This is a genomic window from Psychroserpens sp., from assembly GCF_034670085.1.
Lineage (GTDB): Bacteria > Bacteroidota > Bacteroidia > Flavobacteriales > Flavobacteriaceae > Psychroserpens.
In genome coordinates, this window is the sequence record NZ_JAXMOD010000009.1 from 57,672 (window position 1) to 115,342 (window position 57,671).

The following is a 57,671-nucleotide window of genomic DNA, read 5'->3' on the forward strand; positions in this document are numbered from 1 at the left end:
GATTGTTTTCTTTTCAGCCATTGCTACATTTTTAATCTTCATAATTTGCTTGCTTATTGGTTTATATTATTCAAGCATTATCGAAGCAAGTTTAATCTTTAGAGAAACAGAGTTTCTTCTAGCCTACTTTGTGAAATTAGTTGGTTTCTTCAGTTTGTGTTTGTTTTTAGGCATGTTAGTAAAACGATCAGCATTTGCTCTTGCATTTCTTTTTGTACTCTATATTTTAGAATGGATTATTTTCGGCTTAATTACATGGCAAGCTAATGCAGATATTGCTGAGAAAATTCAGAATTTCTTCCCATTAAAATCGATGTATAAACTTATTGATCAGCCATTCCAGAGAATTGCGATCTCTAAAGCACCTAACGGACAAGAATTTTTGTACGACTTTGCAGTGCATTGGTACGAAATTGCTATCGTTATGGGTTGGACTGCCCTTTTCATCTTTTTATCGTACAGATTATTAAAAAAGAGAGATTTGTAATATCTTTATACGTTCAGCTATATCATTACCATAGTTTTATGTTAAAGTTCTGCCTATTATCAAATTTTAGGTAGTAATTTTAGCCTAAAAGATGTTGTATTAATGTCAGCTGATGAAGTAAATTGCTATTGCTAAAATGAAAAAGAAACCCTATCTATTTTTAATGATACTGCTATGCAGTATATTCACCTATTCACAACAAGAAGCTTCTAATTGGTATTTTGGCCAAAATGCTGGTCTACGTTTTAATGCTGGTACAGGAGCTGTTACTGCTATAACTGACGGTCAAATTAATACGCTTGAAGGTTGTACATCTATTTCAGATTCAAGTGGAAATTTATTGTTTTATTCTGATGGTATAACCGTATGGAATGCAAATCATTTGCCCATGGCAAATGGAAATGTCGCCTTAGGAACTGGTCTTAAGGGTGACGATTCTAGTACCTCTTCTGGATTGATAGTACCAAAACCACAAGATGCTGATTACTATTATATTTTTACTGTTGATGAACCTCATCACGATAATACATCTGCTTTTCCTGGAAACTCTGCAAATGATGGTGTAAATGACGGACTCATGTATTCTTTGGTTGATATCACACTAAATGGAGGTTTAGGTGATGTAGATCCAGTGGAAAAAAACATTCCATTAATTACATATGACCCGACTGACCCATTGCAAGCTGAATATAAATGTTCAGAAAAAATTACTGCTGTAAAAGCTGATGACTGCTCGTCCTTTTGGGTGATTAGTCATTTTATTGATAAATTTTATGCCTTTAAAGTCACCGAAACAGGAGTCGATACAAACCCAGTAGTATCAACTGTTGGGCCTTCAGTGAATATTTCAGGTTATCGTAGAAATTCATTAGGCTATTTAAAAGCATCTCCTGATGGATCTAAATTAGCTGTAGCACACTTTGGGTTTTCTACAACACCAGGTGCAGATGCTGCAGGAGGCGTTTATCTGTTCGACTTTGATAATGACACAGGAATGGTTTCAAACTCGTTAGAGTTATTCAGTCCACAAAATAATGATAGTCCATATGGCATAGAATTCTCAGCAGAAAACAGAAAGGTCTATGCAACTGTCAATACAGGAGCTTCTGGAAATGGAGCAAGTAGTGTTTTGCAATGGGATTTGGAAGCTGCCGATATTCCAAATTCACAGCAAACTGTTCATACATCTAACGCTTTTAATGGAGGTGCCTTACAGTTAGGTATTGATAAACGAATTTATAGAGTACAATTTGATTTCACTAATGCAAGTTCAGGACAATATATTGGTGTCATTCAAAACCCAGAAGCCGATGGTCTCGCTGCAGGCTATAATGAAACTGGTGTCTTATTAGATATTAATGGTAATTCACAAAACACAGGTCGCATTGGCTTACCACCTTTTATTCAATCCTTATTCAATTCACAAATTGATATTATTCAGAATGGGATTAGCACCACCGAATTAAAACTCTGTTCTGGCGATAATTATACTTTACAAGCAGAAAACATTCCTGGTGCCGATTATGAATGGACAAAAGATGGATTACCTCTACCCGATTCTACATTTCAATTATTTGTTGATACACCTGGTTTCTACGAAGTTTTTATTGAACAGAATAATGGAGAATGTCCTATTGAAGGTGAAGCTGTTGTTGGCATTTTTGATATACCAACTGCTACTCAACCAGACAATATTGTTGTTTGTGATGAAACAGGGATTTCAAACTTTGATTTCACAACACAAGATGCGCAAATATTAGATATACAAAATCCACTTGAATATTCAGTTCGATATTTCACAAGTCAAGCAGACGCAGATTCGAACGTAAATGAAATTATTGGAACCTTCAGTAATACTGAGAGTCCTCAAACTATTTATGCAAGAGTAGAAAATGATAATAACCCTAATTGTCATGACATTACAACATTTACAATTGAAGTATTTATCACTCCTGAAATTGTAATGTTAAATGATGTTACGTTATGTGATACAGATTTTATGGGAAATAGTATGGACGGTTTTACAACCATAGATCTTTCAGAATTCAATCCTAGTATTTTAGGTTCTCAAGATGGTAGCCTTTATTCTATTTCTTATCATCCGACACAAATAGATGCAGATGACAATACCAATGCTCATCCAATTTCTTTTACAAATACTGTTGCTAATACAGAAGTCATCTTTGTAAGGATAGAAAACGATGCAAATACAACTTGCTTCTCTACAGGTTCATTTACCTTAACCGTTAATAATGCTCCTGAAGCCATAGACACAACCATAATTCAGTGTGATGAAGATGGTATTCCTGAAGGATTTACAACTTTTGACCTTAACCAAGTTTTTGATGACATAACAAATAGTGCTCCTAACAGAACCATAAATTTTTATGTGTCTTTGGCTGATTTAATAAATGATGAAGATGAACTTAATGCAGATGCATTTGACAATTATTTCAATCCTCATATAATTTATGCTCTAGTAACTGATACAAATACTGGTTGTGCTAATATAGCTAAAATCACGCTTCAAGCAAGTTCTACGTCTTCAGTAGATACCTTTTTACAGGCCTGTGACGATGATGGTACAGAAGATGGATTTGTCAATTTTAATCTTACTCAAACGGAAGCTGTAATTTTAAATGGATTACCAGCTGGTCTTGACCTTTCCTATTATGAAACTTATGAAGATGCGCTCTTAGAAGACAATCCCTTAGGTACAAGTTTTACTAATACCATTCCGTACAATCAAACTATATACGCTCGTGTTGAAAATGCTAATGAGTGTTTCGGAATTAGTGCAATAGAATTAACGGTTTTTGAATTGCCAAATATTGTCACACAAGAAGAGTTGTTGTATTGTTTGAATGACTTTCCGGAGACCATTACTTTAACAAGTGGTTTAATTGATGACATTCCTAATAATTATTATTATGATTGGTCTACAGGTGAAGATATGTTTGAAATTGAAGTTAATGAACCTGGTACTTATACAGTTCGAGTAACCAATACTGATGGTTGTTTTAAAGATAGAACTATTACCGTTTTACCTTCCGATATTGCTACAATAGAACACATTGAAATTACTGATGCGACGTCAAATAACATCATATCAGTATTTGTTTCTGGTGAAGGCATTTATGAATATGCATTAGATAATATTCTTGGGCCTTACCAAGAAAGTAATGTGTTTACTAATGTAGATTTTGGTTTTCATACGGTTTATGTAAGAGATATAGAAAACGATTGTGGTATTTCTGAAGAATTGGTTTCAGTCATAGGTTTTCCGAAATTTTTCACGCCAGATGGTGATGATTACAATCCATTTTGGCAAGTAAAAGGACTTTCTACACAATTTCAACCCAACACTCAAATCCTAATTTTTGATCGTTATGGAAAACTTTTAGCTGAAATAGATCCGCTTGGTCCAGGTTGGGATGGTACTTATAATGGAGCAGAAATGCCTTCTAGTGATTATTGGTTTTTTGTAACGCTTCAAGACGGAAGAGTCTTTAAAAGCCATTTTGCTTTAAAGCGCTAATAAATATTTATGTAAATTCACAAATGAAAACAATACAATATGAGGTATAGCAAATTTGTGATTTTTCTTATCATTTTAGCTTTACCATTGACCACCATTGGTCAAGATATTGAATTGTTTCAGCAATATAACGGCAGATATGACTACACGGCTATCGGAAACACCTTAAATATTGCGGAGAATGGTACAATTGCTCCATGTGAAATATTAACTGCGTCTTCAGCTACTCTAGCGTTAACTCCAAATCAAAACATTGTAGCCGCATATTTATATTGGGCAGGATCTGGAACTGGAGACTTTGATATTGAAGTTAATGGAATCCCATTAACAGCTGATAGAACCTTTAGTGACGCCTTAGACACGACAAGAGTCTTTTTCGCTGCTTTTGCAGATATTACATCCATTGTTCAGGATCAAGGTAGTACAACCTATACAATTTCTGAACTCGATCTTTCTGGAATAATTGATCCGTATTGTCCAACTGGAACTAATTTTGGTGGTTGGGCAATAACAGTAATTTATGAGGATGATATACTTCCCTTAAATCAATTAAATGTTTACGATGGCTTACAAAGTGTACCAACAAATTTATCTGTAACTCTCGATAACTTAAATGTTTTAGACAATGAAGGTGCAAAAATTGGTTTTGTTGCTTGGGAAGGTGATGCAGGAATAGCAGTAAATGAGCAACTTACTATAAATGGAAATCTAATTGGAAATCCTCCGTTAAATCCTTTCAATAACGCTTTTAATGGCACCAATAGTTTTACAGGAGCATCCAATTTATACAATATGGATATTGATGTCTATGATATTCAAAATAATATTGATATAGGAGATACCTCAGCAACCATTCAACTTACATCTGGTCAAGACTATGTCATGATTAATAATATAATTACAGTGCTTAATAGTCAACTTCCTGATGCAAGTATTATGCTAAATGATTTCATTATTAACTGTGGAGATAGACATATTGAAATTGAATACACGGTCTTTAATACCAATAGTACAGATCCATTACCATCAAATACTTTAATAGCGTTTTATGCAGATTCCGTTTTAATTGGTCAGGCAAGCACTCAAAATGACATACAAATAAATGACTTTGAAATTGGTATGGCTTCACTAACTATACCAGATACTGTTGGAGATTCATTTACATTATCACTTGTTGTTGATGATGATGGAACGGGAAATGGATTTGTAACAGAAATTATTGAAACTAATAATGACTATGAAACACCAATTGATTTATTAGTTATTCCTCCTTTAGAAATATTGCCAAGCACGCTATCATGTAATGAAGGTTTTAATTCTGCACAATTCAATCTTATTGAGGTTTTAAATGCAAATGGCATAACTACAACCAATAATGTTAGTTTTTATATCAGTCTTTCAGATTTAGAATTAAATACTAATGAAATTATAATTCCTGAGGACTATAATAATATTAGTAATCCGCAAACCATTTACGCTAGAGTAGACAATCCTCCTTGTTATGATGTATATGCGTTTGATGTTTTAGTTGAAAATTGTCCGCCTCATATACCAGATGGGTTTTCACCTAATGGTGATAATGCCAACGATTGGTTTAATATTCAAGGACTCTATAATATTTTTGAAAGACATGAGTTAAAAATATTCAATAGATATGGAACGCTCATTTTTGAAGGTAATAACGATAAACCATGGTTTGGATTGATTAATAGAGGTCTTAATAACCATGGAAAAATAGTTCCCGTTGGAACCTATTATTATGTCATAAATTTTAACGACCCAAACTATGAATCCTTAGTTGGTTGGGTATATGTGAACTACTAAAATGTTAAATTATGATGTTGTTTGTCGTATTTATTTGTCTTTTAACTTGATATCCTCTAATTTCATATTCAAATTACGCATCAAGTAAGCTTTTCCCTCACTTTTTTATAAATAACGAGTAACTACTAACTAATTAAGTATGGAAAGACATTTTACACGATTCAAATGCTACTCTAATTGTATTGTATTTAGTAAATTCATACTAGTTATATATGAGTGACATACGCCTCAATGTAAGTCCAATGCTATAAAACATCCCAGCGCCTAAAATCCTACTATATGATTTATGTAATGATCTACCTGTATATTTTCAAGCCTAAAGAACGTAAAATAATTATCAAAAAAGCGTCAGAAATTGTATTTCGAAAAAGCGCTAAATGTTAATGTTTTGTGTATTTCATCGTAAAAATTTGCATTTCGTCTAATTCGGTTCTATATTTCGCCAATATAAAATTAGAAAATTAGCCCAAAGTCCCAAACCTCATGGCTAACCACCATGAACTTAACCGCTTAATGATGAAAATTTTAAAACAATCCCTCGCAGTAGTATTCTGCATGCTTTATGGCCTATTTACTTATGGTCAACAAATAAGTATAGACAATACTTTTACTGAACAGCAACTTATTGAAAACAATTTAATACAAGGCTGTGTTGAAACCTCTAATATAAGTTCTGAAGTCAATGGCTCCGTAAATGGATTCAATAGCTTTGCTTACTTTGATCGCGCAGGCTCAAACTTCCCTTTTCAAAATGGTATAATGCTTTCTACTGGAAATCCACTTTCTGGAGGTAATACGCAAAACAATGCTATTTTAAATGAAGGAGGAACTGATTGGACGACAGATACAGATTTAGAATCTGCTTTAGGCATTTCAGGAACATTAAATGCGACGTCAATAGAATTCGATTTTATATCGGTTTCAAATCAAATTCAATTTAATTACATTTTAGCTTCCGAAGAATATTTTGGAAACTTCCCTTGTGAATACTCAGATGGTTTTGCTTTTCTTATTAAAGAAACAGGAACTAGTGATCCTTATACCAATATTGCACTAATTCCCGGAACGACTACTCCAGTGAATACTAACACCATACATGATGAAATTGTTGGGTTTTGTGCGCCTTCTAATGAACAGTTTTTTGAAGGTTATAATTTAGGTGACACCAACTATAATGGTCGTACAACTGTAATGACTGCAACTGCTATAATTTTACCAAATGTACAATACCATATCAAAATTGTTATTGCCGATCAAACGGATAAAAATTATGATTCTGCAGTATTTATTGAAGGCAATAGTTTTAGTGCTAATGTAGATCTTGGAGATGATATTCAAACTTGTGCTACTGATGTAACTTTAGATGGAAACATTGAAAATCCGCTAGCAGTTTATTCATGGTTGTTTAACAACGTGATAATTCCTGGTGAAAACCAACCAACTTTAAACGTTACTCAATCTGGAGATTATACGGTTTCAATAGAAATTCCTTTAACAAACTCTACATGTATTATAGAAGATACAGTAAACGTTTTGTTAAGCTCAACACAATCTGCAGATGCCATTTCAGATTATGAAATTTGTGATGATATAAGTGCCAACGGGATAGAAACATTTGACTTGACAACTAAAGACTCTGAAGCATTAGCCTCAGTGCCTTCATCTAGTTATAATGTGAGTTACCATTACACCGCAAATGAAGCATTAAATGGAACAAACCCTATAACGGGTCCAATTCAAAATACATCAAATCCGCAAACTATATTTGTCAAAATTGAAGACACTATAAATGGATGTTTGGCTTATCAAAATTTTGAATTAATTGTTAATCCGCTACCAAATATTACACCACCTACAATCTTAATTGTTTGTGATGACAATACTCCAGATGGAGTTACAACAATTGATTTATCTCAAAAAGATGATGAAATTACTGGAGGAAACTTTGATTTGATAGTCACCTATCATTTAACTCAAAATGATGCAGATAATGACACTAACGCTGTTCCATTACCTTATGTGAATACAAATATTACAGAAACCTTATTTGTTAATGTTACTGACGCCAATACAGGCTGTTCTGTCACCACAACCTTAGATATAGAAGTATTAGATAATCCTTCAATAAATACAGAACCACAATTGCTTGATGCATGTGATAGTGATCATGACGGATTTGCTTCTTTTGATTTAACATCTGTTATTGCTGATGTATTACAAGGTTTAACAGGTGTAAATGTAACATTTCATGAAACTCAAGAAGATGCAGATTTGGGCATCAATCCGATCGCAAATGCGTCAAATTATCAAAATATTGTTAGTGATGAACAAATAGTATTTATCAGAGTTGAAAATCAAGCATCAGGATGTGCAAGCATTACTCCTATTGAACTTCATACGAATCTGTTACTAACTGCTACCAACCTAAGAGATATTAACTTATGTGATATTGGAAATGATGGACAAGAAGAATTTGATTTAGCTGCAATTGCTGCAGCAATAATAGGCGATCTTGAGCTTATATTAGGATACGAAATAACCGTTGACTTTTATCTCACTGAAGATGATAGAGACAATCAAGTAAATGCAATAGATCCAACGCAACTTTTTCAATCATCATCAACACCTCTAACACTATATTTAGTTATTACTAGTCCAACGTGTCAAGAAGTTGACGAAATTGAAATTACAATAAACCCAATTATAGAGTTTGACTCCATTGGCTTAGTTACATTATGTGATACTGATCAAGATGGATTTACAGCAATTGATATGAGTCAGTTTGATGCTTTGGTTTCAGATAACCAACCTGACTATAGTGTGAGATATTTTGCAACAGAAGAAGATGCAGAGTCTAATTCTAATGCCTTACCAACTATTTATACAAACACATCTAATCCTCAAACAATTTTCACTAGAATTAGTTATGCTTTAACAGGCTGTGCTGATGTAAATTCTTTTGATATTGAAATATTACCAGCTCCAGAAAGTAATACGCCTTCAGATATTGTTATTTGTGATGCAGATCAAGATGGCATATCTCTAATTAATTTAAACAATAAGATTTCAGAAATTGTAACATCAATGACAAACAGGGTTGTTACATTTCATAACTCTCAAAATGATGCTGACGACGACTTAAATAATATTATAGGAACGTCAGCGTATTTGGCTAGTACAGAAACGCTATTTGTTAGAATAGAAAATGCAATGACAGGCTGTTACTCAACACAGAGTTTTGAAGTTATAGTTAATACATTACCTGTAGTTAATAATATTAATCTTTACAAATTCTGTGAACTTGGTGATGATGGTCTAGGTGAATTCATATTTTCATCTCAAGATTTAGAAATATTGAATGGTCAAACTGGAAAAGAAGTGTTTTACTATGAAACAGCTTTAGATGCAGAAAACAATACAAATCCAATAGATAAGGATAATATTTATGTGAATATATCAAATCCGCAAACCATTTTTGTTAGGGTTGAAAACTTTACAGACCCAAACTGTTATGCCACATCATCTTTTCCTATAGAAGTAGGAACGAACCCTGAATTTAATGAACCTACAGACATTTTTATTTGTGATGATATTACAAACGATGGCAGTGTTGAATTTGATTTTAATGTGCAACTAGCTGAAATAACTCAAGGTTTAACAAATATTGAAGACGTTAGTTTTCACACCTCACAAATCCATGCCGAAAATAATACCAATGCATTACCATTAAATTACAGCAATACTGTTAATCCGCAACAAATCTATGTAAGAATTAATAACGGAACTATTTGTGAATCTTACACATCGTTTGTTCTTAATGTAATAGCAGCACCAGACGTCAATGAACCACAAACCTTAGTGCAATGTGATGATGATTATGATGGTATTGTAACATTTGATTTAACACTTTCAGAATTTGACATCTTAGATGTCAGACAAGATAATATTGTTATTACATATCATGAAACTCTAGAGGATTCGTTTTTACAAACGAATAACATTGTCAATCCAGATAATTACACCAATCTAACAAATCCGCAAACGGTTTATGTTCGTGTAACCAATTCAATTTCAGATTGCTTTGTGTCACTTCCCTTAGAACTTGATGTGAACTTACCGCCTGCTATTAATGAAATTTCTAGTTATGAAATTTGTGATAATGATTCAGGCACTACCGATTTAACTGAAATTAATTCAGTAATCCTAGAACAAAGTGCCAATGTGTTACTGAACTATTATCCTACATTACAAGATGCACAGGACCAAACTAATGCATTAAATACAGATTATAGTTACCAAAGTACTAGTGATACTATTTTTGTTCGTGTAGAATTTTCAACAACTCATTGCTTTTATATCCATGAATTTAGCCTTCTGGTAAATCCAGCACCTATGGCCAATCAACCTAACGATTTAGTAAGTTGTGATGATGATTATGATGGCTTTTTCGAATTTGACCTCAGCCAACAAAATACAGATGTACTTGGTGGCCAAAATGCAGCAAACTTCAGTGTAAGTTACTATGATGATAATTTGCTAGCTGAAGAAGCAGAAGATGAATTACCCGCTCTATATGATGCGATGGATGGACAAACTATTTATGTTCGTGTTGAAAATAATAGTACTGGATGTTATTCAATTACACAGTTTACAACGATTGTAAATCCAAAACCTATTATTGATATTGATGATCAGGTTATCTGTTTGAATAATTTACCACTAATTGTTAGTGCTAATACCAATCAAACTGGAGACCTTTACCTTTGGTCAACAAATGAAACGACTCCAGAAATTGAAATTACTGAAATTGGCACCTACTCTGTAACCGTCACCACTAGTTTTGGTTGTGAAACTACTAGAGTATTCAATGTATCCGAATCTGAAACAGCAACTATAGAATTAACTGAAACTGTAGACTTTTCAGATCCAAATAATATTACGGTAACCATTAGTGGTATTGGTAATTACTCTTATCAATTAGATGATGATGAACCTCAACTTTCAAACGTATTTCAGAATGTGAGTATTGGATATCATACGCTTACTATTATAGATTTAAATGGTTGTGCAGAAGTCACTAAAGAAATAGTGGTTATTGACGCACCAAAATTTATGACACCTAATAATGATGGTTATTTTGATACCTGGCATATTACTGGTGTTGAAACCTTACCTGGAACAATTATCTATATTTTTGATCGCTACGGGAAGTTATTAACACAACTATCCTCATCTTCAGAGGGTTGGGATGGTAGATATAATGGCAATTTAATGCCAGCTAACGACTATTGGTTTTTAGCTAAAGTGAGAAAAGGAAATATTGCATTTGATGTCAAAGGCCATTTTGCTTTAAGGTTATAAAATGGTTGACTAACAAAATTGCATTTTATCTGATAAAAAGTACTGTTAGACACCATAAATGCTGAATAACTGCATAATTTAATTACATTCACAAGTTCTAGATTAGACTGCCCGTAAAATCTACTTACTAAACTTTATCCCTATGTTATAACTAACCGTTATTAAATGAGGATATTAAAGCGTTTGTGTGTTGGACTATTTTTATGTTCAATTAACACACTAGTTGCGCAACAGATTTCAACACAAAACTCATCATCTCTAGGAGCTTTGATTCAAGCTAACTTGGGACAAGGTTGTGTGGATATATCAAACGTTTCTTCTTCAGTAAACGGTTTATCAAGCGGACTTAACAGTTACGGTACTTTTAGTTCTGAAAATTCTAGTTTTCCATTTCAAAATGGAATTCTGCTAACCACTGGAAGTATTGAATCTGCAGGTAACGGATTAAATACAAACACTTTAAATGAAGGCACTAATAATTGGGGAACAGATTCTGATTTAGAATATGTATTAGGCATTTCAGGTACTTTAAATGCCACATCTATTGAATTTGATTTTCTTTCTGCTACAAATAAAATAGCATTCAATTATATATTAGCTTCAGAAGAATATAATACAAATTTCCCTTGTCAGTATTCGGATGGTTTTGCTTTTCTTATTAAACGAGCAGGAACTTCTGAACCCTATGTAAATATTGCGTTAATTCCAGGAACGTCTATTCCAGTAAATACAAATACGATTCACGATGAAATTGTTGGGTTTTGTCCTGCAGAAAATGAAGAATTTTTTGAAGGCTACAATCTAGGAGACACAAATTATAATGGGAGAACGAAAGTTTTAACTGCTACTGCTAGTATTCAACCAAATGATCTTTATCATATCAAACTTATAATCGCAGATCAAAGTGACCAAAATTATGATTCAGCAGTTTTTATCGAAAGTGTTAGCACACTTTCTTCTGTAGATTTGGGGCCAGACATAAATACCTGTTCACAATCTATTATTCTAAATGGAGATGTTCAAAATGCCCTTGCAACCTACCAATGGTCTTTGGATGGACAAGTTATTCCTGGTGCAACAAACCCTTTATATCAAACTTCAATTTCTGGAACTTATAGTGTTGAAGTGAATCTACAAATAAATAATAGCTCATGTATAATTGAAGATGAAATTATAGTCAATTTAGGTTCAGAACAAGATATTAGTACACCAGTAGATTTTATCCTTTGTGATGATTCAACAAATGATGGCCAAGCCATTTTTGACTTAACCACAAAAGACAGTGACATATTGGTGACCATACCAAATGGCAACTATGATATTAGTTACCATTTGACCAATGTTGGAGCTATTACCGAAACTGCAACAATTACTGTTCCTTGGCAAAACACGACAAATCCACAAACGATTTACGTAAGAGTTGAAGAAGTCAACACAGGTTGCTTAGGATTTACAACTTTTGACTTAGTCGTTAATAATTCTCCTATTTATAATCAGCCTTCAGACATAAGTGTATGTGATGATAGTGTTGCTGATGGTATCACATTAATAGACTTAGTAGAAACTGGTGCTGAAATTTTATCGGTTAATCCAAACCTTGCAGTCTCTTATTACACCTCGCAAATCGATGCTGAACTTGGTCAAACTCCAGTTGGGATTCCGTATGTTAATACTAATCCATCTGAAACCTTATTCATTAGAGTTCAAAATAACGATACAGGATGTTATGACGTCACTTCAATACAAATTTCTGTACTAGAAAACCCAATAATTAATCCAGAAACGCAATGGGTTTCTGCTTGTGAAAATGACGACGACGGATTTGAGACCTTTGATATTACTTCAGTTGAAAATGAAATACTTCAAGGTCTTTCTGGAGTATCAACAAGTTATCATGAAACTTTAGCGAATGCTCAAGATGGTACTAATCTCATTCCAGATCCAACAGCCTTTCTAAACACAATACCTTATTTTCAACTCGTTTATATTAGAGTCACAAATAACACAACTGGCTGTTATACAACTATGCCAATTGAACTGCATACCAATATAGTAGAATCTGGCTTTAACACAAGTGATTTTGGCGTTTGTGATGATGCGTCTAATGATGGCATAGCAGGTTTTGATTTAAACCTAGTAGAATTAGCCTTATTAAATAATTATGAAGGTTTCGAAATTTCTTTTTTTGAATCTGAAAATGATCAACTAAATGATATAAATGAATTAGACAAAACTCAACTGTACACAGCTTCTTCTATTATTACAACAATTTATATCTCAGCTACTATAGATTCCTGTATTCAATTTAATAGTTTAGACCTTGTTATTTATCCTGCAATAGAAATTCAAAAACTTGCTAACGTTGAATATTGCGATAATGATTTTGATGGCTTAACTCCTATTTTTCTTCCAAGTTTTGATGATTATGTAAGTTCAGGAATTCAATATCCAAATGTTAGATATTATTTGACAGAGCAAGATGCCATTGATGATGTAAATGCTTTACCTCAAAATTACACGAATACTATAAATCCTATAACCGTGTTTACAAGAGTTACAAATATTCAAACTACATGTTATGATATTTCACCGATAGAAATTTTAGTCATTGATCCTCCTGTTGTAACTCAACCATCAGATATTATTATTTGTGATGACGATCAAGACGGTTTTTATATTGTTGATCTGGAAAGTCGTATACCCGAAATTGTAACAGACCTAACCGATTTGTCGTTTACATTTCATTCAACGTATGCAAATGCTGATAATGGTACTGATGAAATCTCTACACCTAATAGTTTTTATACACCAACTAAAACTGTATATGTAAGAGTAGAAAGTGATATCACTACATGCCATAGTATCGTTAGTTTTGATGTCATTGTTAATACTTTACCGCAATTTATTCCAATATCTACTTTTATTACTTGTGAAAGTGATGGTGATGAACTCAATGATTTTTACTTCAATTTAAAAGATGATGAAATTCTAAACGGTCAAGGAGGAAAAGAAGTACTCTACTTTGAGACTTTACAAGATGCTATAGATAGAGTTAATATTTTAGATAAAAATAGTCCATATCAAAACCTTACAAATCCGCAAACCATTTATGTTAGAGTAGAAAATGTTACAGACATTAATTGTTTCGGAACATCATCTTTAGAAATTAATGTTACTCAGTTTGTAACCTTTAATACACCTTCAGATATTATGATTTGTGATGATGCTTCTAATGATGGGTTTGAATCGTTAAATTTGGCTCAAAAAATTGAAGAAATTAGCACTGGTATTAGTGAAGTACTTGATATAACTTTCCATTTGAGTTTTGAAGATGCCGATTTAAACTTGAATCCATTACCATTAGATTACACCAATACGTTTAATCCTCAGCAACTTTATGCACGAATTGGTAATGAAGTACTGTGTCCAGCAATATCAGAATTTACAGTAAATGTTATCCAAGTTCCAGAAATAAATCCTGCTCCAGATTTAATCGCATGTGATGATGATTTTGATGGAAGTATTTCATTCGATTTAACACAAGTAGAAACAAACGTCTTAGATGTTCGCGTAGACAATATAGAAATTACGTATCATGAGACCATAGAAAATGCTGAGAATAACTCTGGTAGTATCTCTACTCCAGAAAACTATATCAACACGTCTAACCCACAAACGGTATTTATCAAAGTTACAAACACACTCTCAAACTGTTATAGCGTTCAAACAATCAACCTGTCGGTTAACCTTCCTCCTTTGATTAATGATTTTCAAAACTATGAGATTTGCGTTAATCCGACTAGTAGTTTTGATTTGAATGAAATTAACAATGTTATCGTAAATGATGATACTGATGTGTTTTTTAATTATTATGAGTCTTTTACTGATGCTCAAAATAGCTCTAATCCTTTAGACACCAATTACACGTATTCAACCGCAAGTGATACTATTTTTGTACGGGTAGAATATGCTACTACAGGTTGTTTCTATATTTATTCGTTTCAACTTATTGTAAATCCGCTTCCAATCGCTAATCAACCTGCAGATTTACATGCTTGTGATGATGATTCTAATAATGGTGTTGAAAATTTTAATTTATCATTTGTAAACATTGCTGTGTTAGGTAATCAAGATCCCAACGAATTTACTGTTACCTATTTTAATTCTCAAACAGAAGCTGAATTAGGAGACAATCCGTTAACCTATATCTATACTGGACAAAATGGCGAAATAATTCATGCACGTATTGAAAATAATACGACTGGATGCCATAGTGTTACTCAGTTTAATTTAGTTGTTGACCCTCATCCTAATGTGCCTTCTTTAATTACTAATTGTGATACTGATTACGATGGAATTACCACCTTCGATCTAACACAAGCCGAATCAGAGCTCTTTGATTCTTTGATTCCCAATTATGGTATTTCCTATTTTGAATCGATTGTTGATCTTCAAAATGATGTTAATGCTATTGCTAATCCTTCTAACTATGCCAATGTAATCAGTCCACAAACTATATACATTAAGGTCGTTAATACCTTAGCTAACTGTTATTCATTTGTGCCACTAGAATTAGATGTCAACTTGCCACCAGCTATAAATGCTTTAGACGCATTTGAGTTATGTGAAGACGGAAATGGATCTGGATTGGCAACCTTATCAGATATCAATTCTAGTTTATTAATTCAAACACCTAATGTTAGTGTTATCTATTATCTTTCTGAATTTGATGCTATAAATCAAACCAATCCTTTAAATGATAACTACGAGTATATATCGACTAGTGATACTTTGTTTGCTAGGATAGAATTTACAACAACACATTGCTACCATATCCATGAATTTAATTTAATTATAAATCCACTTCCAATTGCAAATCCACCCGACAATCTCACAACTTGTGATGACGACTCTGATGGCGTGTACACTTTTGATTTATCATCACAGTATACTATGGTATTAAACGGTCAAAATCCTGATGATTTTACGATTTCTTATCATTCCGATTTACTAAGTAGCGAAGATAATGTTAACCCTTTAAATACCAACTACGAGGCAATAAATGGCGAAACTATTTATGTTCGTGTTGAGAATAATTCAACAGAATGTTATGATATTACTTCATTTGAAATTGCTGTACACCCTAAACCTATAGTTGATATTGGGTCGCAAGTAATTTGCTTAGAAGATTTACCTTTAATGGTTAGTGCCAGCACAAATCAAGTTGGTGATTCATATGTATGGTCTACAAATGAAACAACTCCAGAAATTGAAATCACAGAAATTGGAACCTATTCGGTTACAGTAACGTCGATCCTTGGATGCGAAACTACAGATACATTTGTCGTTTCAGAATCTGAAGCGGCAAGTATTGTCATTACCGAAAGTATTGATTTCTCAGACCCAAATAACATTGTAGTCACAGTTAGTGGAATTGGCAACTATTCTTATCATTTAGAAGATGATGATTATAGTAATAGTTTTGGAGATCAAGGGCCACAATTATCTAACGTATTTCAAAATGTAGGAATTGGATATCATACGCTTACGGTTAGAGACTTAAATGGTTGTGCGTCTGTAACAAAAGAAATCGTCATTATCGATGCTCCAAAGTTCATGACACCAAACGACGATGGCCATTTTGATACTTGGCATATAACAGGAGTTGAAACTTTACCTGGAACCATCATTTATATTTTTGATCGTTATGGAAAACTCCTAAAAACGTTAACCTCAAATTCTCCAGGATGGAATGGTTATTACAATGGAAATCTAATGCCTGTTGCTGATTATTGGTTTTTAGCAAAAGTTAAAAAACAAGGAAAAGCATTTGAAGTAAAAGGTCACTTCTCGTTAAGATACTAAAAATCAGATGCTTCTTGCATTGTATTTCATCTGAAAAAAAATCCGTTAAACTCTCAAAACCACTAGTATTGGGTATTTTTTCCTACTTTGAAATATTTTAGATTTCAATCCTCAAATAACACTATGATTATTAATTAACATTACTACTAGTTTAGTATACATGAAAAAAATAATAGCTTTATACATAATATGTTTATTGCATTCAATAAATATAATTAATGCACAGCAAATCTCTACAGATAGCTCACAAGCGCTTGAAGCCTTAATTCAAGCAAATTTGGGACAAGGTTGTGTAGATATTTCTAATATTTTTTCCACAATAAATGGTCAAGTAAATGGGATTCCAAGTTATGGTTCTTTCGAACGTTCTAATTCCAACTTCCCTTTTCAAAACGGTATTATGTTATCTACAGGTAATATTAATTCGGCAGGAAACTCAGTCATTGCTAGTCCATTAAATGAAGGTGAAGATGATTGGTTAACAGATTCCGATTTAGAAAATGCTTTAGGAATTACGCAAACTATAAATGCAACATCAATAGAATTTGATTTTATTTCGGTAGCTAATCAAATTCAGTTTAATTATCTATTGGCTTCAGAAGAATACAATGCTAATTTCCCTTGTCAGTATTCTGACGGATTTGCATTCCTTATTAAAGAAGCAGGAACATCTAATCCCTATTCTAATATTGCTATAATACCAGGCACTTCAATCCCTGTAAACACCAATACGATTCATGATGAAATTGTTGGATTCTGTCCAGCAGAAAATGAAACGTTCTTTGAAGGTTATAATATTGGAGACACTAATTACAACGGAAGAACAACCGTTTTAACAGCTACAGCTTCTATTGTGCCAAATGTTCAATACCATATTAAATTAGTCATTGCTGATCAATCTGATGAAAATTATGATTCTGCAGTATTTATTGAAGGTAATAGTTTTAATGCCTCTGTAGATTTGGGACCAGACATTGTAACCTGTGGTGATTCTGTGCTGTTAAATGGAGATATTGAAAATAGTTTAGCGTCTTATGAATGGTTTCTAAATGGTGTTTCAATTTCAGGAGCTACCAACGAAACTTATGAAGTTACCACTTCAGGAACTTACAAAGTAGAGATAACCATTCAGCTCAATAATACAGAATGTGTCATTGAAGACGAGGTTGAAATCACCTTAGATACCGAACAAAATTCTGGTGTAATTTCAGATTATTTACTGTGTGATGATGCTTCAAATAATGGTATAGAAACCTTTGATTTATCAACCAAAGATTATGAAGTATTGATATCTGTTCCACCTTCAAACTATAATATATCATACCATGCATCTGAACTTGATGCTCAAAATGGTGTGAATGCATTACCAAATTCATATCAAAACACGTCTAATCCTCAAACTATTTATATTAGAATAGAAGATGTTGACAATGGTTGCTTGGCTTTTTCAACATTCAACCTTATTGTAAATCAAATTCCTGATGTTATTACTCCTGAAGATGTTATTGTGTGCGATGATGCCATTTCTGATGGTTATACACTCATAGATTTAAATGCTACAAGTTTAGAGGTCACAGACGGTAATCCGAATTTATATGTAAGCTACCACTACTCGCAACAAGATGCTGATTCTGGAGCAAATCCTGTATATTCTCCTTATAGCAATATCAACTCCAGTGAAACTTTATTCATTCGTGTGTATGATGCAACCACTGGATGTGTCAACACAACTAGTGTAAACCTTACAGTATTAAACAATCCTGTTGTTAGTCAGGAAAATCAATGGATTAATGCTTGCGAGCAAGATCAAGACGGATTTGCAGATTTCGACTTAACCTCTGTTGTAGATTCTGCTTTACAAGGATTAACAGGAGTTACAGTAACATTCCATGAAACTGAAGCCGATGCGCAAACTGGTGATAATCCTATTGCTGATCCGAGTAACTACCAAAATGTAGTACCTGGTTTACAAATTGTTTATATTAGAGTTGTTGATGATATTACAGGTTGCGTTGCTACAGTTGCAATAGAATTACATGCTAATATTATTCAAACAGGTTTTGATATTAGTTCATTTTCTGTATGTGATGATGCTTCCGAAGATGGCATTGAAGATTTTGACCTAAACGAAATTGAATCGACACTGGTAAACGGTTACGATGATTTTGTCATTACTTTTTATGAAACTCTTGACGATCAAAATAACGACACAAATCCATTAGACACAAATGCACCTTATACTGTAAGCTCAAGTCCTGCAGTTATTTACGCAACAATTGTTAGCACAGATTGTACAGAGTTTATTGAAATTAATTTAATTATTCATCCTCCAATAGATATTCAAGGCTTAGGAACTGTTGACTATTGTGATGAAGATACTGACGGATTTACATCAGTGTTCTTAGAATCGTATAATACTTATGTGAGTTCTGGCATTAATGGAGCAAACGTAAGATATTTTTTAACAGAACAAGACGCTATGGACAACGACAATGTTTTAGCACCTTATTATTTTAATACGGTTAATCCATTTACAGTTTTTGTAAGAGTGACTAATTCTCAAACAGGTTGCTATGATATTGCACCATTAGAGATACAAATAACGAGTGCACCAACTGTAATGCAACCTACAGAAATTATTGTTTGCGATGATGATGAAGATGGTATTTCAACAGTTGATTTAGAATCTCGAATTCCAGAAATTGTTGTCAATACAGCTGGTCTTAATATTACATTCTATACAGATTATTGGAATGCTTACAATGCAACAGATGCGATCTCAAATCCAGATAATTATGATACGGCAACCCAATACATCTATTCCAGAGTTGAAAATGATGTCACAGGGTGCTTTAGCCTTGTCGCATTTTATGTGTATATAAATACTTTGCCTGAGTTTATTCCCATTCCTAATTTTGAAAATTGTGAAGCTGATGGTAATCAAATTGCAGATTTCTTTTTCTACTTAAAAGATTCTGAAATTCTAAATGGTCAACCAGATAAACAAGTCCTATACTTTGAAACTGCTCAAGATGCTATTGATCGTACCAATATCATTGATAAATATACAGCGTATCAAAATCTGTCTAGTCCACAAACAATTCATGTTAGAGTAGAAAATTATACAGACCCAGATTGCTTTGGCACTGCTTCATTTGAATTAGAAGTAGGTTCTCTTCCACTCTATAATGAACCTATAGATGTTTTTATTTGTGATGATATTAGTAATGATGGTATTGAAAATTTTGACTTAAATGATAAATTATTTGAAATCCAATTAAGCATTCCTGAAACACTTAGCATTTCATTTCACAATAGTTATTATGATGCAGATTATGATTTAAATGAGTTGCCGTTGAATTACACAAATGTCGCCAATCCTCAACAAATATTCGTAAGAATCGAAAATGGCACATATTGTCATGCTATTGTTGATTTTAACATCAATATTATTCAAGTTCCTGAAGTCAGTCCTGCACCTGATCTCGTAGATTGTGATGTCGATTATGATGGTTCAGTCGTATTTGATTTAACAGAAGTTGAAGTAGAAATCCTAGATGTTCGTCAAGACAATATAGACATTACCTATCATGAGTCTTTGATTGGTGCTGAATCTGATACTGAACTTATTTTAAATCAAGAAAACTATTCAAACACATCAAATCCTCAAACAGTTTATGTAAAAATTAACAACAATATATCAGATTGTTATGCTATTCTACCAATTAATTTAATTGTAAACTTACCACCTCCTGTAAACGATTTTCAATCTTTTGACATTTGTGAAAACACAAGCAATAGTTTCGACTTAAATACTTTAAATAATATCGTGACTGATGATGTTTCTGGTATTGTCTTTAGTTACCACATTTCGCAAGCAGATGCTAATAATAATGTAAATCCGTTACCTACAAACTACACGTATCTTACAGATAGTGATACAATTTATATTCGTTTGCAATATGCTGTTACTGGTTGTTGGACGACTTATAATTTCGATTTAATTGTGAATCCGCTACCAATTGCATATGCTCCAACTACATTTTTAGCTTGTGATGATCTATCTAATGATGGGATAGAAAGTATTGATTTAACACTTCAAAACGCTCAAGTTTTAGGAACTCAAAGTAGCACTCTATTTTCAGTGTCTTATCATTTGGATGAAGCATCTGCAAATGCAGACACAAATATTTTTCCAGATTCTTATGAGGCTACAAATGGGCAAGTCATATATGTTAGAATTGAAAATAATAGCACAGGATGTTACAATATAACATTCTTTGATGTTCTAATTTATGAGCATCCACATCCAGCACAACCCATTATTTTATGCGATGATGATTATGATGGTATTACAACTTTTGATTTAACTCAAGCTGAAACTGATTTATATCAAATTACTCCAACTTATATTACAATTTCATATTTTGAAACTGAAACTGATTTAGATGCAGATGCAAATGCAATTGTTAATCCGTCATCTTACTTAAATATTAGTAATCCTCAAACAATTTTCATCAAAGCTTATAACGTACTTGCAGATTGTTATGCTTCAGTTCCCTTAGAATTGATTATCAATTTACCTCCTCAGATTAATGAGTTTACAACGTATGAAATTTGTGATAATTCAACTAGTAGCTTTGATTTAAACGAGGTTGAAAACGTTATCGTTAATAATAACACTGACGTGCTTTTTAGCTATTATCAATCACTTTCTGATGCTCAAAATAGCTCTAATGCTTTAAACACCAATTACACGTATACGACTACAAGTGATACTATTTTTGTTAGAGTTGAATTTGGTTTAACTGGTTGTTTTTACATCTATCCATTTCAGCTTATTATTAACCCATTACCTATTGCAAATCAACCTCCAAATTTAGAAACTTGTGATGATGATTCTAATGATGATATTGGCGATTTTGATTTGTTTTCAGTAAACAATTCTGTTTTAGGTACTCAAAACGCTAATGAGTTTACTGTAACTTATTTCACATCTGAAATAGAGGCAAATTTAGGAACCAATCCAATAGACTTCAATTATACAGGACAAAATAATGAGACCATTTTTGTGCGTATTGAAAACAACACAACAGGATGCTATAGCTTAACTCAGTTTGATTTAATTGTCAATGAGCATCCTAATATACCTTCTCTAATTATTAATTGTGACACAGATTATGATGGCTTTACACCTTTCGATTTAACACAAGCCGAACCTGAACTCTTCGATACTGTAAATCCTGATAATATTATTTCCTATTTTGAATCTATTGAAGACCTTCAAAATGACACCAATGTTATTGCAGATCCTTCAAATTACACCAATCTATCTGGTCCGCAAACCATATACATTAAGGTTTTTAATCCCATTGCCAACTGTTTTACTTTTGTGCCTTTAGAATTAGATGTCAACTTACCTCCTGCAATAGATCCTTTAGACGTATTTGAAATCTGTGCAAATGAAAATGGAACAGCAACTTTATCAGATATCAATTCGCCATTATTAATACAAACAGCTAATGTTATCGTTGTTTATTATGCTTCGGAAGCAGACGCTTTAAATCAAACGAATCCTTTAGATGATGACTATGAGTATCTTTCAACTAATGATACTATATTCGCTCGTATAGAATTCACAACAACACATTGTTACCATATTCACGAGTTTAATTTAATTGTAAATCCGCTTCCTATAGCAAATCCTCCTAGTGATCTTGTAGAATGTGATGATGATTATGATGGCTTGTATATATTCGATGTATCATCGCAGAATGCAACAGTATTAAACGGACAAAACCCAAATCAGTTTACGGTTTCCTATTATAACGATTTACTTTCTGCTGAAAATGGTATAAACGATCTAGGAGAAATTTATGAGTCACAAAATGGCGAAACCATATATGTTCGTATTGAAAACAACATAACTGGTTGCTATGATATCACATCATTTGAAATCAATGTACATCCGAAACCTATAGTAGATATAGGTTCTCAAGTGATTTGCCTAGAAGACTTGCCCTTAACTGTTAGCGCTAATACAAATCAAGCTGGTGATATGTATCTCTGGTCTACAAATCAAACCACTCCAGAAATTGAAATCATCGAAATTGGTACATATTCTGTTACTATAACCTCTCCTTTTGGTTGTGAAACAACTGAGTTTTTTACCGTTGCAGAATCTGAAGCAGCCACGATAGATATAACAGAAAGTATTGATTTCTCTGATCCAAATAATGTTGTCGTTACCATTAGTGGCATTGGAAATTATTTATACCAATTAGATGAAGATGAGCCACAATTATCAAATGTATTTGAAAACGTAAGTTTAGGATATCACACACTTACTATTATTGATTTGAATGGTTGTGCTTCTGTAACCAAAGAAATTGTTGTTATTGATGCACCTAAGTTTATGACACCAAACGACGATGGTCATTTTGACACATGGCATATTACTGGTGTTGAAACATTACCTGGAACCGTCATTTATATTTTTGATCGCTATGGAAAACTCCTTAAAACACTAACAGCAAATTCTTCTGGATGGACTGGTTTTTATAATGGAAACCTAATGCCAGCTTCAGATTATTGGTATTTAGCTAAAGTGAGAAAAGGAGATATCGCTTTTGAAGTGAAAGGCCATTTTTCATTACGACTCTAGTAAATTCTAATCTTCATATTAACAGTTTTTTGGTAATTTAAACTTAGAGTATCCGTATCTTTGCAATCGGAAAAATTGCTAATGAAACGTATCATTTTACTTACTTGTTTTCTTGTGAGTTTGATATCTCTTGGACAAAATATTCAAGTTGATAGTCAGACCTATACTGCCCAACAACTTATTGAGGATATTCTAATTGATAGTGATTGTATTGAAAACGTAGTGGTAACAAATGTCGTTGGAGGTGATTTTAATAACACTGACCAAAGCTATGGTTTTTTTGATGCTACTGGAACTACATTCCCTTTTCAAAGCGGTATTGTTTTGAGTACTGGACGTTTATTAAATGTGCCTGGCCCTAATACGTCCTTAAGTGATGATGATGCTCCAGGATGGAGTGGTGATTCAGATCTAGAAATTGCGCTAAATGAATCAAATACTATTAATGCAACAATTCTTGAGTTTGATTTTACGTCTGTCGCGTCGCAAGTCAGTTTTAAATATTTATTTGCTTCAGAAGAATACCAGGAAAACAACGCAAATACATGTCAGTTTTCAGATTTATTCGGATTTCTTATTCGTCCAATCACAGACCAACAATACATCAACGTAGCTTTAGTTCCTAACACCCAAACACCAGTTAAAGTAACAACCGTTCATCCTGAAATCCCTAATGGTTGTGATGCTCAAAATGAATTTTATTTTGAAAGTTTTAATGGTAGTGCAGCGCCTATAAACTTTAACGGACAAACGAAAGTACTAACAGCAACTGTTGCAGTAATTCCTAATGAAACCTATCATGTAAAACTTGTTATTGCAGACGAACAAAATTTTAGATATGATTCAGCCGTTTTTATAGAAGCTGGAAGTTTTCAACTTTCTACAGATATTGGACCTAATCGTTTAATATCAACACAAAACAGCTTGTGTGAAGACGAAACTTTAGTTCTTGATGCTTCCCAAATCAATAGCAATAGCTTCAAATGGTTTAAAGATGGTGTCGAATTAATTACTGAAACCAATCCAACATATACGGTAATTGATGCAGGAACCTATAATGTTGAAGTTACATTAGATAACAATTGTATTTCTTATGGTGAAATTGTAATTGAATACTCAGATAATCCTATCGTGTTTGATTCAATTATAGTTGAATGTGACCAAAATCAAGACGGATTAACATTCTACAACCTTTTTGATGCGGAATCATCTATTACAAATAACGATAGCTCTGTGTTTATTGAAGGGTTTTTCTTGACAGAAAATGATGCGCAACAAAATTTAAACGCTATTGTGAATACTACTAATTTCGAAAACACCATTCCGTTTCAAACCGTTTATGCTCGTGTTGAAAATCAAGCTGCATGTTTTGCTATTGCTGAAGTAGAATTGCAAATCTCAAATAACATTTTAAATATTCCAACACTTGAAGCTTGTGATGGTGATGTCGTTGATGGCTTTGCTAACTTCGATTTAAATCAAATTGTTGATGCTATTGAAGGTCAAATCCCAGTTGGAGCTAATGTGACATTCTTTGAGACCGAAACTGATGCCTTTCAAGACATTAATGCCTTAACTGCTACTTACGAAAACACAATTCCAAATAACCAGACCATTTTTGTAAAAGTTGAAAACAACAATCAATGCTATGCTATTTCATCTGCTGAGCTTGAAGTCTTGTACACTCCTGTCCTTTTAGAGGATGAACAGTTTATTTATTGTTTAAATTCATTTCCTGAAACGATTACATTATTTGCTGGTGTACTCAATGATTTACCCAGTAACTATTATTATGAATGGCTATTTAATGGTGTTTCAACTGCTGTAGATGAATCTTTTAATGACATCAACGAACCTGGAATTTATATCGTTATAGTTACGGATCCAAACGGTTGTTCTTCAAGCAGGACAATTACTGTAAACCCTTCAAATATTGCAACTATAGAAGATATTATCATTCAAGAAGGTTATGCTAATAATACAATTACTGTTCAAGTTTCTGGAGAAGGTGTTTATGAGTATGCTTTAGATGAATTTGCAGTGTTTTTCCAAGAGAGTAATGTGTTTACGAATGTGACTCCTGGATTTCAAACCGTTTTTATAAGAGATGTAAATGGCTGTGGAACCATTGAACAAACAATTTCAATTCTTGGTTTTCCAAAATTCTTAACGCCTAATGGAGATGGTTTTCACGACACTTGGAAAGTTTATGGTGTTAATGTTGATTTAAATAGAGGACTTGAAGTAAAAATATTTAATCGCTACGGCAAATTAATTAAACAACTTGACCATTTAAGTCCTGGTTGGGATGGAACATTTATTGGTCAGCCATTACCAAGCTCAGACTATTGGTTTATTGTAACTCTTATCGATGGAAGAACCTTTACTGGTCATTTCACGTTAAAACGTTAATTTTCTCAAAAGCTAAAGCTACAAATCCCTTATCATTTTCTATATTTGAGCATTGAATCATTAAACAAAAAATTACAACCTAGGAATGCAGTTTAAACACCCAGAAATTCTCTTCGCTTTACTCCTGCTAATCATTCCTATAATTATTCATTTATTTCAACTTAGAAAATTTAAAAAGGTTGCGTTTACAAACGTTCAATTTTTAAAAGAATTGACTATTCAAACACGTAAAAGTTCACAATTAAAGAAATGGCTAACCTTATTAACACGAATGCTTTTACTTGGTTGTGTGATTTGGGCTTTTGCACAACCCTATATCTCTAACTCAGAAAGTTTCAACACCAAAAACGAAACCGTTATTTACTTAGATAATTCATTTAGCATGCAAGCGCAAGGTCAAAATGGTACATTGCTCAACAAAGCTATTCAAGATATAATTGAAAATATCGATGAAAATGAATCTATTTCAGTATTTACAAACGACGCCAATTTTAATAATACTAGTATTAAAGCTATTAAGAATGATTTGATTCAATTAACGCATTCTCCAAGTCAATTGGGTTATGAAGCGGTCCTTTTGAAAGGCAAAAACGTATTTTCTAAAGATGAAAGTTCTATTAAAAACTTAGTGCTCATTTCAGATTTTCAACAAAAAGAAGATATTATTTCAATCGAAAAAGATAGTACAACTCAAATAAAACTAGTTCAATTAAAGCCTACAAGTGCAGTTAATATTGCTATTGATAGTCTTTACATTTCGAAATCAACAGTTGAAAATTTAGAACTGACTGTGCTTCTAAAAAATCAAGGAGACCCAATTGAAACACTACCTGTATCACTTTTTAATGGAGAAAAACTTATAGCAAAAAGTGCTGTAGATATTGTAAAGGAATCAAGTACTGTGTTTACAATTCCAGCGAATACTATTTTTAATGGAAAAATAACGATTGAAGACACCAATCTTCAATATGATAATGAACTTTATTTTAATATTGATCAAGGTGAATCTATAAAGGTTTTAGGCATTAATGAAACAGACGATACCTTCTTAAAAAAGATTTTTACAACGGATGAATTTGAGTACAGTTCGACACCCTTTAATGCTTTAAATTACAATCGCATTGATGAGCAGAATTTAATAGTTTTAAATGAACTTAAAGAGATTCCATTATCATTATCAACAGCATTAAAAGCATTTACAGATAATGGTGGAAGCATTTTAATTATTCCTTCAAATAATATAAGATTAAGTTCTTATAATCAATTGTTTAATAATTTCAATATATCTAGATTCGGCTCTATAAACCCTCAAGAAAAAAGGGTTACAACTATTAATTTTTCACACCCCTTACTCATCAACGTTTTTGACAAACAAATTAGGAATTTCCAGTATCCAAAAGTGAATTCATTTTATAATTCTAGTTCAAATTCTGGAGCTTCCATATTGAGTTTTGAAGATGGCTTTTCATTTTTATCGCAATCTGAAAATGTCTATCGTTTTTCAGCAGCTTTAAACACAGATAATTCAAATTTCAAAAATTCACCCTTAATTGTTCCTGTACTGTATAATATTGGTAAACAAAGTTTAAAAGTGCCAAAACTGTACTACACATTAGGAGAAGAAAACAGTATCGACATACCAACTAAACTCCAACAAGATGATATTTTAACTTTAGTTAATGGCGAAAATTCGGTAATACCATTGCAACAAACATACACGAACAAAGTTGCCTTAAAAACTAGTGATTATCCAAATTCTTCAGGAATTATTGCGGTTCAAAATAAAGAAGTCGTCTTAAAAAACTTGAGCTTTAATTTCAATCGAAACGAAAGTAATCTCACCTACTTTGATTTGACTAACATTGAAAATGCAACAGTAAGTGAATCAATCACAACAACTATAAATGATATAAAAAGTGCAGCGAATGTTAACGAGCTATGGAAATGGTTTGTTATTTTTGCATTAGCTTTTTTAATTTTTGAAATTCTCATCTTAAAATTCCTGAAATGAATGCACTTGTAAAATCTGCCACTATAGTTGACCCTAAAAGCGATTTTCACAATAAAACGGTCGACATCTTAATTGAAAAAGGTGTCATTACTAATATATCGAAGCGCATTTCTAATCCGAAAAACTATAAAGAAATTAAACTTGACAATCTTCATGTATCACAAGGTTGGTTTGATAGTAGCGTTAGTTTTGGCGAACCAGGTTATGAAGAACGTGAGACGATTGAAAACGGACTTAAAACTGCTGCGCTTTCTGGATTTACATCAGTAGCTGTTAACGCAAATACAAATCCTGTCATTGACTCTAATGCAGATATTTCTTTTCTAAAACTTAAGGCAAACAAACATGCTACTAACCTTTATCCTGTTGGAGCTTTAACGAGACATGGTGACGGAAAAGATTTGGCTGAGTTATTTGATATGAAGAATGCAGGAGCCGTTGCTTTTTATGATTACCAGCATCCTATTGATAATCCAAATTTGATGAAACTAGCCTTACAATATGCTAGCAACTTTGATGGACTAGTTTGCTCTTTTCCACAAGAATCTCGAATTAGCGGTTTAGGAGTTATGAATGAAAACGTAACGAGCACTTCACTTGGTTTAAAAGGAAATCCTGCTCTAGCAGAAGAATTGCAAGTCGCAAGAGATCTATTCATTTTAGAATATACCGAAGGCAAACTTCATATACCAACAATATCTACTGCAAAATCGGTTGCATTAATAAGGGCAGCAAAACTCAAGAAATTAAACGTATCTTGTAGTGTAGCGATTCATAATTTAATTTTCACTGATGAACATCTTACAGGTTTTAATACCAATTTTAAGGTATTACCTCCATTAAGAACACAAAACGACATTGACGCTTTAATTGAAGGGCTAAAAGATGGTACCATCGATATGGTAACGAGTGACCACAATCCAATTGACATCGAAGACAAAAAGATTGAATTTGATTATGCTAAATACGGAACAATCGGATTAGAAAGTGCGTTTGGAGCTTTAAATTCTGTCTTTACGATTAAAAAAACCATTGAATTATTAACCAAAGGCAAGCAACGTTTTGGAATTGAGCCCTCTCCTATTTCTATTGGAAACAAGGCAGATTTATCAATCTTTGACCCAAATGAAAGCTATATATTTTCTAAGGAGGAAATGTTATCCAGATCAAAAAATTCCATGTTTGAAAACAAAGAATTAAAAGGAAAGGTTTATGGTATTATCTCGAATAATCAGATAATTATATCAAAATAACAACAACAAATTATGCAAAACACATCCGATAACAACGATATCTTGGCTATTATAGCATACATCACACTTATAGGAACTTTAATAGCCTTTTTTATGAATCGAGACGTACGCAATCCATTGGTATCATTTCACATTCGACAAGCTTTAGGTTTGTGGTTACTACAAATGGTTTTAGGTTATTTTATTGGCGCTTTCGATAGCTGGATGATTTCTACATCTTTTTGGGTATTCTTTATAGTATTGTTTATTTATGGCATTTTTGGAGCCGTAGGAAAAAAAATGAATGAAGTACCAATTTTGGGTCCATTCTTTCAAAAATTATTTGCTTCAATCGGACAATAAATTATGAGCTTATCCTTACACCACATTACGAGACCTTCGTCGTTAAAAGAGAATGCGCCATTATTAATTATGTGTCATGGTTATGGCAGTGATGAAAATGATTTGTTTTCGTTTGCACAAGAATTACCTGAAGAATTATTTATCATTTCTGTAAAAGCGCCTTATCCTATGCAACCATACGGAAACGCTTGGTATGCAATTAATTTTGATGCCAATCAAAACAAATGGAACGATGTTGAGCAAGCCATTGGTTCTCGAGATGAGATCGCAAACTTTATTGATGAAGCGTGTACTGAATATCCAGTAAATAAAAACAATGTAACACTCTTAGGATTTAGTCAAGGTACAATTTTGAGCTATGCCGTTGCACTTACTTATCCTGAGAAAGTTAAAAATGTTGTAGCTTTAAGTGGATATATCAGCGAAGATATGCTAGGTGATAATATAGCCACAAAAGACGTTAATCATTTAGATTTTTATTGTTCTCATGGCAGTGTTGATCAAGTTATTCCCGTAGATTGGGCACGAAAAGCACCACAATTTTTAAATGCGTTGAATATCAAGAATACGTATTCTGAATTTCCAGTAGGTCATGGTGTTGCTCCTCAAAACTTTTACGAGTTTAGAAGCTGGTTAGAAAAAAGAATTTAAAGATTAAAAAGTACGTTTTCAGCGTCACTTAGATTGAAGTTGTTCCAATCCTTAATATGATAATTAATCCTTTCTTTTTTAAAATCTTGATAGTTTTTCATGCCTATTCCTATAAAATGAACTCCAAGATTTCTAGCGGTTTTTAAATCCCAAAGGCCGTCACCAACAGATATAATGTTATCAAATACATCAACGCCATAAAAGGTCTTTGCTTTTTGTATAGCTTCCAAAACAATACCTTCTCGTTCAAATATTAGATTAGAACCCACAACAAGGTCTTTATTATAATTTATTCCCGCTTGATCTAACTTTACGATTGCTGGTTCAAGCAAGGAACCTGTTGCGAAAGCTATTGCATAATCTGGATTAATATTAAGATTTGAAATAAAATCTTGAGCGCCATTAATCGCAGAAACAGGTTCTAAATCCAAAATTAACTCAGTCATACGTTTTTCAAAATCATCAATAAATGAAAATTCAAAATTTGAGTTCAAGTTCCTATTGTAATTCTCTTTTAGAATATAGCTATCAGTATGATGCAGGTACGCCCTCCAGTTTTCATTAATTACAGTGATTCCGAACGCTTTCATGGTATTTACATAGGCCAATTGATGTTGGTATTCACTTTTAGTTAGTGTGTCATCTATGTCAAATACGATAAGATTCATTTGTATTTAGTTTTAGATTATCTAGGTCGATATAGCGACGATTCTATAATCTTAAACTTAAGTTCTTTTTGACCTTCAATAGTTTCAATATCATAAGATAAGAGCATTTCTCCCCAATATTTTCCATCAGTAAAACTGGCAATAATCCATTTATGATTAAGCATTCGTATTTGATCAATTAACATCTTCTGACCAGACATAGATGCATAGGGCACCAACGGATGATCTTCGGTATCATAAATATTAAGACTCATCAATTCGTCTTTAATAAAAGGTACAAATTCAGAAATTCTAACGCCTTGCTCTTCCCAATAGATCATAGCGTCCTCATTGGTATCAAACTTAAAGGTATACAAATCAGAAACTATATGGTCTTCAATAATTCTTATAGAATCTTTGAGCTTTGTATTTGCTTCCATATAATTTGTAAGCTTTTTGTCATAGCCTTCAATTATACTCTTTGAATTTACAAATTGAAAAATCACTAGTAATAAAGTGAAAATGAATAAATACATGAAAAGTTTCTGTTTCATAGTCGGTGTTTAAAGTTCTAATTGTAAGTTATCGTAAGCTAAAAAAACGTTTTTTGGAAGCATTTGTTGTACCTCGTCATGAAAACCTAAATAATGACTTATATGTGTCAAATAAGCGGTTTCGGGTTGTACTTTATCAATAAATGCTATGGCTTCAGTAATATTAAAATGTGAAAGGTGTTCTTTTTCTCGTAGTGCATTTACAACCAAAATCTTTACACCTTTTAATTTCTCAATTTCTTCATCTTCAACTGTTTTCATATCAGTTAAATAAGCGAAATCACCAAAACGAAATCCAAAAACTTGTAATTTATGATGCATGCCATTAATTGGGATTACTTGTAAATTACCTAATTGAAAGGGTTCGTTTTTTATTTCGTGTTGGATAACACTCGGCACTCCAGGATATTTTACTTTAGTTGTGAAAATATAATCGAAACGCTTCTGCAATTCACCTAACACTCGTTTATGCGCATAAAACGGAATATCTCCTTGCCTAAAATAAAAAGGTCTTATATCATCTAAACCAGCCGTATGATCAGCATGCTCATGTGTAAAAACTACACCGTCAATTCTATTACAATTAACCCTGAGCATTTGTTGTCTAAAATCCGGACCGCAATCTACAACATAAGCAAAATCGTCCCACTCAACTAAAACAGAGACTCTTAAACGCTTATCTTTAGGATTTGAGCTTAAACACACTGGGTGATCACTTCCTATTACTGGAATTCCTTGAGATGTGCCTGTACCTAAAAACGTAATTTTCAATGCCTGTTAATTTAAAACAAAAATAAAACTATTTTTTTTAGTTATACCTCCTATTTTAATACCTTTGTGATGTTGACAAAACCCAGACTGAAACATGGAGATAACCTTAAAAGGAGATAGAGAGTTTGATGAGATTCCTTCGTTAAAAACAAAATGTTTACGAATTAATTTAAACGAAAACATTTACGGAACATTCGCCGAAATTGGAGCAGGACAAGAAACTGTTCGTCAGTTCTTTAGAGCTGGTGGTGCTTCTGGAACTATAGCAAAAGCAATGTCTGCTTATGACAAAGCCTTTAGTGATGCTATTTATGGCATAGAAGATGACAAACGGTACGTTACTGAAGCAAGACTTCGAAAGATGCTAGATCATGAAGTTAATTTAGTTGAAGAACGCATCAAAAGAGAAATTCATCCTAATAAAATGTTCTTTGCTTATGCCAATACAGTTGCAACCATTGATTTTGCAAAAAAATACAAAGGACATGGTTGGGTTGGTATTAAATATCAAGTTGATGCAAATGAAGACTATAACGAAATTGTATTGCATTTACGTTTTAAGGAAACTGATGCCAGATTACAACAAGAAACTCTAGGAATCTTAGGTACTAACCTAATTTATGGTGCCTTCTATAAATACAATGAACCAAAAAAATTACTGCGTTACCTATATGATCATTTAGACAAAGATCAAGTTGAAATTGATACTATTAATTTTGCTGGTCCTGTTTTCAAAGATGTTGATAATCGTTTAATGAGCTTACAACTGGTTAAAAACGGAATGACAGATGCTGTCATGTTTGCTCCTGATGGAAACAACGTACTTCCAGCAAAGGTGCTATACAAGAAAAACATTTTAACTTTGCGCGGAAGTTTTAGACCAGTAACAAAAGTTAATATGGACATGTATAAGAAATCTTATGACATGTTTATTAAGGAAAATAAAGTTGATGTAGCAAATACTCAAGTTATCTTTGAAATCACTTTATCAAACCTAAGAGCCGAAGGCGAAATTGATGAGCAAGATTTTATGGATAGAGCTAGATTGTTATGCTCACTTGGTCAAACAGTACTAATTTCTAATTTCCAAGAATATTATAAGCTTGTTGAATACTTCTCACAGTATACCAAAGCTAGAATGGGATTAGCAATGGGTGTCAACAATCTTGTTGATATTTTTGATGAGAAATATTACCGCCATTTAAGTGGAGGAATCCTAGAAGCTTTTGGAAAATTATTCTTCAAGGACTTAAGGGTTTATTTATATCCAATGCAAAATGATGATGGCACAATAACTACAAGTGAAAACTTAAAAGTACATCCTCGAATGAAAGAACTTTACAAGTTCTTTAAATACAACGGAAAAGTAGTTGATATCACTGATTTTGACGAAACAATATTAACCATATTCTCAAGAACTGTACTCAAAATGATTGCCGATGGTAATGATGAATGGCAAGCCTTACTTCCAGAAGGTGTTGGAAAATTAATAAAGGAAAAGAGCCTTTTTGGTTGCGAGACAGAACAAGTTCATTTAGGAGATTAAATTAAATTGAGACTTAAAAAAAAAGCCACATGTTACATGCGGCTTTTTTTTATTATTATTCTATGTTCTAAGAAGAATTATTCTACTTCTCTACTAAAATCTGTTCGGTATGGTTCTTAGTTTTTACCTTTAAAATTACATCTTCAATGATACCATTTTCATCAATTATAAAAGTTGTTCTATGTATACCATCATATTCCTTACCCATGAATTTTTTTGGTCCCCAAACTCCGAAAGCTTCTATTACAGCCTTATCTTCATCGGCTAAAAGAGGATATTTAAAACCATATTTAGTTTTGAAGTTAGATTGCCGTTTTGCACTATCTGCACTTACTCCTAATATATCATAGCCTTGTGCTTGAAAACGTTCATAATTGTCATTTAAATTGCATGCTTCCACAGTACAACCTGGAGTACTCGCTTTAGGATAAAAGAATACAACCAACTTTTTACCTTTATAATCTGCTAAAGAAATTGTATTTCCTTGTTCATCAAGTGCTGAAAAATTTGGAGCCTTATCTCCTGCTTTTAATTGTGTCATAATTACTAACTTTACTTTTTGTAAAAATACGACTAATGACCAAGCAAGAAAAGGTAGATTTTGTTATTAATACGTTAAAAGAATTATACCCAACAATTCCTGTTCCTTTAGAACATAAAGACCCTTACACCTTATTGATTGCAGTATTAATGTCTGCTCAAAGCACAGATGTTCGTGTCAATCAAATTACACCACTGTTGTTTGCAAAAGCAGATAATCCGTATGATATGATTAAGCTTTCTGTTGAAGAAATAAGAGAAATCATAAAACCTGTTGGCCTATCACCAATGAAAAGTAAGGGTATACATGGATTGTCTCATATTTTAATAGACAAACATAATGGAGAAGTTCCACAGACTTATGACGCATTAGAAGAATTACCAGCCGTTGGTCATAAAACTGCTGCAGTCGTTCTATCTCAAGCTTTTGGTATTCCTGCTTTTCCTGTAGATACACATATTCATAGATTGATGTATCGATGGAATTTTACTAATGGAAAGAATGTAGTTCAAACTGAAAAAGATGCTAAGCGATTATTCCCTAAAGAATTATGGAATGATTTACACCTACAAATAATTTGGTACGGACGACAATATTCTCCAGCGAGAGGATGGGATTTAGACAACGATATAATTACAAAAACTATCGGTAGAGCTTCTGTACTTAAAGAGTATTATTCAAAAAAGAAATAAAATCAGATGTGTGAAAATTCCTCATCTGACTTTACAAAAAAATAATAAAAAGTCCTGACGACTAACGAATCAGGACTTCTTAAAATTTAGTTTTGAAGTGCTTCAAACTTCAAATCATTATAATGTATAACACTTAAAGCCTTAGAATAATTTAAAAGAAAATTAATAGTTTCTTTTTTTGGGTTAAGATTTTCGTCTTTTTTGGGACATTTTGAAAGATTTTCAGAGTAAAGTTTTGCCATTTTACGTTTTTTAGGTTTGTTATATTTCAATAAACGTAAGAAAACAATACTTATTGTATCAATTTGTTAAAATGATATTATTTTTATCTATGACCTTCCTTAAATTAATGAGTGCATAACGCATTCTTCCCAACGCAGTATTGATACTTACACCTGTTCTCTCAGAAATTTCCTTAAAACTCATGTCTTTATACATACGCATCACCAATACCTCTTTTTGGTCTTCTGGAAGTTCTTCAATAATGCGTCGTAAGTCACATTCTACCTGGTCTTTAATAAGTTGCTTTTCTGCATTTAAAGCATTGTCACCTAGAACAGAAAAAATACTAAACTCACCAGAATTATCAAATTTTGGCATTCTGTTATTCTTCCTAAAATGATCTATCACAAGGTTATGGGAAATACGCATAACCCAAGGTAAAAATTTACCTTCTTCGTTATACTTTCCAAGTTTTAAATTCTTGATTACTTTAATAAAAGCATCTTGAAAAATATCTTCAGTAATATCTCTATCAAATACTTTTGAATAAATAAAACTGTAAATTCTTTGTTTGTGTCTGTGAATTAGTACTGATAGAGCACTTTCGTCTCCATCCATGTAGTTTCTAACCAAAACAGCGTCCGTGATAAGTTCGTGTCTCATAATTATTACTTTAAGGCAAAGAATTAAATCTAAGCTTGGGGTTAAACTTTATAAAGTAATATTATGAAATAGGCTTCTCTGTTTTAATGTGTTATGAAATCAAATATAACAACAATCATTCCGAAATTCCAAAAAAAAGTGTGAAACTTTAACATTTTAATCTGCATTAATCCATTTTATTTGATGAAATACTTATAGTATCTTTGCACATCTTAATTTGTTCAAACTCCTATGATTCCTAACATTTTAGACGTTAATCCCAAAGAAAACATCATCATTAAAGGTGCCAAATTGCACAATCTAAAAAATATTGATGTTGTTATTCCAAGACATAAACTGGTTGTAATTACCGGTTTATCAGGTTCTGGAAAGTCTAGTTTAGCATTCGACACCTTATATGCAGAAGGACAAAGACGTTATGTGGAAAGCCTTTCTAGCTATGCTAGACAGTTTTTAGGACGACTGAACAAACCAAAAGTAGATTTTATAAAAGGTATTGCTCCTGCAATTGCCATTGAACAAAAAGTAAACTCTACTAATCCAAGATCGACAGTTGGTACGTCTACCGAAATTTATGATTATCTAAAACTATTATTTGCAAGAATTGGTAAAACGTATTCTCCGGTTTCTGGAAATCTAGTAAAGAAACATCGGACTAAAGATGTCCTAGATTTAGTCAAATCATTTGATGAACGTGAAAAACTACTGCTCCTCTCACCTATTATTCTAGAGGAAGGCAGAAGCATGGAAGATAAACTCAATGTATTAAAACAGCAAGGTTATGCTAGAGTTCAGCATAAAGAAAATGTGTTAAGAATTGATGAAGCAGTTGACAATAAATTAAAAAAAGACATCTGTCTTGTCGTTGACCGAATCGTAGTTAAACATGAAGATGATTTTTATAACCGATTAGCTGATGCCATTGAAACTGCTTTCTTTGAAGGCAAAGGCACTTGCATTATTGAATCACTTTCAGACAAAAAAAGGGTTGAATTCAACAACAAATTTGAATTAGATGGTATGTCATTTCTTGAACCAAATGTACATTTATTTAGTTTCAATAATCCTTATGGCGCTTGTCCAAAATGTGAAGGTTATGGCGATGTCATTGGTATTGATGAAGATTTAGTCATTCCAAATACGGGCTTATCTGTTTATGACAATGCTATTTTTCCTTGGAGAGGTGAAAGCATGAGTTATTATAGAGATCAATTGGTTAATAACTCACATAAATTTGATTTCCCAATACACAAGTCTTTTTTCGAATTAACTGCTGACCAAAAGCAACTCGTTTGGGATGGAAATCAACACTTTGAAGGCTTAAACTCATTCTTTACTGAATTAGAATCCAAAGCCTATAAGATTCAAAATCGTGTAATGTTATCACGTTATAGAGGTAAAACTAAATGTAATACTTGTCATGGTAAACGACTTCGACCTGAAGCTAATTTTGTCAAAATTGCCAATGTTACCATAACAGATTTAGTTGAAATGCCACTCGATAAATTAATCAATTTCTTTAAACAGCTTGAATTAAACGATCATGATACTACAATTGCAAATCGCTTATTAAAAGAAATAACAAATAGACTTTCGTTTCTTTCAAATGTAGGTTTAGATTATCTTACATTAAATAGAAAATCAAACACCTTATCTGGTGGTGAAAGTCAGCGTATTAATTTAGCAACATCACTAGGCAGCAGCTTAGTAGGCTCTATGTATATTTTAGATGAACCTAGTATAGGACTACATCCAAAAGACACACAAAAACTAATTAAAGTATTAAAGGCATTACGTGATTTAGGAAATACTGTCATCGTAGTCGAACATGATGAAGACATCATGCAAGCTGCAGATGAAATTATAGATATTGGTCCTGAAGCTGGTACATTTGGTGGAGAAGTTGTAGCTACAGGAACCTATAAAGATATTTTAGCTTCAGAATCTCTAACTGCCAAATATCTCAACGGTCAATTAGAAATTGAGGTTCCAAAACAACGAAGAACATCAAAATACCATGTTGATATTTCAGGTGCTAGAGAAAACAATCTTCAGAATATTGATGTCACTTTTCCATTAGAAATGTTAACTGTAATTACTGGTGTTTCTGGCAGTGGAAAGAGCACATTGGTTAAGAAAATACTATTTCCAGCATTACAAAAGAAGCTTACTGATTTTGGCGATAAACCTGGTCAGTTTACAGCTCTAAAAGGAAATTTCAGCACTATCAAGCAAATTGAATTCGTAGATCAAAATCCTATTGGAAGATCATCACGTTCAAATCCTGTGACCTACATTAAAGCTTATGACGATATCAGAGCTTTATATGCTAGTCAGAAACTTAGCAAAATTAGAAATTATCAAGCAAAGCATTTTAGTTTTAATGTTGATGGCGGACGATGTGAAACATGTAAAGGCGAAGGTCAAGTGACCATAGAAATGCAGTTCATGGCAGATGTGCATCTCACATGTGAAACTTGTAATGGCAAACGTTTTAAAAAGGAAGTTTTAGAAGTTAATTTTAACGGTAAATCAATAGATGATATTTTAAACCTTACCATTGACGATGCAATATTGTTTTTTACTGAAAATAATCAAACAAAAATTCAAGGCAAATTACAACCTTTGCAAGATGTTGGTTTAGGCTATGTTACTTTAGGTCAGAGTTCGTCTACGCTTTCTGGTGGTGAAGCCCAACGCATTAAGCTAGCGTCTTTCTTAGGTAAAGGTTCTAAGAGTGACAATGCATTATTCATATTTGATGAGCCAACGACAGGATTACATTTTCACGATATAAAAAAATTACTAAAATCGTTTCAAGCTTTAATCGGAAAGGGACATTCTATAATTGTGGTTGAGCACAATATTGATCTAATTAAATGTGCAGATTATATAATTGATTTAGGTCCTGAAGGTGGTGAACGTGGCGGACAACTAATTGCTCAAGGAACACCTGAAGACATCGTAAAAAACAAAAACTCCATTACTGGTGAATTTCTTAAAGAAAAACTTAATTAGGACGTAAAAAATGAGAATGCCAGCAGTATTCCAAATGTTGTAGGAATTACAAATAACAAAAACACAAACGTAATTAACCCACTTTTTACCCAGGTCAAAAACCAATGCTGTTTATAAAAGCGAATTAACGCGATTAAAAAATAGAAATAGGTCGAAAACGCAACCAACCAATCTATCCAATCTGGTATATCATATACAAATCTGTTTACAGCAAAAAGAATACTAAATACTGTAAATAAGAATGAAAAATAATAAAAACTAAAGACTAAATGATAAACATATTTGCCTTTATTATAATAGAAAATCTTCAATATTAAAGCAAAAAATGGTAGCAAGAAAAACATAGAAATTGGAATACTATCAAAAAACGCTTGAACCATTGATCCAGCACCTTGTCCTTTGGCTAAACTTAACATTCTTGAATAAAGACGTTTCTCCAGAAAGCCTGGATCGTCAGACATACCCATCTCTTTATAAATAATTTCATTATCAGCACCAGCAGCAACTAATGAATCGACTTTTTCCTTATCAAAATCCCAAGAATTATTAATATTTCTTGAATTAGAATTTTCTAATTTTATTAATGAATCGGCAAGCTTTAAATCGGCATCTTTTATACCTAGTAACTTTTGGTTGTCCTTAATTGGCTGCATTATTTGCTGAATCTGAACGGAATCTAATTCAGGCTTTATAGTATCTTTTGCTTTGCTTGAAAACTCAGATGTAGCTACTTTCTCATTTAATTTATTGGCCTCCTGAACCAATTCTCTTGTACTAAACGATATGACAAAAAAGAAAATCACCGAAATAAACAAGTACATTTGAGCTGGATGCAAATATAATAGTCGTTTACCTTGCAAAAACTTTTTAGCTAAATATCCTGGTTTAAACATTAATGGTGCGAAACTCTTCAAAAAACGAGCATCAAATGAAAAGTAGTTGCTAATCGTATTGTAAAACAAGACACTTATCGTCAATTCATCGTTAGTTTTTTGTCCACAATTAGGGCAAAATTCAAATCCTTCTTCTAAAATAGAATCACAGTTTTGACAATTTAAAGGTTCATTTGAAGTGGTTAATGATTGTTCAGACATAACGACTAAAAGTTAGTGTTATAAATGTAATAAAAATTAGGTGGTTTAGGACGAGTTTGTATTTGGAACTTTAATCAACAACAAATTACTTGCATAAACAAATGACAGTCAATTGATTACATTTTTGGCACGCATATTGGAATAATTCAACCAACAAGTACAAGCTCTACAGTTTTCAAACGAGTTGGAAACGAAGGCTAAATCTAAAAACCTATAATTATGAAAAAGCAATTACTTTTTATTGCAGCGATGTTAATCGGATTGACATCAGCAACAGCTACAACATCAGGACATGGTGTTTCAAATGGGGAAGATTTAAATACTGCTCGCTATCGTTTTGCCGAACCTATTGTGTTCATTGAACGAGGTGTGGAATTTTTAATATTTCCAGATGGAAGTTTCGATTTCAATACTGAAATTGTAACTACCACACCAAACGTATATTACAGAACAAATACACGAAGAAGCTCAGTTAATACAACTTATGGCGCTCCAGGAACGGTAAACAGAGTGCATTATTCTAATCCAAGACCTAGAGGAGTGATAATAACACATGATGCTAATGGTCTAGTGCGTAGAATTGGAAATGTCTTCATAAACTATGACAGAGAAGGAAGAATTAAACGTGCAGGCTCTGTTTATATGAACTACCAAAGAGGTAATGGATTACTAAGACAAGTTGGTGGATTACGTGTTGATTATAATCATTGGGGAGAAATCGTGCATATTTCTGGAATTGTAAATCAATATAATCAAGATTTCAACTGTGGTGTTGGGTCTGGACATGGAGGAAATAACTTTATAGGAATAAATGATTTAGATCATTATGATGAAGATTATTACTATTACAGAAAAAATGGAAAAGTTAAAAAAAAGAAAAAGAATAAAAAATTCAAAAGATCATAGCTCATCCCTATATTACTAACATGTAGCTATTCAATCCCAAAGTGCTTCCCCAAGCCTTTGGGATTTTTTAAGGGCATTTTGCAAATCTTTAGTTTGCCTTGATTAGTTTAAACTCCTTTTTTTAAGTCGCTTAATGTTGTTTTGCTTTCTAAACGTTTTATACTGTCTACAAAATCTAGTATGATATTTATGACTTTTCATAAATTCAAGTTGAATAGTATTCCATTCTGCAATCGTAAGTTTTGGATTATAATACTTCAATTCATCATACAACTTATTAGCTACTATATTAAAATGTGCCGTCGCTAAATATTCTAAATCAGCATCTGCAATAATTTGTTCTAAAAGAGTTTTAGGCTGTTGAGGGATTTTTGTTGCCATAATCATTCCGCAAATAATGTCTATGTCTTCCAAAGAAAACTGGTGCTTTTTTAATTGCTTTCGTGCAATCTTGCAACCTTCTTTTTCGTGTTCAATATGAGACACCGTAAATCCAATATCGTGATATAAAGCAGCAATTTTAATGAGTTGTAAATCGTGGCCATTGACATTTTCCTTTTTGGCAATATGAATTGCTCTATCTAAGACATATAAAGTGTGTGCCGTATTATGATAGGATAAATGCTCAGGAAGATTTTCATTTAAAAAACGAGTAACTTCTTTTAATATGATCTCAAACGATGTCCTCACTAATGTCCTGAATGTCTACTAATGATACCTCCTTTAACTTCATTTATATTCTGAACAAACATAAATGCCTGTGGATCAGCTTTAGTTATAGCTTGTTTCATTTTATGTACCTCTAATCTTGTAACAACTGTTGAAACAATATCACAATCATGTTTTACATTATAACTTCCAGGTAAATTACCGCGTTCACCTTTATAAACTGTGATTGGCTTATTGAACGTGTTTACTATTATATCTTTTATTAATTCATCATTAGGCGAAATTATTGTCAAACTGATTAGCCTTTCAAATCCATCAACTACATAATTTGAGACTTTTAAAGCCGTAAAAAAGGTTAAAATGGAATACATCGCTTTTTCTAAACCTAGAAAAATGGCAATCACTAAAAAAATTGTAGTATTAATAGCCATTATAATTTCAGTAGTAGATAAACCAAACTTTTTGTTTGTGTATTCGGCAATAACTTCTAATCCATCAATTACACCTCCTCCTCTAATTACAAAACCGATTCCTAAACCGACAAAGACACCGCCAAAAGCTGCAACTAAAAAATGATCTTTTGTTATTTCAGGAACTGGTAAAACATTTAAAGCAATTCCCAACAGAATAAGAGACAGTAAAGCGTGGAATGCAAAATTCTTACCTATTTTTTTGTAACCTACAAATACAAAAGGAATATTAAGTAATAGCAAGGGAATCCATACATCTATATGATAAAATTCATGAATTAAAATAGAAATACCTAGAAGACCACCATCTAAAAAGTGATTAGGAATCATAAAACCTTTAATCGCAATTGTTGCCGCAACGACTCCAATAATTTTTAAGAGTAGTGATTTTAATGAAAATATATCACCAAATTTTAAAGTTTCAGATGGATTATAACTCATTCTCGATTTTTTTATAAATAAATTTAGTAATGCTCGCACTAAAATATGATTTTTAAAATAAGTCGTATCATCTATAACCAAATCATTCCATCAAAACCAATACTATTTATATTAAAACCCTAAAAATCAGATAAATACGTGAATATGTAATTTTTTGGCACACAAATTGTTTACTTAAAAGTGTAACAATAAAAACCCTTTACAATTATGAAAAAATTAGTTTTACTTATGACTGTTTTGTTCCTTGGAGGAACATCAGTTTTCGCAACCAACAACACATCCTACAACTCTGTTAGAGGTTATGGCAATTCTTTCATTTTTGTTGAGAATGGTATTGAGTTTTCCATCTTTCCTGATGGTCAGTTTGATTTTTACATCCCAGATTATGGACCAGACGTTAGTGTCGGTGTTAGTGCTCCTGGAGTTTCTATTAGTTTTAACTCTGGTTATGATTATAATCCTTATGTTCAGTATGACGATTTTGGAGCTATTTTGCAAATAGAAAACACTCCAATTTATTATGATTATTATGGTCGAGTTACTCAGGTTGGGAATGTAAACATTAATTATAATAGTTGGGGACGTTTAGCACGTGTAGGCGGTTTATTTGTACATTATAATAGTTATAGAAACTTTACACATTGTTCAGGGTTTATAAATATCTACAATAGAGCTTATGTGTTTAGACCATGGCACAGTTATTATGTTATTCCACCAGTAAATTATTGTGTGGTATATACAAGACCATACAGACAATATTATACGCCTATAAGACATACTTATTATAGACCTTACAGAGATAATTACAGACAACCTGTAAGAATTAATAGTCGTCGCAATACAGTTGCTTCAACTACAAGAAGAGGAAATAGTATAAATACGAGATATCGTCAAGAAGCTACAGTTAGAGGAACTGATAGAAGTGTTAGAAGCAATTCTACAAGAACAAATAACAGAGGATTGACTAGCACTAACAATACGACAACAAGACATAACACTCGATCGCTTTCAAGCAATAATGGAACACGAAGTACTGATAACAGAAGCTTATCTAATACGACAAGAAGAGATAATCGTGATACTAGAAAAGCTCCTAATAATTCAAATACGAGGAGTAATACAATTAGGAATTCATCTAACTCGACCAGAGGATCGAATGATAGAAGTACAACAAATACGAGACAAAATGTGACCAGAAACAATACTTCTGTGTCTAATAATAAAACAAACACTAGAACGGTTAAAAAAAATACGACTGTTAGAAAACCAAAGTCATCTAATACTCGTATATCTAGTAACAAGCGAAGTACAAGAACACCAAAAGCTACTCAGCAAACAAGAAGCAGAAGTAATTCTAAAGCTAGAAAAGCAAGTTCAAGAACAACGCAAAACCGTTCAGGTTCAAATACAAAAAAAAGAACAAGATAAGTTCAAAAATATAAACTTTTTGGTTGGTTAGTTGGAAGATCCCTTAAGAGAATGCGTAATGCACCTTATGGGATTTTCCCGTTTATAGCATCTCGTAACATGTTATTTTTTCAATCTTAAATATTTATTTAACATTTCAGAGATATCTTCAGAGACGTTAAGTTTATAAATTACAAGGCCATACACTATTCCTATTACTATGGATTTCAATAAAATATTTAGATAGGCATTAAATGGAAATTCCCAGAAATAGAAAGCTAATACACAAAGAACAAGTAAAACTGAAATCTTAAAAGTTTGAAGCGTAAAGGGCACTACATTAAATTTCATTTTTACAAATATTACTTTAATGGTATTATAAACAACAACTGCGATTAACGTCGCTATAGCCGAACCATTAATACCATAAAGAGGAATTAAAATCATATTGAGTACTACAGCACTAATAGCTAGAATAACTCCAAACACAAGGACCATTCTATAATAATCACTATTAAACAAAATAGCATTGTTATTTCCTAAGAGGTTATCATATAGTTTGGCAATACTAATTAAAAAAACAACAGTAATGCCGCCAGAAAATTCTTCCGGAATTATAGTATAGAGCTCATTAATATTCAAAACAATCAGTAAGAAAATAAAACCACTAATTATATATAAGGTTAGTGAGCTACGTTCATATAAATCATTGAGTTCTTTCTTGTTATTATCATTAATGAATTTAGCTGTAAGTGGCATCATAATCTGATGCATAGCACGTTGAGGAACAGCAATAACTGTAGCAATAAAGACAGCAACACTGTAGTAAGCAACTTTTTCAATTTCGATATAATTGTTAAGCATGAATTTATCAATATCTAAAATCATAGTTGCAATTGAACCAGCTATTATTATAAGGCTTGAATACTTTATAATTGAGCTTAATTTATCAATTTTATAAAAGCGAAATACAGGTAGTCTAATATAAAAGGCATTAATTAACATGGCAATCATTCTTAGAACATAAACACCGACTAAACCGATTAAAAATTGCTCAACGGTTATCCATTCAAAATACAAAGTAAATAACAAAATCATCACACCTACTCTATGAAATACTTCTTTCATGAAGTTCCCAAAAACAGTTTTCATTTGCACTTTTACCCAAGCAAAAAAGACTTCAAAATAAGCCATTGCTAATGCAGTAACAAAGATGTACCAAAGATAATCTTCAACAATATTATTTTTTTGAGATAACCAGCTTGCAATAGAATCATAACTCAAATATCCAATAAGTCCAATAGGAATCGTAAATACTAAAGGCAAAAACAACATCAAAGTCATAAAGCTATTAAGTGAATTCTTGCTTTTGAACGTTGAATAAAACTTAATCATCGTATTATGAACACCAAAAGCCATTAAAGGCATCATAATATTTGCAGTAGATAAGATATAAGCAACCAAACCATAGTAGGTGTCGCTCATGAATTCGGTGTACAGAAATAACGTATTAATGGCACCAAGTCCGAAACCAAGGTATGTGGTTATGGTGTTTTTAAAAGACTGGTTAATGACGATTCCCATAAATTTAAAATTCTAAAATTTTAAAGCTACTCCTTTAGTAATTCTGCAAGCGATTTAGTTAACGCTTTTCTACTATATTGTTGCAATCCAATGGCGTTTACTGTTAATGAATTGGTTTTATAAGCCTCAAAGTACGATAAAATCTGAGATTTAATTGCTTGCTTTTGTTCATAGTAAAAATACTGACCAGTATTCGTCAACTTTAAAATAGTTTCGACATCTGAATCTTCCGGACCAACAGCAAGTATAGGTGTTTCTGAAACCATATACTCAAATAATTTACCAGGAATTATCGCTTTAGTATCGTTGGAATCGATCTCAATCAACAACAAAACTCTAGAACTCATTTGTGCTTTTAAGGCTTCTCTATGCGATACATAACCTAAAGTTTTAACATGGTTTTCTAAACCAAACTGTTGAAGTGTAAGCAAAACATCGTCACTTACAACTCCAATCAAATACAATTGGAAGGCTTCAGAAAAAGAATGGTTTTCCTTTACCAATTCGCTTAAAGCTTCCCACAATTGCTTCGGATTACGTTCAGACAGCAATGAACCAATATGTGCTATTGTAAATTTTGAATCCTTAACTGGTCGATCAATATGATGTGCATCATATCCATTTGTAATCACAGTTATTGGTTGTTTCGTTTTTGAAGAAAACTCCTTTTTAGTATTAGCACTAGTGACTACAATGTGATTTGCTGATTGGAGCACTTGAGATTCCAGCTTTTTATGTTTTTCTGCGGAAGACGTGGTTAATTTTAACTGCTTGTGATAACCAATGGTCGTCCATGGATCTCTAAAATCTGCAAACCACTTCACCTCATGCTTTCGCTTTAATTGCAGTCCAATTAGGTGCAAACTATGTGGTGGACCAGTTGTAATTATCGTCTTGATGCTATGTTTTACAATATAGTCCGAAAGAAATGACACTGAAGGCTTTATCCAGTTTTTTCTAGCATCTGGAATAAAGAAATTACCACGTATGTACAACATTAACTTCTGAATGAGGCTTTGTTTTTTCTGTTTCGGAATAACACCTGAACTTATTTGCTTAGAGCTCTTTTTAGATAAAAGATTTGCAAAACGGTAAGGTTCTTTTATGGGTTGTTTTAGAATTGTAATCTCATCTGAAATCTCTCCTGATAAACTTTCATCTGTAATTGGGTAACTAGGATTCTCAGGACAATACACAATTGGTTCGACACCAAATTCTGGAAGATACTTCACAAATTTTAACCATCGTTGAACTCCTGGACCTCCAGCTGGTGGCCAATAGTATGTGATGATGAGTGCTTTTTTATGCACCTTCATTGGTTTTCTTTTTAAACGCTACAAATAATCCACCAAGCACTAGTAATCCAAAAAGTATTGAGCTAGCCAAGGCAATAGTACTTCCTGTTTTAACAACTTGAGGTTCAAACTTAAATTCAATCGAATGTTCTCCTGAAGGAACTTCCATTCCTCTTAAAACATAATTTACACGTTGATGCGGTACTTCATTCCCGTCTAAATAGGCTTGCCAACCTTGACTGTAATACATTTCAGAAAATACAGCAAAACCTTCGTTATTATTAGTTGACCTATATTTCAAATAATTTGGTTTATGATCTAAAAGCTTAATGCTAGCCAAAGAGTCAACAACAAACCGTTTCGATTTCAATACTTCTGACGTAGTAATAGCTTTAATACTGGTGTTTAAACTATCTAACTCTCGAATTTCTTCATTTGCCGTATTTAACTTTACTAAATTGCTTACAAACCAAGCATTACCATTGGCATCTTCATTTGTATATGGGAATACTTGACCTTCTTCTTCAGCGATAATATATTTAGTATTGAGCATATTCAACACATTCATATTATTTCTTGAAATATGAAAATCATACAATTCATCAAATCGTTTCAGTTTTGCCGCATGATAACCACTTAATGAATTATGAAAATAAGCTGCTCTTGCAGGAGCTCTGCTGCCTTCCGTTGATAAATCTAAAACTCTAAAATGACCTTTGTCTTGAAGAATTTCTTTATCTGCTAAATTAGGCTGATAAGGTTTAGTCACTTTAATAGCAGATACAAAATTATCGCTATTGACATAACGTCTGTCCACACCTACCAAATCGAATAAAATCAATACAGCAAATACAACGACTACCAGAGTTTCAGAAAGTTTTTTCTTTAAAAACATGAAAATTGTTCCAGCTGATAGTAAGACTAAAATGAGTGTACGCAACGTATCTTGAGTAAAAAAGGATTTTCGGTCCTCACGTAAAGCATCAACAAATGCTTCACCAAATTGTCCGTATGCTTGACGATAATAACCATCATTAGAACCCACAAAGTCTAAGCCTATAAAATCAAGTGAAGATTTAAATAATAAGAATATTAAAGTAATTCCTCCTGCAATGATTGCTGAATATTTTAATGCAGCCATTTTATCTTCATCCTTTTCATATTGATTAAACAATCTTGATAATCCGAAAATAGCTAAGACTGGAATACATAATTCTAAAATAACTTGAATGGAGCTCACTGCTCTAAATTTGTTGTATAGTGGTACATAATCAATAAAGAAATCAGTTATAAATCCAAATGGCCAACTATCTCCATAGGACAAAATCAAGGACAATAAACTACCACCTACTAACCACCATTTCAATCTGCCTTTTACTAAGAATAAGGCAAAAACAAATAGAAATAACACAACAGCTCCAACATAAGCTGGTGCCTCAACTATGGTTTGATCTCCCCAATATGTTGGTGTATTTTTAACTTCATTTAACGCTTCAATCGGACTTGCACCAATATTGGTATAAAATTTATAGGATTCAGAATCTTTACCTACATCTTCTCCACTTCCTCCACCTAAAAATCTAGGAATGTACAAATTAAACGTCTCTAAAATTCCGTAACTATATTCGGTTATATAATCTTTACTTAAACCAGAAGTGACTTCTCTCGGAGAACCATCGGGATTAATTGTTAATTCACTTTTACCTCGTGTACTTTCTTTTACATATTCCTGCGTAGCCATTACATTCGTTGCATTTAAAGCCACAGAAAGAATTGCAGCTACAACTAAAATACCTACAGTCTTAAAAAAGTGTGGCAATAACTGTTTTTTATAAGCATCAATAAGATATGCGATTCCTAAAACGAATACCAACAACATTAAATAATAAGTCATTTGAAAATGGTTCGCACAGATTTCAAGAGCCAAAGCAACTGTCGTTAGTAAGAAGCCAAAAATGTACTTTTTTCGAAACGTAAGTATAATTCCACTAAGGACTAGAGGCATATAAGCAATGGCATGTGCTTTACTATTATGACCGACGCCAAGTATGATAATCAGATAGGTAGAAAACCCAAAAGCTAAAGCACCGAGAGCTGCTAATTTATATTCAACTTTCAATACAAGTAACAATACATAAAATCCTAAAAAATAGACAAATAGATAATCAGCTGGTCTAGGTAGAAACCGTAATACTAAGTCTAATTCTTTAATATAATTATGAGGATACTTTGCACCTAATTGATAGGTTGGCATTCCTCCAAAAGCACTATTGGTCCAAAAGGTTTCTTGACCTGTTTGAGCACTAAAATCTTTTTGTTGTTGTGCCATACCAATATAGTGCATGATATCACTTTGAAAGATTTGTTTGCCTTGTAGAACTGGGCTAAAATATGCAAGAGAAATAACCACAAAACCAATTATTACTAGAAGATGTGGAATGAATTTTTTAAAAGATAATGGCATGGAATTATTTTAAAAAATGAGTTTTAAAAGTAGCTATTTTTTTAATAAACAAAAAGAGTCTCCCTTACATGAGGACAAGTTTACTCAATTTCTTCGTAATCTACGTACTCTCCAACGCTTTTATCTGAAGACTTCTGTTGCTGTGGTACTTTATCTATAACTGTCTCACCTTCCTTTTGTTTAGGATTTTGATGCTGTTGCTGTTGTTGAAATTGTCCTCCAAATTTTTGTTGCATCTTTTTTGACATATAACGCAAAAGATATGGAGCGAAAAGACGTGATAAAATCTTTATTCCATAATATACCAAAAGAATAATTAAAATCGTTCTAAAAAAACCCACGAATGATGCTGTCTGTAACATAAATAGATATTTGCACAAAAATACAATTATAAGCATTTAAAAACAGTTATAAATACTTAAAAAAAATATAAAATCTCTATATTTGAATTAAATCAAAAGCCTATGAATTACATCAAAGCATCCTTTACAATTCTCCTTATTTTTGTTACCCAATTCATTTTTGCTCAATATACAGAAGTCATAAACTCTAATAGACCTGGAGTATCTAGAAGTGCGTTCTCTGTAGGAACAAATGTTGCTCAGTTAGAAGTTGGACCATACATGGTAAAAGAAGAACACTCATCATTAAAATATGAAGTATCTGGCTTTGGAGTTGATTTTGCAGCGCGTTATGGTTTGCTTTTCGAGGAATTAGAACTAAATATTGAAGGGATTTACCAAAATGACACAAAAACAGATAATAGAGGGTTTTTAGCTTTTGATGAAAAACGCTCTAATTTTAAAAATTTCACGATTGGAGCCAAATATTTAGTTTACGATCCTTATAAAAATTCGGAAGAAGAAGACAAACCAAACTTATATAGCTACCATGCAAATAGAACGTTTAAATGGAAGTCTTTAATTCCTGCTGTAGCTGTATATGCTGGAGCAAACTTTGACACGAAAAATAATTCGTATTTACCTTCAGGTATAGAAGGTTTTAGTCCGAAAATAATGATCGCTACTCAGAACAACTTTTCTGGTGGATGGGTTTTTATTATGAATTTAGTAAAAGACAGAATTGGCACAGATTTCTCTGAATTTCAATACATTCTAACCCTTACACATTCTTTCAATCCGCAATGGGTGATATTTGCTGAAACTCAAGGTATAAAAAGTGACTTTTATGCCGACAATTTATTCCGTTTTGGAGGTGCTTACTTGTGGAGTAAAAACTTTCAGCTAGATACAGCTGTAACGTTAAACACAAAGGACACACCTTCTGTATTTGGCGCTAATTTAGGCGTGTCTTACCGTCTTGATTTTCATAAAGACAAAGAAATTGATAATGGAAATTCTAAAAAAGATGCTGATAAGAGAAAACCGAAAAAGAAAAAGAACAAAAAGAAGAAAAAGGATGATGTTGATTTTGATGATGACGGAAGCCTTTAAGCTAAAATGTATATGATTACAGTTAAAGAAATCTATTCTAAAAAAGACTTAAAGAAATTTGTTACGTTTCCTTTTGGACTTTATAAAAACTCAAAATCTTGGGTACCTCCTATTATAAGTCAAGAATTACAAACTTTTGACAAAAAAAAGAATCCAATTTTTAAAGATGCTGAAGCTCGTTTTTTTCTAGCATTTAAGGATAATGTTTTAGTTGGTCGTGTAGCTGCAATCATAAACTGGCTTGAAGTTGATGGTCAAAATCAGAAAAAAATGCGTTTTGGCTGGTTTGATTTCATTGATGATTTAGAGGTATCAAAAGCGCTGTTAGACCAAGTTGAAAGTATTGGTAAGTCAAATAAATTGGAGTATACTGAAGGCCCTGTTGGATTTTCAAACCTAGATAAGGTTGGAGTTGTAACCGAAGGTTATGAAACCATTGCACCAATGGTTACCTGGTACAACCATCCCTATTATGTTAGGCATTTCGAAGCTTTGGGATATAAAGCTGAAAAAACATATATAGAAAGCAAATTTCCATTCAAAAACGTAAAACCAGAATTTTTCGTTAAAGCTCAAGAGTTAATTAAACGTCGCTACAATTTAAAAGCATTAAAATTCACTAAAACTGAAGATGTAATGCCTTATGCAGATAAAATGTTTGATTTATTCAATGAAAGTTATGCTTCGCTTTCTTCTTTTGTGAAGATTACAGATATTCAAAAAGAATATTTTAAAAAGAAATTTATAAGCTTCATAAACCCAGAATACATCAAATTTGTTGTCGATAAAAATGATGATCTTATTGGATTTGCCATTGTAATGCCAGCATTTTCAAAAGCACTTCAAAAAGCAAATGGAAAATTATTCCCTTTTGGTTTTAGACACATTTTAAATGCCAAAAAAAATAGCAAGGATGCCATTTTTTACCTCATTGGAATTCATCCTGAATATCAAAACAAAGGTGTACATGCCGTCATTTTTAATGAATATTATGAAATTTTCCAACAAAAAGGAATTCAAACCTGCTATAGAACACCTGAATTAGAAGATAATGAAGCGATTCAAAAAATCTGGAAGCATTTCGACCCAGTTGTATTCAGACGTAGAAAAACATTCAGAAAAAACCTTAATTAAAGTTAAAAGAACGTATTGCTAATACGTTATTTTATATTTTTGAAATATGTCAAAACTTTGTAAAACGTTATGTCTTTCGTTAATCCTTATAGGATGCCTTAGCTTGAGCTCTAAGGCTCAAGATTTAGCTATAGTTAAATATAAAGGTGGTGGTGATTGGTATAGTAATCCTACAGCATTGCCTAATTTAATTACATACTGTAATGATAACATTAATACCAAAATAAACCCAAAACCAGAAACTGTTGATGTTGGAAGTATTGATATTTTTCAATATCCTATGTTACATATGACTGGCCACGGAAATGTTTTTTTTAGTGATGAAGATGCAGAAAATCTTCGCAGTTACTTAATCTCTGGCGGCTTTCTTCACATTGACGACAACTATGGAATGGAACCTTATATCAAAAAAGAATTAAAGAAGGTTTTTCCAAACCAAGAATTAATTGAAATTCCTGCAAATCACGGCATTTTTAATTCCGCTTACCCTTTTCCTGATGGATTGCCTAAAATTCATGAACACGATGGCAAACGGCCTCAAGCGTTTGGTTTATTTCACGAAAACAGATTAGTGCTTTTATTTACTTTTGAAAGTGATTTAGGCGATGGCTGGGAAGATCCCGAAGTGCATAACGATCCACCGAGTGTAAGAGAAAAAGCATTGAAAATGGGAGCTAATATTGTGAAATATGCTTTTGAGAATTAAGGGTATTCATGAAACAACTCGACCACTACTCTACATCTTTTACCAAACGTACATTCCCAATTACTTTAGTTTGTGAAAATGTCACTAATGCTCCAAACCTAGGAAGTTTGTTTAGAACGGCAGATGCTTTTGGTGTGGAAAAAATAGTGTTTTGTGGTGAACATATTCCACTCGGACGGAAAATGACCAAAACATCTCGAGCAACAGAAAAATTTGTCGACTTCGAAATTTCTGACAATGCACTTGAAGTCACAACCCAACTTAAAGCAAAAGGTTATCAAATTGTGTCACTAGAAATAACAGACTCTAGCGCAGCTTTGCATGACTTTAAGTTTTCCAATAAACAACCTATTGCTTTGATTATTGGTGATGAAAATTATGGTGTTTCAAAAACTCTATTAAAACTGTCAGATGACATTATTCATATAGAAATGTTTGGTCAAAACAGCAGTATGAATGTGGTTCAGGCAACTTCAGTAGCTTTATACGAAATTACAAAGCAATTCTTGTAACAGTTTTATATCTTTAGATCATGAATTCAAAAATTATTGCAAACGGAATATTAAGAGCATTTGCTATTGTAATAGGTGCTTGTTTACTCCTATTCTTTTTATATAAAATTCAATCTGTCATTGTATATATTGCAATTGCTGCTGTTATCTCACTAGTTGGCAGGCCAATTGTATTGTTTTTAAGACGTAAGCTTAAATTCAATAATACAATCGCAGTCATTGTTACCATGGTATTGTTTATTGGCTTACTACTCGGACTCATAAGAATGTTTATTCCTTTAGTCGTTGAACAAGGTCAAAATTTATCGCTCTTAGATATTAATGAATTACAATCAAATGCAGAAAATTTATATTCTGAAATCACGACCTATTTTGATTTAAGCAAAGTTGATGTTGAGCAGTCTATAAAAGACTCCGGAATGCTTTCGAAACTAGATTATTCTATAATTCCGAATTTTTTAAATTCGTTTATTGGCGGATTAGGTAGCTCACTTATTGGATTGTTTTCGGTATTATTCATATCATTTTTCTTTTTAAAGGATAGTCGACTTTTTGAAAATGGAATCATCACTTTTATTCCGGAATCAAAAGAATCGCGTTGGAAAAATTCTTCAGAAAAAATCAAAGATTTACTTTCTAGATATTTTGTTGGTCTGATTTTTCAAATTCTTATTCTCTTTGTTATTTATACAATCGTGTTGCTAATCTTCGGAATTGACAATGCCATAGTTATAGCCTTTTTATGTGCATTGCTTAATCTAATTCCGTATGTTGGACCCTTAGTTAGTGGTATACTAATGATTGTATTAACCATGTCTAGTAACTTAGGTGAAAACTTTAGTGAAGTCATTCTTCCTAAAACGACCTATGTCATGATAGGCTTTATAGTAGCTCAATTGGTAGATAATTTTTTCAGTCAACCTTTTATTTTTTCAAAAAGTGTTAAGTCACATCCTCTTGAAATATTTTTAGTTATTATAATCGCTGGATTGTTATTCGGAATTGTAGGAATGATAGTTGCAGTGCCAACGTATACAGCCATAAAAGTAATTTTAAAAGAGTTTCTTTCAGAAAACAAAGTGGTTAAAAAACTCACAAAAGACCTTTAATTCAATTGAATCAGAACATTCTACATAGTGAGGTTCAAGCTTACATCAATTCCAATATTAATGAAGACGTCACAAAACTGCTTTTAAAAGGAATCTCTTTTCAGAATGTAAGCACGAAGGAAATTGTAGAGCAAATTGAAGCCAAACTAAAAAGCAAAAACAAGTTACCAACTTGGTTTCAAACGGAAGGCATCTATTTTCCAAACAAACTTAATATTGAGCAGACATCATCAGAGACTACAGCAAAATACAAATCTGAATTGATTTCTGGTAAGCGAATTATTGATATAACAGGAGGATTTGGCGTTGACTGCCACTATTTCTCGAAACAGTTTTCAAGTGTAATTCATTGTGAAATAAACAAAGTGCTTTCTGAAATTGTGTCTTATAATTCCAACCTGTTACAAACAAATAATATAAAATTTGTTACAACTGATGGTTTAGGTTATTTAAAAACTAATGATGAGATTTTTGATTGGATATATATTGATCCATCTAGGAGGCATGATCAAAAAGGAAAAGTTTTTTTTCTAGAAGATTGCTTACCTAATGTTCCGGCAAACCTAGATCTGCTTTTTTCTAAATCTGATCAGCTAATGATTAAAACATCACCTCTATTAGATTTGTCAGTTGGGCTTAAAGAATTAAAAAATGTAGTCTCTATTCACATTGTTTCAGTAAAAAATGAAGTCAAAGAATTGCTTTGGATTCTAAAAAAGGGATACTCAAATAATATCAATGTTTACACAGTTGATATCACAAATGATAACTTAGTACAATTCAATTTCGAATTAAATGAAAAACAAAATGCTAGTCCAACTTACAGCACACCACTTTCGTTTTTGTACGAACCTAATGTGGCGATTTATAAATCTGGTGCATTCAAACTTATCTCATCTAAAATAAATGTTCATAAATTACATAGCAACAGCCACCTTTACACTTCAGAAGAACTCGTAACATTTCCAGGAAGGCGATTCAAGATTAATAAGGTTTTACCGTACAATAAACAACAACTTAAAAAAGAGCAGTTAAGTAAAGCCAATATCACGACTAGAAACTTTCCAGAACCGGTTCAAACTATTCGAAAAAAACTGGGAATAAAAGAAGGAGGACATATTTACCTTTTCTTTACTACCAATATTTTGGACGAAAAAATTGTCTTATTGTGTTCTAAAGTTGCGTAGGCACATCAGTATCTAACTGATTATTCTCGTTTATTTCAACTTCATAAACCATACAGTTTCCCATATCAATTTTCACTTCTTTAGCAGTAGATGAAGTACTAACCACAAATGTAGTTATGCCATCAGGAAATGTTAAAGTAGTAGAAGTATCTCCAGCCGGAACGCCATAAGCATGGGTCATTAAAAGTCCGAATTGATCAAAAACTTCAAAATCTACAGCAACTAAACTATTATTAGTTAAAATGGCCTGTGGATCTTGACTTGTACAGTTCACTTCTGGAATTTCAACGTCTGATATATCTTCTTGAGAAGTTAAGAGTTCATCTTGAATTGGTTCTGCAGGTTCAACAGAACAATTATAGCATGTAAATACAACAACTGCGCAAGCAATTGCTTTAAGTAGGTTTTTCATTGGTTTGGGGTTTAATGAAAATTATAAGACAAATGTAGGATAAATAAATTCAATAACAAACAAAAACATCGCTAAAATGTTTTATTTATTCGACAAAATGCATTATTTTAAATAAATATCGGACTAAACGCATTAATATATCGACTAAAAACAAAAAAGACTTAACATTTCTGCTAAGTCTTTTTGTGAGCCCGACAGGATTCGAACCTGTGACCGCCTCCTTAGAAGGGAGGTGCTCTATCCAGCTGAGCTACGAGCCCGTAACTCTAATAATTCAAAATACTAAATGATCTTGAATACTATAATTTAATTTGTCGGAGTGGCAGGATTCGAACCTGCGACCTCCGCGTCCCAAACGCGGCGCGATAACCGGGCTACGCTACACTCCGAAGGTTATCTAATTAATAAAATTTCAAATGAAATTTGCGGAGAGACAGGGATTCGAACCCTGGGTACCTATTTCTAGGTACGACGATTTAGCAAACCGCTCCTTTCGGCCACTCAGGCACCTCTCCTTTTGTATATGAACTTTGCAATAAATTGCGGATGCAAATGTAACTTATCATTACAAAGAACGCAACTATTTTTTTAAATTTTTTATCAAAAATTTATTCTGGGTATTCAATCCTCAAATGGAAGATGTTGGCTAACTTAGTTTTAAGGACTTTCTTAATCATTTGAATTTCTTTAAACGTAATGTTTGCATTCAAAAATTGACCATCATCCATTTGTTTTGTGATAATTGACTCCACAAACTTGTCAATTTTCGTAGATGACGGCTCCTTCAAGCTTTTAGAAGCAGCTTCTACGCTATCACACATCATTAATATGGCGGTTTCTTTACTATATGGTTTCGGCCCAGGATATCTAAAATCATCAGCAGAAGTTGTGGCATCAAGCTCTTTCTCCTTCATATAAAAATAGTACACCAAACTAGTTCCATGATGCGTTCTAATAAAATCAATAACACGATCTGGTAATTTATTTTTCTTAGCAATTTCAATACCATCTATAACATGATCTATAATAATCTTTGCACTTTCACGAGACGATAGTTCATCATGAGGATTAATACCTGTTGCTTGGTTTTCTGTAAAATAAGTAGGTGATTTCATTTTTCCAATATCATGATATAATGCTCCTACTCTAACTAACATAGAATTGGCTCCAATTTCATTTGCTGAAGCTTCAGCTAAATTTGCAACATTTAATGAATGATGAAATGTTCCAGGTGCCTTATTTGAAAGTTCTTTCAGGAGCTTAGTATTCGTGTCTGTAAGTTCTAAAAGAGACACGTCAGATACCAATCCGAATAACTTTTCGTAGATGTAAATTAACGGCTGTACAAATAATGTTGCTAAACCACATAAAATAAAAAGTCCAAAAGTTTCTAATTTCAGATTTGTGATATTTCCTTCGTGAATTACAAAAAACGCGAAATAGGCTATAATATAAATAAGGGTTATTTGTCCGACAGAAATAAACAAATTAGCACGTTTATACAACTCAGATACAGTTAATATGGTTACAATTCCTGCAATAATTTGAAGAAACATGTATTCATAGCTATTAGGCACAATAAAACCTAATAACAAAACTGTCAGCACATGTGCAAACAACCCTAATCGCGCATCAAAAAACGCTTTTAAAACTAATGGAAGGATGCATAAAGGAATAACATAGACTTGCTTAGAGTTGTAATTTATGATTAAAGTTGTCAATAAAATCATCAATAAAATATTGAAGAAAATAAAAGTGACTTTAG

General features: G+C 32.6%; 37 protein-coding genes and 3 tRNA genes (2 of these 40 cut by a window edge). 22 read left to right on the top strand and 18 right to left on the bottom strand.

The window, feature by feature from the left end; genetic code table 11:
* The 11 genes from VOI25_RS14565 to VOI25_RS14615 form a co-directional block, all read left to right on the top strand.
* Positions 1-487, top strand: the 3' portion of a protein-coding gene (locus VOI25_RS14565) for an ABC transporter permease (RefSeq protein ID WP_323789822.1). It extends 338 nt beyond the left edge of the window; the window shows 487 of its 825 coding nt (coding positions 339-825); its start codon lies off the left edge, out of view; its stop codon occupies positions 485-487.
* A gap of 136 nt (positions 488-623) precedes the next feature.
* Positions 624-4,025, top strand: coding sequence for a T9SS type B sorting domain-containing protein (locus VOI25_RS14570; RefSeq protein ID WP_323789823.1), 3,402 nt, complete (start codon positions 624-626; stop codon positions 4,023-4,025).
* Between the two features lie 39 nt (positions 4,026-4,064).
* Positions 4,065-5,849: a gliding motility-associated C-terminal domain-containing protein gene (locus tag VOI25_RS14575; RefSeq protein ID WP_323789824.1), complete on the top strand. Its 1,785-nt coding sequence runs from the start codon at positions 4,065-4,067 to the stop codon at positions 5,847-5,849.
* 483 nt (positions 5,850-6,332) lie between these two features.
* Entirely contained in the window at positions 6,333-11,210 is a 4,878-nt protein-coding gene (locus tag VOI25_RS14580; protein WP_323789825.1) for a choice-of-anchor L domain-containing protein, read from the top strand.
* 165 nt (positions 11,211-11,375) lie between these two features.
* On the top strand, positions 11,376-17,075 hold the full coding sequence (locus VOI25_RS14585; protein ID WP_323789826.1) for a choice-of-anchor L domain-containing protein: 5,700 nt from the start codon (positions 11,376-11,378) through the stop codon (positions 17,073-17,075).
* Positions 17,076-17,235: 160 nt separating this feature from the next.
* Complete coding sequence (locus VOI25_RS14590) at positions 17,236-23,739, top strand: choice-of-anchor L domain-containing protein (RefSeq protein ID WP_323789827.1); 6,504 nt, start codon at positions 17,236-17,238, stop codon at positions 23,737-23,739.
* 81 nt (positions 23,740-23,820) lie between these two features.
* Positions 23,821-26,151 carry a choice-of-anchor L domain-containing protein gene (locus VOI25_RS14595; RefSeq protein ID WP_323789828.1) on the top strand — a complete coding sequence of 777 codons (2,331 nt, stop codon included), beginning with the start codon at positions 23,821-23,823 and terminating at the stop codon, positions 26,149-26,151.
* Positions 26,152-26,236: 85 nt separating this feature from the next.
* Positions 26,237-28,162 (top strand): BatA domain-containing protein, encoded by a 1,926-nt coding sequence (locus tag VOI25_RS14600; protein ID WP_323789829.1) that lies wholly within the window; start codon positions 26,237-26,239, stop codon positions 28,160-28,162.
* A complete protein-coding gene (locus VOI25_RS14605; RefSeq protein WP_323789830.1) occupies positions 28,159-29,415 on the top strand; it encodes a dihydroorotase in 1,257 nt (418 codons plus the stop codon). The genes VOI25_RS14600 and VOI25_RS14605 overlap by 4 nt, the downstream gene beginning before the upstream one ends.
* Before the next feature lie 12 nt (positions 29,416-29,427).
* Positions 29,428-29,757, top strand: coding sequence for a hypothetical protein (locus VOI25_RS14610; protein ID WP_323789831.1), 330 nt, complete (start codon positions 29,428-29,430; stop codon positions 29,755-29,757).
* Between the two features lie 3 nt (positions 29,758-29,760).
* On the top strand, positions 29,761-30,408 hold the full coding sequence (locus VOI25_RS14615; protein WP_323789832.1) for an alpha/beta hydrolase: 648 nt from the start codon (positions 29,761-29,763) through the stop codon (positions 30,406-30,408).
* Here VOI25_RS14615 and VOI25_RS14620 read toward each other — a convergent pair.
* The 3 genes from VOI25_RS14620 to VOI25_RS14630 are packed head-to-tail and all read right to left on the bottom strand — an operon-like array spanning position 30,405 to position 32,380.
* Positions 30,405-31,076, bottom strand: a complete 672-nt coding sequence (locus tag VOI25_RS14620) for an HAD family hydrolase (RefSeq protein ID WP_323789833.1) — start codon at positions 31,074-31,076, stop codon at positions 30,405-30,407. The genes VOI25_RS14615 and VOI25_RS14620 overlap by 4 nt on opposite strands.
* Positions 31,077-31,093: 17 nt before the next feature.
* Positions 31,094-31,609 carry a hydrolase gene (locus VOI25_RS14625; protein ID WP_323789834.1) on the bottom strand — a complete coding sequence of 172 codons (516 nt, stop codon included), beginning with the start codon at positions 31,607-31,609 and terminating at the stop codon, positions 31,094-31,096.
* Between the two features lie 9 nt (positions 31,610-31,618).
* Positions 31,619-32,380, bottom strand: a complete 762-nt coding sequence (locus VOI25_RS14630; protein WP_323789835.1) for an MBL fold metallo-hydrolase — start codon at positions 32,378-32,380, stop codon at positions 31,619-31,621.
* Positions 32,381-32,474: 94 nt separating this feature from the next.
* Here VOI25_RS14630 and VOI25_RS14635 point away from each other — a divergent pair, with 94 nt between their 5' ends.
* Positions 32,475-33,926 (top strand): TonB-dependent receptor, encoded by a 1,452-nt coding sequence (locus tag VOI25_RS14635; protein ID WP_323789836.1) that lies wholly within the window; start codon positions 32,475-32,477, stop codon positions 33,924-33,926.
* An 82-nt stretch (positions 33,927-34,008) separates the two neighbouring features.
* On the opposite strand, the gene bcp is transcribed toward VOI25_RS14635, so the two are convergent.
* Entirely contained in the window at positions 34,009-34,467 is a 459-nt protein-coding gene (gene bcp, locus VOI25_RS14640; RefSeq protein ID WP_323789837.1) for a thioredoxin-dependent thiol peroxidase, read from the bottom strand.
* A gap of 35 nt (positions 34,468-34,502) precedes the next feature.
* On the opposite strand from bcp, the gene VOI25_RS14645 reads away from it, so the two are divergent.
* On the top strand, positions 34,503-35,159 hold the full coding sequence (locus VOI25_RS14645) for an endonuclease III (RefSeq protein ID WP_323789838.1): 657 nt from the start codon (positions 34,503-34,505) through the stop codon (positions 35,157-35,159).
* A gap of 86 nt (positions 35,160-35,245) precedes the next feature.
* Here the strand turns inward: VOI25_RS14645 and VOI25_RS14650 are convergent, their stop codons facing one another.
* Both VOI25_RS14650 and VOI25_RS14655 read right to left on the bottom strand, forming a co-directional pair.
* Positions 35,246-35,401, bottom strand: a complete 156-nt coding sequence (locus VOI25_RS14650) for a hypothetical protein (RefSeq protein WP_323789839.1) — start codon at positions 35,399-35,401, stop codon at positions 35,246-35,248.
* A gap of 58 nt (positions 35,402-35,459) precedes the next feature.
* Positions 35,460-36,044, bottom strand: a complete 585-nt coding sequence (locus tag VOI25_RS14655; protein WP_323789840.1) for an RNA polymerase sigma factor — start codon at positions 36,042-36,044, stop codon at positions 35,460-35,462.
* Between the two features lie 231 nt (positions 36,045-36,275).
* On the opposite strand from VOI25_RS14655, the gene uvrA reads away from it, so the two are divergent.
* Positions 36,276-39,062 carry an excinuclease ABC subunit UvrA gene (gene uvrA, locus VOI25_RS14660; RefSeq protein WP_323789841.1) on the top strand — a complete coding sequence of 929 codons (2,787 nt, stop codon included), beginning with the start codon at positions 36,276-36,278 and terminating at the stop codon, positions 39,060-39,062.
* Here the strand turns inward: uvrA and VOI25_RS14665 are convergent.
* Positions 39,059-40,156: a DUF3667 domain-containing protein gene (locus VOI25_RS14665; RefSeq protein ID WP_323789842.1), complete on the bottom strand. Its 1,098-nt coding sequence runs from the start codon at positions 40,154-40,156 to the stop codon at positions 39,059-39,061. The genes uvrA and VOI25_RS14665 overlap by 4 nt on opposite strands.
* A 219-nt stretch (positions 40,157-40,375) precedes the next feature.
* On the opposite strand from VOI25_RS14665, the gene VOI25_RS14670 reads away from it, so the two are divergent.
* Positions 40,376-41,062, top strand: a complete 687-nt coding sequence (locus tag VOI25_RS14670) for a hypothetical protein (protein WP_323789843.1) — start codon at positions 40,376-40,378, stop codon at positions 41,060-41,062.
* 102 nt (positions 41,063-41,164) lie between these two features.
* On the opposite strand, the gene VOI25_RS14675 is transcribed toward VOI25_RS14670, so the two are convergent.
* Positions 41,165-41,752: an HD domain-containing protein gene (locus VOI25_RS14675; RefSeq protein ID WP_323789844.1), complete on the bottom strand. Its 588-nt coding sequence runs from the start codon at positions 41,750-41,752 to the stop codon at positions 41,165-41,167.
* Positions 41,752-42,642 carry a YitT family protein gene (locus VOI25_RS14680; RefSeq protein WP_323789845.1) on the bottom strand — a complete coding sequence of 297 codons (891 nt, stop codon included), beginning with the start codon at positions 42,640-42,642 and terminating at the stop codon, positions 41,752-41,754. The genes VOI25_RS14675 and VOI25_RS14680 overlap by 1 nt, the downstream gene beginning before the upstream one ends.
* Positions 42,643-42,849: 207 nt before the next feature.
* Here VOI25_RS14680 and VOI25_RS14685 point away from each other — a divergent pair, with 207 nt between their 5' ends.
* Positions 42,850-44,070 (top strand): hypothetical protein, encoded by a 1,221-nt coding sequence (locus VOI25_RS14685; RefSeq protein ID WP_323789846.1) that lies wholly within the window; start codon positions 42,850-42,852, stop codon positions 44,068-44,070.
* A gap of 102 nt (positions 44,071-44,172) precedes the next feature.
* Here VOI25_RS14685 and VOI25_RS14690 read toward each other — a convergent pair whose 3' ends face one another.
* The 4 genes from VOI25_RS14690 to VOI25_RS14705 all read right to left on the bottom strand — a co-directional run bounded on the left by VOI25_RS14690 (position 44,173) and on the right by VOI25_RS14705 (position 49,754).
* On the bottom strand, positions 44,173-45,633 hold the full coding sequence (locus tag VOI25_RS14690) for a polysaccharide biosynthesis C-terminal domain-containing protein (protein ID WP_323789847.1): 1,461 nt from the start codon (positions 45,631-45,633) through the stop codon (positions 44,173-44,175).
* Between the two features lie 26 nt (positions 45,634-45,659).
* Positions 45,660-46,949, bottom strand: coding sequence for a glycosyltransferase family 4 protein (locus tag VOI25_RS14695; RefSeq protein WP_323789848.1), 1,290 nt, complete (start codon positions 46,947-46,949; stop codon positions 45,660-45,662).
* Positions 46,936-49,392 carry a YfhO family protein gene (locus VOI25_RS14700; RefSeq protein WP_323789849.1) on the bottom strand — a complete coding sequence of 819 codons (2,457 nt, stop codon included), beginning with the start codon at positions 49,390-49,392 and terminating at the stop codon, positions 46,936-46,938. Before VOI25_RS14700 ends, VOI25_RS14695 begins: the two co-directional genes overlap by 14 nt.
* Positions 49,393-49,472: 80 nt before the next feature.
* Positions 49,473-49,754, bottom strand: coding sequence for a DUF4834 family protein (locus VOI25_RS14705; protein ID WP_323789850.1), 282 nt, complete (start codon positions 49,752-49,754; stop codon positions 49,473-49,475).
* 102 nt (positions 49,755-49,856) lie between these two features.
* Here VOI25_RS14705 and VOI25_RS14710 point away from each other — a divergent pair, with 102 nt between their 5' ends.
* Genes VOI25_RS14710 through VOI25_RS14735 form a run of 6 tightly spaced genes read left to right on the top strand, consistent with a single transcriptional unit; the run spans position 49,857 to position 55,494 of the window.
* Complete coding sequence (locus tag VOI25_RS14710) at positions 49,857-50,846, top strand: transporter (protein WP_323789851.1); 990 nt, start codon at positions 49,857-49,859, stop codon at positions 50,844-50,846.
* 12 nt (positions 50,847-50,858) lie between these two features.
* Positions 50,859-51,980 carry a GTP cyclohydrolase gene (locus VOI25_RS14715; RefSeq protein ID WP_323789852.1) on the top strand — a complete coding sequence of 374 codons (1,122 nt, stop codon included), beginning with the start codon at positions 50,859-50,861 and terminating at the stop codon, positions 51,978-51,980.
* A gap of 46 nt (positions 51,981-52,026) precedes the next feature.
* Positions 52,027-52,686: a DUF4159 domain-containing protein gene (locus tag VOI25_RS14720; RefSeq protein WP_323789853.1), complete on the top strand. Its 660-nt coding sequence runs from the start codon at positions 52,027-52,029 to the stop codon at positions 52,684-52,686.
* 8 nt (positions 52,687-52,694) lie between these two features.
* Positions 52,695-53,198, top strand: a complete 504-nt coding sequence (locus VOI25_RS14725) for a TrmH family RNA methyltransferase (protein ID WP_323789854.1) — start codon at positions 52,695-52,697, stop codon at positions 53,196-53,198.
* A gap of 20 nt (positions 53,199-53,218) precedes the next feature.
* Complete coding sequence (locus tag VOI25_RS14730) at positions 53,219-54,307, top strand: AI-2E family transporter (RefSeq protein ID WP_323789855.1); 1,089 nt, start codon at positions 53,219-53,221, stop codon at positions 54,305-54,307.
* Between the two features lie 5 nt (positions 54,308-54,312).
* Entirely contained in the window at positions 54,313-55,494 is a 1,182-nt protein-coding gene (locus VOI25_RS14735) for a class I SAM-dependent methyltransferase (protein WP_323789856.1), read from the top strand.
* Here the strand turns inward: VOI25_RS14735 and VOI25_RS14740 are convergent.
* From VOI25_RS14740 to VOI25_RS14760, 5 genes are all read right to left on the bottom strand, one after another.
* A complete protein-coding gene (locus tag VOI25_RS14740; RefSeq protein ID WP_323789857.1) occupies positions 55,481-55,906 on the bottom strand; it encodes a hypothetical protein in 426 nt (141 codons plus the stop codon). The genes VOI25_RS14735 and VOI25_RS14740 overlap by 14 nt on opposite strands.
* A 186-nt stretch (positions 55,907-56,092) precedes the next feature.
* Positions 56,093-56,166 (bottom strand) — tRNA-Arg (locus VOI25_RS14745).
* A gap of 54 nt (positions 56,167-56,220) precedes the next feature.
* A tRNA-Pro gene (locus tag VOI25_RS14750) sits at positions 56,221-56,295 on the bottom strand.
* A 37-nt stretch (positions 56,296-56,332) separates the two neighbouring features.
* Positions 56,333-56,421, bottom strand: a tRNA-Ser gene (locus VOI25_RS14755).
* Between the two features lie 93 nt (positions 56,422-56,514).
* A protein-coding gene (locus tag VOI25_RS14760) for an HDIG domain-containing metalloprotein (protein ID WP_323789858.1) crosses the window boundary here: on the bottom strand, positions 56,515-57,671 show its 3' portion. Its footprint extends 886 nt past the window's final position; the window shows 1,157 of its 2,043 coding nt (coding positions 887-2,043); its start codon lies beyond the right edge, outside the window; its stop codon occupies positions 56,515-56,517.

Bases quoted from the DNA above. Each gene is read 5' to 3' on its own strand.
- VOI25_RS14570 (WP_323789823.1), top strand. From the start codon at position 624: ATGAAAAAGAAACCCTATCTATTTTTAATGATACTGCTATGCAGTATA.
- VOI25_RS14575 (WP_323789824.1), top strand. From the start codon at position 4,065: ATGAGGTATAGCAAATTTGTGATTTTTCTTATCATTTTAGCTTTACCA.
- VOI25_RS14580 (WP_323789825.1), top strand. From the start codon at position 6,333: ATGGCTAACCACCATGAACTTAACCGCTTAATGATGAAAATTTTAAAA.
- VOI25_RS14585 (WP_323789826.1), top strand. From the start codon at position 11,376: ATGAGGATATTAAAGCGTTTGTGTGTTGGACTATTTTTATGTTCAATT.
- VOI25_RS14590 (WP_323789827.1), top strand. From the start codon at position 17,236: ATGAAAAAAATAATAGCTTTATACATAATATGTTTATTGCATTCAATA.
- VOI25_RS14595 (WP_323789828.1), top strand. From the start codon at position 23,821: ATGAAACGTATCATTTTACTTACTTGTTTTCTTGTGAGTTTGATATCT.
- VOI25_RS14600 (WP_323789829.1), top strand. From the start codon at position 26,237: ATGCAGTTTAAACACCCAGAAATTCTCTTCGCTTTACTCCTGCTAATC.
- VOI25_RS14605 (WP_323789830.1), top strand. From the start codon at position 28,159: ATGAATGCACTTGTAAAATCTGCCACTATAGTTGACCCTAAAAGCGAT.
- VOI25_RS14610 (WP_323789831.1), top strand. From the start codon at position 29,428: ATGCAAAACACATCCGATAACAACGATATCTTGGCTATTATAGCATAC.
- VOI25_RS14615 (WP_323789832.1), top strand. From the start codon at position 29,761: ATGAGCTTATCCTTACACCACATTACGAGACCTTCGTCGTTAAAAGAG.
- VOI25_RS14620 (WP_323789833.1), bottom strand. From the start codon at position 31,076: ATGAATCTTATCGTATTTGACATAGATGACACACTAACTAAAAGTGAA.
- VOI25_RS14625 (WP_323789834.1), bottom strand. From the start codon at position 31,609: ATGAAACAGAAACTTTTCATGTATTTATTCATTTTCACTTTATTACTA.
- VOI25_RS14635 (WP_323789836.1), top strand. From the start codon at position 32,475: ATGGAGATAACCTTAAAAGGAGATAGAGAGTTTGATGAGATTCCTTCG.
- bcp (WP_323789837.1), bottom strand. From the start codon at position 34,467: ATGACACAATTAAAAGCAGGAGATAAGGCTCCAAATTTTTCAGCACTT.
- VOI25_RS14645 (WP_323789838.1), top strand. From the start codon at position 34,503: ATGACCAAGCAAGAAAAGGTAGATTTTGTTATTAATACGTTAAAAGAA.
- VOI25_RS14650 (WP_323789839.1), bottom strand. From the start codon at position 35,401: ATGGCAAAACTTTACTCTGAAAATCTTTCAAAATGTCCCAAAAAAGAC.
- VOI25_RS14655 (WP_323789840.1), bottom strand. From the start codon at position 36,044: ATGAGACACGAACTTATCACGGACGCTGTTTTGGTTAGAAACTACATG.
- uvrA (WP_323789841.1), top strand. From the start codon at position 36,276: ATGATTCCTAACATTTTAGACGTTAATCCCAAAGAAAACATCATCATT.
- VOI25_RS14665 (WP_323789842.1), bottom strand. From the start codon at position 40,156: ATGTCTGAACAATCATTAACCACTTCAAATGAACCTTTAAATTGTCAA.
- VOI25_RS14670 (WP_323789843.1), top strand. From the start codon at position 40,376: ATGAAAAAGCAATTACTTTTTATTGCAGCGATGTTAATCGGATTGACA.
- VOI25_RS14680 (WP_323789845.1), bottom strand. From the start codon at position 42,642: ATGAGTTATAATCCATCTGAAACTTTAAAATTTGGTGATATATTTTCA.
- VOI25_RS14685 (WP_323789846.1), top strand. From the start codon at position 42,850: ATGAAAAAATTAGTTTTACTTATGACTGTTTTGTTCCTTGGAGGAACA.
- VOI25_RS14690 (WP_323789847.1), bottom strand. From the start codon at position 45,633: ATGGGAATCGTCATTAACCAGTCTTTTAAAAACACCATAACCACATAC.
- VOI25_RS14695 (WP_323789848.1), bottom strand. From the start codon at position 46,949: ATGAAGGTGCATAAAAAAGCACTCATCATCACATACTATTGGCCACCA.
- VOI25_RS14700 (WP_323789849.1), bottom strand. From the start codon at position 49,392: ATGCCATTATCTTTTAAAAAATTCATTCCACATCTTCTAGTAATAATT.
- VOI25_RS14705 (WP_323789850.1), bottom strand. From the start codon at position 49,754: ATGTTACAGACAGCATCATTCGTGGGTTTTTTTAGAACGATTTTAATT.
- VOI25_RS14710 (WP_323789851.1), top strand. From the start codon at position 49,857: ATGAATTACATCAAAGCATCCTTTACAATTCTCCTTATTTTTGTTACC.
- VOI25_RS14715 (WP_323789852.1), top strand. From the start codon at position 50,859: ATGATTACAGTTAAAGAAATCTATTCTAAAAAAGACTTAAAGAAATTT.
- VOI25_RS14720 (WP_323789853.1), top strand. From the start codon at position 52,027: ATGTCAAAACTTTGTAAAACGTTATGTCTTTCGTTAATCCTTATAGGA.
- VOI25_RS14725 (WP_323789854.1), top strand. From the start codon at position 52,695: ATGAAACAACTCGACCACTACTCTACATCTTTTACCAAACGTACATTC.
- VOI25_RS14730 (WP_323789855.1), top strand. From the start codon at position 53,219: ATGAATTCAAAAATTATTGCAAACGGAATATTAAGAGCATTTGCTATT.
- VOI25_RS14740 (WP_323789857.1), bottom strand. From the start codon at position 55,906: ATGAAAAACCTACTTAAAGCAATTGCTTGCGCAGTTGTTGTATTTACA.